Raw genomic sequence first — 57,671 nt, 5'->3', positions numbered from 1 at the left:
CGCGCGGACGGTGTCGGCGAGATCGGCCATCTGCTGGCCCATCATTTTCGCGTCCTCGCGGACGTTGAGTTGCAGTTCCCACTTACCCGGTTCGTAGCTGTCGGCCACGTCGAAGACGCCGGGGTAGCTTCGCAAGCGTTCCTTCACCTTGTTGGCGGCGGCGTCGAGACGATCGAGGTCCTCGCCGACCAGTTTGAACTCAATCGGTTGGCCACCAGGGCCGATCCGTGGTCCCCCAAAGGTCACCTTCTCGGCGCCCGCGACCTCGCCGAGGGCTTCGCGCCACTTGCGGATGATTTCGGTGCTCTTCACTTGGCGTTCGTCGGACGGAATCATGTCCATCGTCACTTGGCCGACGTGCCCCCCGCTGCGGTCCTCCCAGTTGCCGTCTTGGCCACGGACGTCGCCGACCGAGCGGAAGATCGTGTTGAGGATCGGCGTGCCGGCCGCTTCGTAGTCCGCGACGACGTGCCGAGCCGCCTCCTCCATGCGCTGCGTCGCTCGGTCGAGAACCTCCTTGGGCGTGCCGTTGGGGTAGACGATCTTCCCGACGATCGTGTCCATGTCGAGGGTCGGGAAGACCGACCAGGGCGTGAACCCGCCGACAACCAGTCCGAAGGAGAGAACGAGCATCGATAGGGCCGAGCTGATCGCCAGCGCGGGCCGGTTTAGGCCCCACTGGAGGGACGGCAAGTAATAGTGCTCCACGAACCACTCGAGACCGCGCGAGACATAGCCACGGGCTCGGTTGAACGCGAACAGGAAGGCTTCAACCAGGAGACGAAGCGGGTTGCGCGACCCAAGCCAACGCCGATACCAGCTCGTCTCCGGCGACGAGGAGTGCCGCAAGTGGCAGGGAAGCACGAACAGGCTCTCGAGAATCGAGATCGCCAGCATCGAGATCACCGCCATCGGCATCACCGCGATGAACTTGCCCATCACGCCCGAAACACACAGGAGCGGAACAAAGGCGATGATCGTCGTCGTCACCGACGCAATAACCGAGGGGCCGACTTCCACCGTGCCGTCGATGGCCGCTTTCATCGCCGGTTTGCCCATCTGGCGATGCTTGTAGACGTTCTCGCCCACGACGATCGCGTCGTCGACCACGATCCCCAGCGCCAGCACGAAGGCGAACATCGAGATCATGTTGAGCGTGGCGCCCGAGAAATACATCACGGCGCAGGTGCCGAAGACCGCGATCGGAATCCCGAGCGCGACCCAGAACGCCAAGCGAATTTCGAGAAAGAGCGCCAGGACGATGAAGACGAGGATCAGGCCCGAGATGCCGCTGCGCGTAAGGAGGTCGAGGCGGTCGCGGACCATGCGCCACTCGCTGCCCCAAACCCGCAACTCGTAGCCGGGAGGCATCACCTTGGTCGCGGCATAGTCGTTGACCGCTTGGACAATCTCCAGCAGGTCTTCTTTGTCGGTCTTGTTGACGACCATCACCATGCCCGGTTGGCCATCGACCTCGCTGATGATCGGCTGGTCCTCGAACCCGTCGCGGACGGTGCCCAGATCGCCGACGCGCAGCACCGCGCCATTGGGTTGGGTCAGGATGGGGATTTCCGCGATCTTTTTGCCGGTAAGGTACTTGTTCTTGCCCCGGACCAGGTAGGTGGTCGAGCGGGTCTGGATGTTGCCGGCGGGGACTTCGAGGTTCTCCTTGCGAATGATCTCGGCGACCTGCTGGAGGGTCAACTCGTGGGCGCGGAGTGTCTCCTCGGAGATCTCGACGTCGATCTGGTAGGGCCGGACCGCCTGGAGATCGACGTTGGTGATCGTCGGGATTTGCAGCAGTTCGTTGCGAACATCTTCGGTGATCTGGCGGAGCTTCCACTCCATCTCGGGATCGTCGCGATCGCCGCCGATGACCGAGAGACGGATCGCGGGAGATCGCAGGGTGACCTGTTTGATCTCGGGATCCTCGGCCGTTTCCGGAAAACTCGGGATCCGGTCGACTTCCGAGCGGATGTCATTGACGACCGTTTGGACGTCGCGAGCGTTGGGGTCGATCTCGGCGATGCCGAAACCCGAGCCCTCCCGTGAGACGGTCTCGAGTTTCTTGATTCCCTCGATGCCGCGGATCGCCTCCTCGATCTTGAGGCAGATCCCCTCCTCGACTTCCGCCGGGCTCGCTCCCGGGTAGACGACCGTGATTAGGACGTAGTCGAGTTCGAACTGGGGAAACGACTCACGCCGAAGCGTAAAGGCGCACAATGCCCCCACACCCAGCACCGCCACCATCAACGTGTTCATGGCGGGGCTGTTGTTGACTGCCCACGTGACTATCTTTTTCATCGTCGGTGCTGTTCCCGGACCTTGATGCCATCACTGGCCACGGCCAAAGGCGACACGACGACGCGATCTCCCACTTGGAGCCCGTCATCGGACGCTCGAACAAAGACGTGATCCTCGAATATGCGTGCGACCGAGGCTTGCACCACCCGCAACGCACCGTCGTCGACAAGCCACACGACATTGCCTGGCTTGAGGGCGACGTAGGGGATGCGAACCAAGGGTGTTGAGGGAATGACGTGTAGCTCGACCGAGACGAACATTCCCGGAATGAGCATGGGAGGTCCCCCCGCCGACGTTTCCGAACGGGGTTGGGCGACTTCCACCAAACAGGGAATGGTTCGCGTCTTCTGGTCGAAGCCCGCGCCGAGGAACTTGCCGAGTTCGCCGTTCCACGTGTAGGTCCGACTGCCGACCCGATAGCTGACGGTCGCCGAAATCGGCGGGGCCTCGTGAAGCTGATCGACCTCGATCTGCCCGTCGGGACCGGGGTCTACCGACCCCCAAATCCACGTCAGGTCCTCGGGACGGAGTTGGCACTCGATCTCCACCGCCGACGTGTCGCGAATCATCGCGAGTTTCGTCCCCGGCTGGACGAAGCCGTTCTCCTCGACCGACTCCTCCGTGATAACCCCATCGATGGGGGCGTGGATGGTAGTGTGTTCGAGGTCGATTCGGGCCAGCTCGAGCCGCGCTTCGATCAGTTCGATTTGGGCGTCGAGGCCTTCGCGGCGCGCGTCGACGAGACGCAACTCGTTGGTTAGCGACTGGACCGAGTTGCGTGCCTTGAAGAACGAACTGACCGACTGATCGCGCTCGGACTCCGAGGCCGCCTTGCGTTTGAAGAGAAGTTCGAGCCGTTCGCGCTCCCGGGCCGCGATCTCCCGATCGCCTTCGGAGATTTCGAGCATCGCTTTGGCGTTGGCTTCTTCGACGTCGAGTCTCGTCCGATTGACTCTCGCTTGGGAGAGTTCGGCCCGGAGTCGTCGAATCTCGAGTTCGTAGGGTCGGGGATCGATCTTGAGGAGCAGCGTGCCCTTGGTGATGAAGTTGCCGACGTCGCATTCGTCGGACTTGTGAATCACGCGCCCGGGGACTTCCGCGCCGAGGGTCACGATCCGTTTGGGAACGACGTTCCCGTGGAGTTTGATCGCGAAACTGCTGGGGGCGGCTTCGACCTCGAGTGTTTCGACCAGGGGATCGGCGACGACCGATTCCTCGCGAGCGGGTGCCGCCTTGAGGGACGCGAGGGTCCAGAAGCCCGCGACCCCCGCAAGGAGCACCACCGCGGGGAGCGCGGCGCCGAGGAGAGTCGATAGCCAACCGGTGGGCTTTCGTTCTGACATGGAATTGGTGTCCTCGCCTGAGGAATCGAGAGTTGTGTTGCCCTAACGATGGAACGTCGGTTTGGCGCCCCAATCGACAGCTTCTGTCAACGGTTCGCGCGGGACGGCGCCGAAACGGCGAAGTATCCTTGGATCGCGAACGGAGAGAGGACCGGTTCCTGGGCCCTCGTCATTCGGTGACGCACTTGGTTCGATCGCGCGTCCGCCCGCCTGGGACGCAGCCGTCGAACTATAGGGTTGATACTGAAATCGAAGAACGCCGTTTGCTCAAATGTTGGGGGAATTCGGTCCCGGGAACGCACTAATTCATACGTCTGTATGAATTCGACCATAGCTCGCTTTTCCTGTCAAGCGGCAATCTCCCTTCATGGGAACCAATCGGTCCCCAAGGTGCCCGCCCCGGCACGGACCGCCCGCCACGTCTTCTACCCCTCGGAGAGCCGTCGCGTTTCCCAAACGTTCGCGCATCCTCGTCACTCTCTTGCTCGCGGCGCCGGCAACGGGGACAGGAACATCGCCACTTCCGCCGAATCGTTTCTCTCGTTCGCCCGGTTTGGCCGAATATTGGGACGCCACGTGATGACTTTCGGGGCACTTTGGCGCCGAATTGGTCGAAAATGGCGCCGTTGCGTCTCCGTTGACCCGCGAATCGGGGCTGATCGGCCCGATTCTGGCTCGGTTGCGAACCTTTTTCTAAAATGCCGAGTCATGGGGAGCGTGAACGAAGCGACTCGCCAGCCTCTCGCGAGAGAGGGAGTCTCAATCGAAGGGAACTGAATCGTGGGTATTAGTCTCGGCATCATGGGGGCAACCGGCGCGGTGGGCGAAGTCATGCGCCAGATCGTTGATGAACGGAATCTTCCGTACGACACGATCACGTTTCTCGCCTCGGAGCGTAGCGCCGGCACGACCCTGAAGTTCCGAAACGAGAACCACGTCGTCAAAGCGATCGGCCCCGACGCCTTCAAGGGACTCGATATTATCCTCTCGAGCACCCCCTCCTCGATCAGCCGGGAATTTAGCCCCATCGCCGCCAAGGCGGGAGCCGTCGTCGTCGACAACTCCAGCGCCTTTCGCATGGATCCCGAGGTCCCGCTCGTCGTTCCCGAGGTCAACCCCGAAGCGATCGCCAAGCACAAGGGGATCATCGCCAATCCCAACTGCTCGACGATTCAGATGGTCGTCGCGCTCAAGCCGCTCCACGATCTCGGCGGGCTCAAGCGAGTCGTCGTTAGCACTTACCAGGCCTCCAGCGGCAAAGGGGGCAAGGGGCTCGAGGACTTCGAACGCCAACTCGCCCACGCATGTCATCCCGATGGCGTGCCCGAACCGACCGCTCATAAGCACCAACTCTTGGACAATTGCTTGCCCGACGATTGGACCATCGGCGACGAGGGCTATTCCGAGGAAGAGTGGAAGATGGTCAACGAGACGCGCAAGATCCTCGGGGAGGAGTCGCTCGGCGTCACCGTGACTTGCGTCCGCGTTCCCGTCCGCTGCGGCCACAGCGAGTCGATCAACCTCGAGTTCGAGAGGCCGGTCTCTCCCGAGGCGGCCCGTGAAGCGCTCGCCGCGGCTCCCGGGGTCATCGTCCTCGACGATCCCGTCGCGGGCAACGTCCCCCTGGCCAAGGCCTCGGTCGGGCGTGACGAGGTCTTCGTCGGCCGCATCCGTCGCGACCCGACGGTCCCCTATGGGCTGAACCTTTGGGTCGTCGCCGACAATCTTCGCAAGGGAGCCGCCACCAACGCCGTCCAGATCGCCGAGCACCTGCTCAAGCTCTCGCCGGCCAGCGCGTAAGGCTACCGTTTGCCCAGACGACTTGGGCGCCACTGGCCACTGATCAGCCGGAGCCGGGATCTCGCCGACTTTCGGCTGACAGACTCTTGTCACACGTGGTCCTCGCGTAGGGTGGGTCTCGACCCACCATTTCCGGATTGAAGTGGCTACGAATTCGCTGGCTGTCGACCGATCCGGTGGGCCGCGGGCCCGCCCTACAAAAGGAAGAGGTGGGTCAAGACCCACCCCGCGGATGGCCGGCGAGTGCCGTGGATGCGAGCGCCGCTTGCCCCAGGCTGATGCCACCATCGTTGACGGGGACGGCCTCATTCGTGAGGACGTGAAACCCTTCCCGTTGGAGCGACGCCTCCAACGAATCGACAAGCAAGCGGTTCTGAAAGACACCCCCCGACAACGCGACCACGGCGATTGACTCCTCCCGGCCGACTCGAGCGGCGGCGATTGACAGGACCCGCGCCAGGCTCGCATGGAAGGCTCCCGCGATCTCGCCGATCGGGCGCCCCACGATCCGATCGGCGATGATGTGCTCCAAGAGTGGGCCGCTCGCCAGTTCCTCCACCGGATAGGCATCCATGCCGGACGCCTGCTCGGCCTGATGTTCGAGCCACATCGCCGGCTGCCCTTCGAACGAGGCCTCGCGCGTGAACCCAAGCAGCGCCGCGACGGCGTCGAACATCCTCCCCGCCGAGGAGGAGGGAAAGCAGCGCACGCCGCGCTCGACCAGGCTCATTGCTCGATCGAAGCGCTCGGGAAAGTGAATGGGCGCCGCCCGGAGATCGGGTAGCTTGCTCAGCCCCGCGAGAAAGCCCGCCGCCGCCTGCACGGGATAGCGGGCCGCCGCATCGCCCCCCGGAAGCGGCACCGGCGGTAGATGCCCACGACGCTGGAAGCCCTCCTCGAGCGAGCCGACCAGAATCTCGCATCCCCAGATCGTTCCATCGCACCCATAGCCGGTCCCATCGAGGGCGAGTCCGACCACGCGTTGATCCCTCAGCGAGTGCTCCGCGAGCACCGACGCGAGGTGAGCGTGGTGGTGCTGGACCGCCAGGCATTGCTCGGGGAAACGTTCGCGGGCCCACCCGGTGGAGACGTACTCCGGGTGAAGATCGTGAACGACCACGAGCTCTGATCGCGGGACATCGTACATTTCCAAGAGATCGTCAATGGTCTGCTCGAAGGCCTGGCGCGTTCGGTAGTCGGCCAGATCGCCGAGATGCTGACTGACGACGACATCGCCTTCAACGACTAGGGCGATCGCGTTCTTCAGATCGGCCCCGACCGCGAGGATGGGGCGACCGGGAGGCAACGCCGCGACGACGCCGGGCGAGTAGCCGCGCGACCGGCGGAGCATCATCGGCCGCTCGCCCTGAACGGTCACCACCGAGTCATCGACGCGCCGGGCGATCGGCCGTTCCCCGACGAGGAAGGCGTCCGCGATCCCCTCGAGCTGAGTCCGCGCTTCGTCGTCGGTGAAGGCGATCGGTTCGCTCGAACGATTCCCACTGGTCATCACCAACGCGGCGGGCGCCCCCGCGTCGAAAAGAAGATGATGCAGCGGCGCATAGGGAAGCATCACCCCGAGTCGCGACTGATCCGGGGCGACCAGTGGTAGCACCATCTTCGCCGGCGCGAGCACGATCGGCCGCGCGGTCCCGACGAGGAACTTGCGGCTGGTAGCGTTTAGGTCGACGATCGCCTCCGCCTCGTCCAGATCGCGCGCCATGATCGCGAACGGTTTCTCCTTGCGGTACTTTCGCTCGCGCAGGGCCGCCACCGCCGCCACGTTCCGAGCATCGCTGACCAAGTGGTAGCCGCCAACTCCTTTCACGGCCACGATTCGACCTTCCCGCAACATCGCGGCCGCCACCTTGATCGCTTCGGGGCCCTCCGCCTGAACGTCATCGTCGACGAGGAGCCGATAGGTCGGTCCGCACGTGGGACAGGCGACCGGCTGCGCGTGGAAGCGGCGATCGAGCGGGTCGCCGTACTCCGCGGCGCAGGCGGAACAGAGGGGCCAGGCGGCCATCGTCGTCTTGGGTCGATCGTAGGGCAACGCCGTGATCAGCGAGTAGCGAGGACCGCAGTTCGTGCAGTTGATGTACGCGTAGCCATGACGACGATCGGAGGGATCGCGCATCTCCGCGAGGCACTCCTCGCACACCGCCAGGTCGGGAGAGATGCGAACCGTCGGGGCCGCCGACCGCGTACTGGCCCTCAGTTCGAACGACACCAGTCCGCTCACGTCGGTATCGCAAACGTCGAGCTTGATGATCGTCGACGCTGGGGGAGCTTGTTGGGGGAGCGCGTCGAGAAAGGCGCCGACTCGCGACGAGGGGCCTTCGAGGAGGAGCCGAACGCCCCGTTCGTCGTTGCATACCCAACCCGCCAGGTGGTGTTCGTGGGCGAGGCGATAGACGTAGGGCCGGAAGCCAACCCCCTGAACCACGCCGCGGATCGTCACCTCGCGGGCGATCACCTCATCGGTCTCGGCGGAGGGACGTCGCGCCATCGGGCTCTCTTGTTAACAGATTCGCGGCAGGGGATCACCGATCAGCATGTCGATGACGCGTGTGCCGCCAAAGGGTGTCTTGCCGAGAACGAGCCGCCGTGACGCGTCGCTCACTTCACCGATCAGGGCCGCTTCGTCGCCCCCCTCGATCGCCCGGAGTTGTTCGAGGGCTTCCTCGGCCACGGCTGCGCTGACGACCGCGAGATACTGCCCCTCGTTGGCGACATGGTAGGGCTCCAGGCCAAGCAACTCGCACGCTCCGCGCACCGCGTCGTGGATCGGAACCGCTTCCTCGGTCAGCACGACGCCGACATCGGCATCGTGGGCGAGTTCGTTGAGGACCGTGGCGATGCCTCCCCGAGTCGCGTCCCGCATCCACTTGATCTCCGCTCCCCAAGCGTCGAGCAGCGCCGTCGTCAACGGCAAGACCGAACGCGTGTCGCTGCGGACATCGGACTCCATCGCGAGTTCGTCGCGTGCGAGCATGATCGCGACCCCATGATCGGCGATCGCTCCCGACAACAGAATCTTGTCTCCCGGTGTCACCCGGTCGGCACCAAGCGAGGCGTTGGGATGGAGACGGCCGAGACCCGTTGTGTTGATGTAGAGACCATCCGCCTTGCCGTGCTCGACGACCTTGGTGTCGCCGGTGGCGATCGGGCATCCGGCGCGGTTGGCCGCCTCGGCCATCGCCCGGACTTCGCGTTCGAGAATCTCGCGTTCGAGGCCCGCTTCCAGGATCAAGCTCGCCGTCAGCGCGATCGGCGTCGCTCCGGAGACGGCCAGGTCGTTGATCGTCCCGTGGACCGCCAGCTCGCCGATCGACCCGCCGGGGAAGGCGAGCGGATGGACGACGAAGCTGTCGGTGGTCAGCGCCAGCCCGCCGGGCAAGAGGGCGGCGTCGGCGAGGGGATCGAGCAGGTCGTTGCCGAACGCCGGGCGGAGCAGCCCCTCGATCAACCGCCGGCTCGCTTGGCCTCCGGCGCCGTGGGCCATCTGGATGGTGGGGTCGCGAAACGCTGAGGTCATGGTGATGGGCCATCGGTGATCGGGAACAGGGCAACAAGCATCGGTATTCGACTGACGGAGAGATGGCACCGAGGTGCATCGCGCGTCGGGGGCCACTGGCTGCTGGTCAGCCGGTGCGGGCAATGCCTCGCCCAACATCGCCGCCAAGGCTTGGTGGGCAGCACAAGCCCAGCCTACGAGTGACCAAAATGGTGGGTCAAGACCCACCCTACGGGTTCCTCACTCAACCTCTCCTTGGGGAGAGGTCGGCGAACGTCGTGAGCCGGGTGAGGGAGATTCCGACTCGGTATGACGCCCGTGGTTCGCGAAGACAAGCGCCTTCGCTTCTACGGGTTCCTCCTTCAACCTCTCCTTGGGGAGAGGTCGGCGAATGTCGTGAGCCGGGTGAGGGAGATTCCGACTCGGTATGACGCCCGTGGTTCGCGAAGACAAGCGCCTTCGCTTCTACGGGTTCCTCCTTCAACCTCTCCTTGGGGAGAGGTCGGCGAATGTCGTGAGCCGGGTGAGGGAGATTCCGACTCGGTATGACGGCCTTGGTTCGCGAAGACAAGCGCCCTCACTTCTACGGGTTCCTCATTCAACCTCTCCTTGGGGAGAGGTCGGCGAACGTCGTGAGCCGGGTGAGGGAGATTCCGGCTCGGTATGACGCCCGTGGTTCGCGAAGACAAGCGCCCTCACTTCTACGAGCCCCCTCTCTCCCAGTGGGAGAGGGGAACTCGGAAGCCTGTCGCGTGGAACCCTAAGTGAGAGCGTTGGGACGTCGGCCGTAGCGGTACTGGGCGGCACAGGCTCCTTCGGACGACACCATCAATGCCCCGACCGGCGTCTCGGGGGTGCAGTCGTGACCAAAGAGGCGACACTCGTGAGGCTTGGTGCGCCCCGTGAGCACTTCCCCACATTGGGCTCCCTCGGGATCGAGCACCCGGAGGCCCTTGATCCCGACACGCGCCTCGGCATCCCACGGCGCGTAGGCTTCCCGCAGCTTCATCGCGGACTTGGGGATCAACCCGAGCCCACGCCATTCGAATGTGTCACGCACCTCGAAGACCTCCTCCATCACCGCGAGCGCCGCTCGATTGCCCTCTTGCGGCACTGAACGGCGGTATTGATTTTCGATGCTCGGCTCCTCGGCGTTGAGTTGCCGAAGGATCATGACGATCGATTGCAGCAGGTCGCTCGGTTCGAACCCGGAGATGACGACCGGCCGGCGGTAGTCGCGGGCGATAAACTCGTAGGGCCGACAGCCGATCACCGTCGAGACGTGCCCCGGACCGATGAAGGCGTCGAGACGCATCGCGGGATCGTCGAGCAGGGCTCGCAGAGCCGGCATCACCAGCACGTGGTTGCAGTAGACCGCGAAGTTCGAGATGCCTTGGGCCCGTGCCTGGCGAAGGGTCAACGCCGTCGACGGCGCGGTTGTTTCAAAGCCGATCGCGAAGAAGATCACCTCGCGTTCGGGATTTTCCTTGGCGATCTTGAGAGCGTCGAGCGGTGAGTAGACCATGCGAACGCTGACGCCGCGGGCTTTGCTTTCGAGGGGGCTGCCCTTGGAGCCGGGAACGCGCATCATGTCGCCGAAAGTCGTCAGGATGACGTTGGGATCTTCGGCCATCTCGAGCCCCTCGTCCATCCGCCCCTTCGGCAGGACACAGACGGGACAGCCGGGGCCGTGAATCAGTTCGACGTTCTCCGGGAGCAGGTCGGCGAGGCCAAAACGGAAGATCGAGTGCGTATGGCCGCCGCAGATTTCCATGATGCGGTAGGTTCGGTCCTTGGTCGCGAGCTTGTGGATCTCGCGCGCGGCCCGGCGAATCAGGTCGGCGTCGCGGAACTCGTCGACGAATTTCATGGGGTGGGCTCCCCTCTTGAGTCGGTCGCGTCGTCCGGCTCGGCTTGAGGATCCTGGGCACTGCTGGAGACCTCGTCTCGGGACTCGGCCGCTTCGCCCAGCATCCGCAGCAACTCGATCTGCTCCTGGGCGTCTTTCTCGCTGATCTTGCTCATCGCGAAGCCGACGTGAACGAGGACCCAGTCGCCCTTAACGGGGGGATCGTCGAGCAGCAGATCGGTCCCGATCTGGCGCCGCACGCCGAGCACATCGACGACCGCGAGATTCTCCGCGGCGAGCACTTCGTGAATCTGTCCCGGGATCGCCAGGCACATGGTCCATCCTCGTGAGCACTTCGTGGACTTGTTGAGATTATATTCCGCCGAGGCCGCGTGTCGTCCGGGAAGTCGGATGCAAACGCGATTGTTCCGGGAAGTCGATTCCTGCGGCGGGGGAACTCGCTAGAACAAAGGGGGAGGCCCAAGTGCCTTGAGAGGTCCGTTGGCCCGTGCCGGGGAGAGACGGCGATGCACGAACTCTCGATCGCCACCAGCTTGATCGACGTGGCGTGCGACGCGGCGGGCGACGAAGGGGCCGAACGCGTGCTGTCGCTTCGGGTTCGCTTGGGGCCGCTCGCGGGAGTCGATCACGAGGCGCTCTTGTTCGCGTTCGGCTTCGCCGCCGAGGGGACGATGTGCGAGGGGGCCCGGTTGCTGATCGAGGAGGTGCCGGTGACGGTCTACTGTCCCGACTGCGATGCGGTGAAGCGACTTCCCGAGATCTATCAATTCACGTGTCCCGACTGTGGCACGCCGACGCCGGAGATGAGAACGGGGCGGGAGATGGAGTTGGCATCCTTGGAGATCGACTCGCATGAAGCCGCGCATTCTTGAAGTCCGCACGAAGATTCTCAAGCACAACGACGAGATCGCCCGCGAGATGCGCTCGGACTTCGCGCGTCGCGGACTCTTCGTGGTCAACCTGGTCTCGAGCCCCGGAGCGGGGAAGACCGAACTGCTGACGCACACGCTCTCGCGGTTGGGACGGGACTACCGGATCGCGGCGGTGGTGGGGGATCTCGCGACCGAGAACGACGCCCGCCGGATCGCGACCAGTGGGGCGCCGACCAAGCAGATCGAGACCGGCAACATCTGTCACCTCGAAGCCGACATGGTCTCCGGAGCGATCGCTGACTGGAACCTCGACGAGTTCGACTTCCTCTTCATCGAGAATGTCGGCAATCTCGTCTGCCCGACGAGCTTCGACCTTGGCGAGCACCTGCGCGTCTTACTTCTCTCGGTGACCGAGGGGGAAGACAAGCCGCTCAAGTACCCGACGCTGATCAATACCGCCGACGTGACGCTGATCACGAAGATCGATATCGCCGAGGCAGTCGGATTCGACGCGGACCAGATGAAGGCGAACATCCAGTCCGCCCGCCCAGGGATCACCATGCTCGACGTCGCCTCGAAGCGAGGCGACGGGATGGAAGCGTGGATCGACTTCCTGGTCGAACGCCGCGCCGCCTTCCTGACGGATGACAACGCTGTGTCCTCCGCGCGTTCGTGAGCCCAAGCGGATCGGAACGAGTTGCTCTTCGGTCGCCACCGCCTTGGGGGCCATGTCCACGCTGGCGTGGGCATGCGCGTGTGCGTTGTCCTTCGGGGCACCAATGGTCGCCGGGTGCCACTGGCCGCTCGTGGGGCAGTGACCACGATCGAGTCTCCGTTCACCTCCGAAGGACTCGATGGCGAAGCCCGAACCTATCTCTCCGCGTCGATGGTGAAACGTAGCTCGGCGTCGGGATCCAACGGGAACCCGCGAGCCTTGAGGAAACGCAGCTCGGGGTGGAGGTCCATCCGAACGAGCAAACGATGCACGCCCTTGGAGAGCTCGACGTTGTACGTCGACTCCTTCCCATCACTTTGCGAGGCCGCGATTGGCTTGCCGTCGAGCCAGACCGTCGCGGGGCCGGCGATCGGTTCGAGGGCGAGGGCGAACTTGCCCGGTTTGGTCACGTCGACGTCGACGCTGCCGTAGAGGACGGGGCGATCGGGGTTGAGGGCGAAGTTGCGGATCGAGACCCAGCCCGCGTTGGTCACCGACGTCGGCCGCCACGCGCGAGGTGGCGGCGGGGTGGCCCCCGCGATCAGCCCCGATTGCAGTTCGTCGCCGACCTGCTTGGTGAAGGGGCCGAGCAGTCGCCAGGTTCGGGCGGTGAGCTGCTCGGTCGGTCCGAAGGGGCCGGGCTTGCCGAGTTCGCCAAGATAGCGGACAAGATCGAGGAACTCTTGGGGCTGGAGCGAGTCGGTCAGGCCGACCGGCATCAGCGAGCCGCCAAGCTTCGATTCGTCGATGTCGGCGGTGGCGATGGTGATGAGCTTGTCCTCGCCGTTACGAAGCACGACTTGGTCGTTGGTCTTGCGGACGGGGATGCCGGTGACGATATCGCCGTCGGCAGTGACGATCGTCATCGAGTGGTAGTTTTCCTTGACCTTCGCGCCCGGCAGGAGCAGCGATTCGATCAAGTAGTCCAGAGGAGCGCTCGCGCCGATGGTGGTCAGGTCGGGGCCGACCTTGCCGCCGGTGCCTCGGATCGCGTGGCATTTGACGCAGTTGAGCTTCTCCCGCTGGTAGATCTTCTGGCCGCGATGGGGGTTGCCCTGGCGTCGGGCTTGAGCGACGAGCTTGGCGAGCTGCTCCTTGCTGAGCGTTCGCGCGGTGTCGGGAAGCGAGCCGGCCTTGGTAAGGGCCCCGACCAGTCCGGGGGCGACTTGCCCGGAGACGCTGACCAGATTGATCCCCTCCCGGGCGACTTCCTCTCCGAGAATGTTTCCGCCCAATCCCTCCGCGAGCGCCGCCGGACCACGCCGGTGAGAGAGAAACGCCTCGAAGACCGGCTTGGCCTCCGCCGCGTTGGTCGCCTTGGTCAGCAACGGGACCGCGAGTCTGGCGGCATTCTTCGGGGCGAGGGGCACGAGAGCCCTCAGGGCGGCGAGCCGATCTTGTGGCTTGGTGGAGGTGGCGACGATCTTTTCGAGTTCGCCGGCACTTCGCTTGCCCCCATAGACGCCGAGCGCCTCGATCGCCGCCGCGGTCACGGCCGGCTTGGCGTCACTGCTGGCGGCCAAGTCCCGGACGCGAGGCCAGAGAGCCTCGACGTTCCACAACGCGGCCAACAGGCACGCTTGCTTCCGCAAGTTCGCTTCCGGCGAGCCGAGCAACCCGGTCAGGGCCTTCGAGAGGTCGCCGTCCGGTTTGACGCGTCGGAGCTTCGAGGCGCTGGCGAGCGTCGCGAGCAACTGCGCCCGCTGGGCATCGGTGGTCACCGACTCGCTCTCGGAGGAGACGATTTCGTCGAGAATCGCGCGCAAATGGCTCGGTCCGCCATGCTTCGACAAGCTCGAGAGGACGTTGGGGAGGTCCTCGGGGGGGATGAGCCCTTTTCGCCAAAGCTGCAAGAGGGGACCGGCGGCGGAGGGGTGATCGAGGGCCAACAGGGCGAAGGTCCAGTGGCGCGCCGACTCGGGCGAGAGACCCGCGATCGTGCTCGGATCCTGAAGAGTCGGAAGCCAGTGTGGAGCGGTCTCCCGGCTGGTCAGCTTCAGCGCGTAGTCGAGGAAGCGGTCGGTCGGCTGATCGAGTGCCGTGAGGGCGAGCTTCGTCGCCTCGCGGCGCTGAAGTTTGGCCAAGGCCCGTACCGCTTCCATACGGACTCGCGGATGGTCGTCGCCGACACGTTTCGTCAGCAGCTTCAATGTTTCGGGAACGCGATCGTGCCAATCGGAGAGGACACGGACCGCCGCCGCACGGACCTCGGGATTCTTCGAATCGAGGAGTGACTCCAGGAGCGGGAGCTCGACTTCCTCGAGCGTTTGATAGGTCCACAAGCCGCGAAGCTTGAGTAGGTCGTCCGACTGCTTGGCGACCCAGGCGCCGAGATCCTTGCGAACATCCTCGCGGGGATGGTCGAGAAGTGCCCGGCGTGCCTCGAGCCGACTCCACTTCTCCGGTGACGTTTGCAGCGTGAGGAGTTCGTCGATGGAGGCGTTGGCGAAATCGGGCTTGGGAGCGAGCTCGCGGTCCTTGCGCACGACTCGCCAGATGCGCCCGTGGGTCTTGTCGCGCCGGGGGTCGCGGAAGTCGACTTCGCCGTGATTGATGATGGGGTTGTACCAGTCACAGACGTAGAGGGCCCCATCGGGGCCGAGTTTGACATCGATCGGTCGGAAGGTGATGTCCTCGGACGAGAGAAGGGGTTCGAGCTCCTTCGCGGCGAAACCGGCTCCGTCCTCGGTGAGCTTGTAGCGACAGACGCGATGGGCGCGGAAATCGCACGTGATCAAGTCGCCTTGCCAGTCGTCGGGGAAGTGGCGGCTGGCGATGATCTCCGCGCCGCAATACTTCGGCTTGTCGCTGACGAGGCCCTGGAGGATGAGCTTTTCGCCCGGGGTGAACCGAAGTCGGGCTCCCGGGAGAAAGTATTTCACCGAATCGTGGTCGTTGTCGACGCCAAAGGCTTGGCCCGCGTTGTCAAAGGCGATGCCCCAGGAGTTGACCATGCCACGGACCAAGACGTCGAGCCGGTGGGAGCCGGGACGATACATCCAGAAGCCACCGCCGTTGAGGCGATGGACGCCCCAAGGGGTCTCGACGTGGCTGTGGATGTAAATCGACTGGGCGAAGTGCAGGGCGCCGCCCGGTCCCCAGCGGAAGGTGTGGACGAGGTGATGGGTATCCTCGGTCCCGAAGCCGGAGAGAACGACGCGGGTGCGATCGGCCTTGCCGTCGCCGTCGGTGTCGGAGAGATGGAGTACTTCGGTGCTATGCCCGACATAGACGCCGCCGTCGCCAACCGCGATGCCGGTGGGCATGAGCAAGCCGTCGGCGAAGACGGTCGACTTGTCGGCCTTGCCGTCGCCATCGGTGTCTTCGAGGACATAGATCTGGTCGTTCGGTTCGGCACCCGGCTCGAGTTGGGGGTAGCTGCGCGAGGTCGCGACCCAGAGTCGGCCCTGGTCGTCGAAGGTCATCTGGATCGGTTTGGCGATGTTGGGATCGGCGGCGAAGAGCTCGACCTCGAAACCCTCGGCCGCTTCGATCTCGTGCGATGGCGCGTCGGCGTCGGCCGTCGCCGAGAGGCTCGCGAGCAGGATCGAGACGATCGGGAGGGCGATCATTCCCGTCATGAGGACTCCTTCTGGATCACGACTTGATGGTTGGTCGGTTGGCGTAGTGTGTTGATCGTCTTTTCGGTCTCGGCGACATGCTCGCGGAGCTCGTCGATTTCCTTGGCGTTGTGTCCTTGCTCGTGCTTGCGAAAGCCGAGCAGGTAGGTGATGTTTTGCGGTCGATAGGAATGGAAAAAGAGTCGGTTTTTCCGGCACACCTGGCCGCGGAGTTCCTCGGCCTGCTGGTGGCCGGGCGTCTTCTCCAGGACGATGCCTTGGGCGAGTTCCCGAGCCGAGGCGGTCGCGACCCGAGTGCCGTCGATGGCGATGGAATAGTTTCCCTCCGGCAAGTCCCGAACCCGCAGTCGGCTCTCGACGACCCAGGGATGCGCCCCGTCCTTCGGCGCGTGGGCGGGTAGGGGTGGCGTCGGCAGACGGCGATCGAGCTGGTTGAAGGAGAGCCCGCCGGAGGGCGTTTTGATGTCCGTGATGATCGTCTTCTGGGCCTCGTGGACGTTTCCCTTGGCGTCGAGGTCGACGAGGATCACTTGCTTGTCGAGCCCGAGCAGTCGTTCGAACTCGGGGGCGAGCCACCAGTAGCCCCAGGGCGAGGGATGGACGCCGTTGTCGGTGAGCGGGGCGGCCCGTGATTCGTCGGAGGCCGCGAGGTCGATGGTTCGGGCTCCCGTCGACTCCGCCAGTTCCCTGACGGCTTTCGCGTAAGCGGCGAGGGTTTCGTTCCGTTGCGAGAGGTCGTCCGGTGACGTCGAATTCGCTTCTTGGGGCAGCGGCGTGATCAAGTGGAGACGGGTCTCCTTGCCGGCGGCGTCGGCGAGCAACTGGCGATAGTCCTTGGCGAAGGTTTCGACCTGATCGGGCCCCGCGGCGGCGTCGGCCCGACCGTAGCCGAGGATGAGGACCGACGGATCGGCCGTCTTGAGTTGCTCGACGAGCCGTTCGCGTCCCTTCGCGGGGGCATCGAAGTAGGCACGCGAGACGCCGTTGACGGTGTCGGCGCTCCACGCCAGGTTGCGGAAGGTGACGTCGGCGTCGGGGAAGCGGGAGAGCAGGGCGGTCTCGAAATAGCCTTGCCGCTGCGCCCGTTCGAGCAACGTGTCGCCAACGAGGACGACACGATCGCCGTCCCGAAGGAGAAACGGTTCGTTCGCGGCGATCGGGCCGGCGATGGCGCCGACCACGAGCAGGGTGATCGTCGCTTTCAGGGATCTCGTCATGGCTGTCTCTCTACCCTTGGTGGCCTTCATCCGATCTCGATGAGTCGGTGGACTTGGTCGCAGAGTTCGTTGGCGCGGCTCCGGTCGCGAGCCTCGGCGAAGACGCGAACGATCGGTTCGGTGTTGCTGGCGCGGATCTGAACCCAGGAATCCTTCCAGGTGACGCGAATGCCGTCGGCGGTGTCGAGGTCGCCGTCGGCGAAGTGGATCTTGATGCGGTCGAAGAGGGCCGCGAGGTCGAGGCCGCTGATGGAGAACTTGCGTTTCTCGATCTCGAAGCGGGGCAACTCGTCGACGATCTCCGCCAAGGGCTGCTCGCGGGTCGTAAGGAGTTCGAGCAGGAGGGCCATCGCGATGCTGCTATCGCGACCCATGCCGACGCGCGGGTCGATCACGCCCCCGTTTCCCTCGCCGCCGATCACCGCTCCCTCGGCCAGCATGCGCTCGGCGACATGAACCTCGCCGACCTTGGTGCGAAAGACGGGGCAGTCGTAGCGACGGGCCGCCTCCTCCGAGACTCGGCTGGTCGAACCGTTGAGGACGACCGGGCCGGTCTTTTGAGCGAGTCGGTGCAGGATCGACAGCGCGAGGGTGTACTCTTCCCCGATGTAGCGTCCGGTGCCGTCGACGACCGCGAGCCGATCGCCGTCGGGATCGACCGCGAACCCGATATCGGCACGGGCCTCGCGCACCGCTTTGGCCAGGCCGCCGAGGTTTTCTTCGATCGGTTCGGGCATGTGCTCGAAGCGGCCGTTGGGCTCCGCGCCGAGGATCTCGAGCTGGCAATCGAGCATCTCGAGCAGGCGCGGCGCGAAGACGGCTCCCGAGGCATGATTCGCGTCGAGCACCACGCGGAAGTGTCGGCGTCGAATCGCGTCGGCGTCGACGAGCGAAAGGACGCGATGCAGATGGGGGAGGTACGCGTCGACGTTGCCGTGCACGTTGCCGATCGACTCCCATTCGGCGTAGCGCCGGTTGTCGGCGTGGTAGTCCTCGGCGACGCGTTGGCCTTCGTCGGGGCTGAGGACGAAGCCTTCGGGGCGAAAGAGCTTGAGCCCGTTCCACTGCGGCGGGTTGTGGCTGGCGGTGACCTGGAGGCCTCCCGCAGCGCCGTGTTCTTTCACCATGAAACCGCAAGTCGGCGTCGAAGCGATCCCGAGATCGAGCACGTCACAGCCGACCGCCAACAGACCGGCGGTGGCGGCGCGGACGAGCATCTCGCCACTGGACCTACCGTCGCGGGAGACGACGATCGTCTTTCCCGACCGAGGGGTGCCGAAACAGGCGGCGAACTTGGTCACGACATCGGGCGTCAGGCTGTGCCCGACGATTCCTCGAATTCCGGAGACTCCGACAATGAGCGGGTAGTCGGCAGATGGCTGCGGCATCGATCATCCAGCTTTGGGCGGCAACAAACAGGCGACGAGGGGACGACTCGTCCTCACGATCATGACGAAGGTATCTTCACGCCCCCGAGTCGACAAGACCGGCATGCGAATCGGCCTCGAGTCCACGCCACGGCGCGGAAGCGACCGCTCGCGGGTGCGGTTGGAAGGTGTCCGATCTCGTCATTTTCGTTAGGTTGCCCATTCTAGCCTAAAGTCGACCGCGCAAAAGAGACGATTTGGTCAGACAGGGAAATGACGCGAAGGCAGTGCCGTTCAGGGATGGCGCTTGGCATCGAGTCTCCAGGAGCATCCGGTTACCACGATGCCGACCCCGTTGATGATTCGACAGGTCGTTCTTGCCGCACTCACGCTGGCAAACGCTGGATGCGCCAGTCGTGGCGTGCTCGAATCGTCCCACCTGCGCTCCCTCACCTCCACGAAGAACCTCCGACAAGATCCCAACTACCGCGTCGCCACGGGCGATACGCTTCGCATCACGCCGTCCGACGGCGGACCCTGCGAAGAGGTTCGTGTGCGCCCCGATGGCTGCATCGAACTGCCCGAGGGCAAGGAGCTTCGCGTCGACAACATGACGACCGCGGAGATCTGCCAGCGCCTTTGCAAGGAGGGCTGCCCCTGTTGGGGTGAGGGCCGTGTCGAGGTGGGGGCCTTCAACGGCCAGTTCGTCTACGTCTACGGGGATCGCGACTTCGACGAGCCGGTGCCCGTCGCCTACCACGGTCGCGAGTCGCTCGTCGACTTCCTCAGGCGGGTCGGCTGTCGTTCGCGCAAGGGCTATCGCGTTCGCGTCGTTCGGCCGCGACGCTCGATTGGTGAGGTTCCCTACATCGCGACCGTGAAGCTCGATAGCCATCTTCGTCCCCTCTCGACCGAGCGGATCCACGTCGAACCGGGCGACTACGTCTATATCGAACCCGACCGCCCCGAAACCGCCTCGCGTTCGCGCGGCGCCACCTTCGGATCCCTCGCCCGACTTCGCAAACGCCACTCGGAATCCTACGTCGAGCGGTAGCGCGGTCTCCCGCATTCCCATTCTGGGAGCGCGAAGCGCGAACCCTGGGCTACCTCCCTAAGAGAACACCGTTGCCGTTTGTGCAAGGAATCGTGTGTGATTGCGGCGTGGAAATCGTTGCCGTTCATGTAGGGAATGTCACGCGGTCGGGAGAGGTGCGGGGGCCACGATCTCTCGTTTTTTAGTGTCGAAGTGCCGGTGTTTTTTGACTTTATGCCGAAGGCATTGTCTAGCGAATCGTGTGTGATTGCGGCGTGGAAATCGTTGCCGTTCATGTAGGGAATGTCACGCGGTCGGGAGAGGTGCGGGGGCCACGATCTCTCGTTTTTTAGTGTCGAAGTGCCGGTGTTTTTGACTTTATGCCGAAGGCATTGCCTAGCGAATCGTGTGTGATTGCGGCGTGGAAATCGTTGCCGTTCATGTAGGGAATGTCACGCGGTCGGGAGAGGTGCGGGGGCCACGATCTCTCGTTTTTTAGTGTCGAATTGCCGGTGTTTTTGACTTTATGCCGAAGGCATTGTCTAGCGAAGCCCAGGGTCGCGCTTCGCGCACCCTGGGTGGCGATGATCAACGGTCCGGAAACCCTGAAAGGGTTTTCTAGACTACGCTGCCGAGTCTGGCCAAGAGGGCCGTTCATCGCCACTAGACAACCCCTTGCGGGGTTGGTTTTTTGATGGTTCGGTACCCAGGGTGCGCGAAGCGCGACCCTGGGCTTCAATAGACAACGGCGTTGCCGTTGACGACCAGATGAAGGTGTTGCCGTTGACGACTAGACAACCCCTTGCGGGGTTGGTTTTTTGATGGTTCGGTACCCAGGGTGCGCGAAGCGCGACCCTAGGGCTACCTCCCTAAGAGAACACCGTTGCCGTTTGTGCAAGGAATCGTGTTTGATTGCGGCGTGGAAATCGTTGCCGTTCATGTAGGGAATGTCACGCGGTCGGGAGAGGTGCGGGGGCCACGAACTCTCGTTTTTTAGTGTCGAAGTGCCGGTGTTTTTGACTTTATGCCGAAGGCATTGTCTAGCGAAGCCCAGGGTCGCGCTTCGCGCACCCTGGGTGGCGATGATCAACGGTCCGGAAACCCTGAAAGGGTTTTCTAGACTACGCTGCCGAGTCTGGCCAAGAGGGCCGTTCATCGCCACTAGACAACCCCTTGCGGGGTTGGTTTTTTGATGGTTCGGTACCCAGGGTGCGCGAAGCGCGACCCTGGGCTTCAATAGACAACGGCGTTGCCGTTGACGACCAGACGACGGCGTTGCCATTGACGACCAGACAACGGCGTTGCCGTTGACGACCAGATGAAGGTGTTGCCGTTGACGACCAGACGACGACGTTGCCGTTGACGACCAGATGACGGCGTTGCCGTTGACGATGATCGACAGTCGTTCGCTGCCATCGCTTCACGTCATGGCCTCATGCGACGAGGTGCGTTCGGTTCCCTTCCTTGATCCTACCCGATCGTCATGCCTCGTGCTCGCTGGGGCGACAGCCTTTCCTGATGGGCCAAGGCCCACCCTACAACTGCGTGCTGGCCAGGGGCGAGTGCCCTTCCCTGGTGGGCGATGGTCCTTCCTCCTGTTTCCCTCGCTCGGGAATTCTCGTTGGCACTGGTCCTTCGGGCCGAGTATGGTTGCTGCTGGGCAATTTCCCTTCTTCTCGAATTCACGAGGCCGCGTATGTTCGCACGTTGGTCAACGCTCTTGATGCTTCCTCTCGTCTTGGGTCTGGTGGCCGGATGCGGCGGAACGACGTCGACCCAGGCCAAGGCCAAGCCAAAAAACGCCGACGACTCGGCATCGACCCCGGCGGATCCGGAGACCAAGACCGACGACGAGATGTCGACCCCCGAACTCCCCGAGGACAAGCTCATCTCTCCCTTCGAGTCCGGCCCCCGCGCCAAGGCGACGAAGAACTCGCTTGGGATGAAGATGATGGTCATTCCGGCCGGCGAGTTCACCATGGGGGGGTACTTTCACGAACGCGATGCCAAACGCCGCGAGGACGAGTTCCCCGAACACACCGTCAAGATCACCAAACCCTTCGCGATCTCCGCGACCGAGGTGACCGTCGCCCAGTTCGCGCAGTTCTGCGACGAGGCGAAGTACAAGACCCTCGCGGAGACCAACGGCAGCGGTGGCGAGATCCAAGTGGGCGGCAACGAGCCCGCGTCCCAGCAACGCTCGGTGAGCTGGCGCTCGCCCGGCTTCGAGCAGACTAAATACAACCCCGCGGTACTCGTCTCCTACTCCGACGCCCTCGCCTTTTGCGATTGGCTGGGCAAAAAGGAAGGGGCGACCTACCGGCTGCCGACCGAGGCGGAGTGGGAGTACGCCTGCCGTGCGGTCGACCCGATCTGGAAGCAGCAGACGCTATGGTCCTTCGGCGACGAGTATCCCATCGTCGATGACTACGCGTGGGTCAACTCCAGCGGCGGGAAGGGAACGCATCCGGTGGGGAAGAAGAAGCCGAACGACTTCGGCCTCTACGACATGCATGGCAACGCGGGTGAGTGGGTCTCGGATTGGTATGACGCGACCTACTACGCCAATTCCCCCGAAGCCGACCCGAGCGGTCCGAAGACGGGCGACTTTCGCATCATTCGTGGTGGGGACTGGACGAGCCATCATTGGGACACGATGTCGGGCAGGCGTCGTCCCGTGCGGCCCGACTACCGTTCGAACGTTGTCGGGTTTCGCGTGGTTCGCGACGAGGGGGGCAAGGCTTCCTCGACCGCTTCTCAATAGCGGCCCGGTCCGCGTTCCGACGTGATGTCGAAGGTCGGCGTCGCGGGCATCTTGCGCGGCCGGTAGCTGGCCGAACCCTCCAGACGAAGCATGTATACCGTCCCATCGCCATTGGCGGTGACGAGATGGCGTCCCTCGGGGCTGTAGATCACGCTGTTGACCCGACCGTTTCTGGGGCCGATCTGGAAGGTCGCTTCCGGCTGGCGCGACTCGGTCTGCCACAACCGGACGGTCCCGTCCTCCGAGCCGGAGGCGAACTGCTTCCCATCGGGCCGGAAGCAGAGCGTGGTGATCGCTCCCTCATGGCCACGATAGTCCTCGATCGACTCACCCGACTCGGTGTCCCAGAGCGAAATCGCCCCATCCTCGGCACCGGTCGCGACGAAATGCCCGTCGGGACTGAAGGCGACGGCGGTCGGGGTGGAGCGACTCTCGCGAATCGTCATCCATTCGACTCCTTGGGTGACGTCCCAGATCTTGATCTCGGCCGGTTCGCCGGTGTCGTTTTGGCAGACCGATGCCAGCAGGCTTCCCTGCGGGCTGTACGCGATGGCACGCACCGTCTGACGGCTGCCCTGCAAGGTGAGCCGCACTTGGCCGGTCGAGGCATCGAGAATCGCGACCGATTCCGGCTTGGGGAACCCGCTCACCGCGAGATGGCTACCACCGGGGCAGAAGCTGACGTCGCTGAGGTCGTGCTCGCTCTCCTGCGACCAGAGGATCTCGCCGGTCGTCAAGTCGCGGACGCGGACGGTTCGCTGATTCTCGAGCGTTGCCACGCGTTGGGTCGCCTCGTCGACGTCGAGCCTTCCCGAGAAGGCCGGCACCGCCAAGTCGCGGGTCTCTTGGTTCTCGCGAAGATGAAGGACGGAGAGTCCTTTCTTCGGGGTCGGAACGATGAGCAGTTCGCCGTCGCGGGAGAGCTTCGCCTCGTGACGGTAAGTCCATTCGGTCGACCCCGCTTGAGCCCACACCGCGACGATCGGAAGATCATCCACGAGCGGCGGGCCGAAGCCGGAGTCGGAAACGAAGCTCCGCCCGTCGTGCGGGCTCGGCAATCGCGACAACAGCGTGGCCGCCCGCAGACTCTCCTTGGTCTGTCGCCAGCGGGCTTGGAAATCGAAGAGCGAACGGCGCAGTCGCGCGACGTCCGGATCATCCGCGTTGCGGGTGGCGATGTCGGCGACCGCTTCCTCGAGTTGGGTGATCTCCTGACGTCGCCGGGTCGCGGCGGTGGGGGCCCAGCGAGGATTGAGCACGCGTCGCTCGCCACGCGCCAAGTCGACGGTGAAGGTCAGCGGCAAGTAGCCGGGACGGGACATCGCCACTTGGCGCTCGCCCCACGAGCCCGGATAGACCAGACTGCCGACCGTCGGAAGCAGTCGCGTCTTTCCATCGACGATGATCGTGCCTCCGGTCCGCTGATCCTCGGGCCACTGGACGTCGATTTGGGTCTGGCCGGCCTTGTTCCAAAGGATCGAACCACCGACCAGCAGCAGGGTCGCGGCGATCACGGTCGACACGAGGTGACCCCAAGGCCGCGACCGCTCATCGATGGACGAGTCACCTCGACTCAAGGGGGCCGGGGACTTGGTCGGATCGTCGAGCGTCGCCAACCAGGTGGGGATGTCTTGTTCGGGAGAGTCGTTCCCCGAATCGCGCCTTGGCGCGACCTCGATCGTTTCCTCAAGTTTGGCGATCCCCGGATCGTCGATGACGGCCAAGTGGCGCGCCTCGGCCGGCGAGTTTAGCCACGCCTCGAGCGCTCGGATCACGTCCTCGAAACTCTGGTAGCGATCGGCGGGCTTCTTCGCCATCATGCGGCGCAAGATCGCGTCGAGCGTCGGATCGCCTCCCGGAACGCGGGGAATGGGATCCTTCGCGTGCCGAAAGAGGGCATCGATCGAGTTCTTCGCCGGGTAGGGCGGTCGACCGGTGAGGGCAAAGTAGAAGGTGCACCCCATCCCGTAGATGTCGCTGCGAACGTCGGCTTGGCGCGTGTCGCGCGCTTGTTCGGGAGCCATGTAGTCGACGGTGCCGACGAGGGAGCCGACTTTGGTCAACTGAGCGTACTCGCTCGGTCGCTCCTCGGGATCGACTTGCTGGGGAGCGGTCAGTCGCGCGAACCCGAGATCGAGCACTTTGAGGCGATCGTCGGGAGTAATCATGATGTTGCCGGGCTTGACGTCCCGGTGGGTGACGCCGCGGGCATGGGCGAAGGCCATCGCCTCGGCCGAACGCAGCATGTAGTCGGCCGCGACAGGGGCCGAGAGCGGGCCGTTCTTGCCGACGAGCCGGCGCAGGTCGAGTCCCTCGACCCATTCGAAGACGATAAAGTGGATGGGACCATCGGAGCCGACATCAAGGGCGCGCACGATCCCCGGATGCTCGAGCCGGCCGTGAGCGAGCGCTTCGCGGCGGAAACGCTTCAGGGTCGAGGGGTTCTCAAGCCGATCGGTCCGCGGGATCTTGAGGGCGACGCGGCGGTCGAGCTGGATATCGAGCGCGCGAAAGACCGCGCCCATGCCCCCTTCGCCGAGCTTGCTCTTGAGCCGATAGCGTCCCTCAAGCAACAGAAAGCGTCCGCGCTTGGCGGCGATTTGGCGAGCTTCCCAAATGGTGAGGAACTTCCGCTTGATCAGCGCATCAGCCAGTCCCTGCATCGTGCGCTGTTCCCGATTGAGTCGATCGCGCACGGCAGTGACCGCGGCCCGCGTCATCAGACCGCTGGCGACGACCTCGTCGATAAATCGATCCAGCGTCATGATCCCCTCAGGGGCTTTCTTGACTCGATCACTCATAAGAGAGAGGTCACCCAAAGTGGTGAAGTTCGGCGATTTGGGCCGAACCAGTTCAGGAACAACTCGCGAGCGCCTCGGCGGCCGCGCGTTCCTCTCACGTCGAGGATGCTCATCGTGTTGCATACTCCGCCGGTTAAGGCGTTGGTGTGTGTTTCCGGTCCCACAGCAGTCGTTCGGTTCGCTTCATGGCGTCTTCTCGTCTACTTCCCTGATGCGCGAGAGGCGTTGGCGACAGTGACTACCCTTTTGGACACATGAACGTGGCCGGCATCGTGGCGGCCGAGGGGCCTCCTCGGACGAGGCCATTTGGCACTTTCGAGAGGCCTCCACTCAAGGCCGGGGCCCGCGAGGCACGTCGAAAGAGGGGGTCGCAGGGGGAATGATCTCCTTCGCCGGACGGACGTACGCTCAGGAAACGCTTGCGATGACGTCTTGTCTTGTTGATCGGCTTTCCTCCAAGGGCCCCAGCAACGCAATTGCCCCCAAAGCTGCCATCCAACCCAAGCTTCCCACGTATTGCCCTTCCGAGAGGAACATTGCTCATCTCCGGCAAACAACGACTGATACCATCAGGTCGACCCAGCGGTTGCGGTCGTCGAAGCCGGAGAGTGCGGATACTGGATCGCGTACCCGTCTTCAAGCCGGGAATCATCATGCCCGGTGCCTTTCTCATCCTTGAACGCCCCGGAGCGGTCTTGTGACAACGCGTTACGATCAATCGCGAATATTGGTCACCAGAGCCGCCTCGGGGACATATGCAAACGCCGCGCCGTGGACCTCTTGGTCGAGGAACGGGATTGTTTGCGACGTATCCTCAATTGCGGTAGGTGTTTGAGGTGTTTTGTCGCCAGGTCGCATCCGTTCGATATTGGCGTTAACGTCCGATAAAGAGCCACCGAGCGAAGCACGAAATCTCGCTCGACGGGCAGCGGGTCCCTCCGGGGACGTCAACGGGTTGTTCTCCGCCGGCTACGGTAGGTCAAAGAAGGTAGGGATCAATAGCGGGGCAATCAAGATTTGATGAAGCAATGGTGAACGTCTGAACCGCGTCACCAGATTCCTTGTGCGAGTCCCACCAGAAGACTGGTTCCCGTCCGCGGACAGGAGGCAAAAGCTGCTCGAAAACGACGCCCTTTGGTGCGTTTTGGAGGGAATCTAGCGCCGTGGCGATTGTATTTGGTCGAAAAAGAAGTTAAAAATAACCGAATTCCGCGTACGGCGCGCGAACCGCAAGATAGGGTCGCGTGTCAACCATTGCGACGGTCCTGTTTGGCAGGACAGCGCAGGAATCGATTCCGAGGCCGCGACAGGTGTGGCTCGGGGTCACTGATCGGTCTAGTGACCGACCCGCCTGGGGGAGAGTCCCCAGGTCTACCAATGATTGCTCCCTCTAGTTTGCGGAGGTGCCGAAGATGTTCGATCGCATCATCGAGACCATTAATGCGGCTCAGGCTATTGCCATTAAGGCCGGCGTTGATGTTCGCGTGAGCGTTATCTCGGTCGTCACCTCCGTGGTCATGTCCCCATGTTCATGGGCTTTCCATCGAGGGTCGACGCCCTGGTCGTATTTGTGGCGACTCCTGTTCCAAGGAGTTGGCCTAACGACGACCAAACCGCGCCCGTTCGCCATGAAACGCGAACGAATGCGGTTACCGATGCGTGGCGTCACGGCGTTCTGTTGCGCTAGCTGACCCGAACGGGATTATTCCTTCTCGGAAATTCGTTCCACGCATCGGCTCGCTCCTTCGGACCGCGAGTGGTTGTTGACGTTGCGCTCTGTTCGCGCGTTGCCAACCTCTTCTCGCTCCTCGGAGTCGAACGTCGCGCGACTTCCCATTGATTTCTCCCCATAGATGAGCCGAGGACGCTCCCCCCGCGTCGCTCGGGAAAGGACATGACACAGATGGATACCCAAACCTCAACAAGGACTGACGACGAGGAGCGGGCGCTCGCCCGCTTGGTCAACCGGGCTCAAGCGGGTGATCGGGATGCTTTTGGCGAACTGACCAACCGGTACCAGGGACTCGTCTGGGCCACCGCCCGGCGTTGGCAGTCAGACCACCACGAAGCGGCGGAACTGGTTCAGGAGGTCTTCCTCCACGCGCTTCGGAAGATCCCGCAACTGCGGGAGCCGGCTTGCATCGGTGCGTGGCTCCAGCGAATCACGGTTCGCTTGGCCCTCAACCGCAAGACCCGACGGCCGCCCCTGGCGACGGTCGGTCCCGAGCAGATGGAGCAGCGACGCGACTCGGGCGACGGCCCGCTCGATAGCGTGCTCGATCGGGAGCGGCGCGACTTGGTTCGCGAAGCGGTCGCGAGCCTGCGTCCCATGGACCGGGACGTGCTCGTCGCCTTCTACCTGAACGGTCGCTCCTTGGCGTGGATCGCCGAGGAGTTCGAGGTTCCCCTCGGCACCGTGAAGCGGCGTCTGCACGTGGCCCGGGGTCGACTCGAGTCGGTGCTCCGCACCACCTCAACGCTCGCGGATCATGCCGCCGATGACCAAGAGGTCGACGATGACGCGCCCGAGCGTTTGGAGCCACGGCTCCCGCGCGACGGCACTCGTCGACGTGACGAGGTCGGCGCCCCGGTCGCGGTGGCCGTCGCCTCATGACTAACCCTCAGCAGTGAAAGCCCTCCGAAGTTCGGAGGGCTTTTGCTTTTTCTTGACATCGTCGGGTGAATGGTTGCGCAACACGTGCAGTGGTTCTTAACCCACCATCTCCGAGAGATGTGGTGAATGATCTCCCCGTAGGGCAGGCCATTTGCCTGCCATCTTCCAAGAGTCGCAGTCGCGCCGGCAGATGGCGTGAACCACGGCGCACTTACTCCTCGATCTCGCCCGAAACCCTTTGTTTTACCCCCGATCCGAACGTTTCGGCGGCACCCCTGGCGCAGGCCATTGAAGACGGATTGTCGTTTTCCGACAACGACCAGTGACGTTGTCTGGGCCGAGAAAAGTCATGGGGCATGGGCGATCCTTGGCAACGCCGACTCGGTTGCCTTGCCCTGGTTGCTCGTTCGCGAAAGGCGCCACGCATGTCGACTTGGTACCAGGAGAGTGTGTCCGGGGTCACCAGCCAGCTCGATTCCCCCATCGAACGTGGCTTGGCGGAAGATGAAGCCAAGCGACGGTTCGCTCAACACGGCCCCAACGAACTTGTGGAAACCGGCGGCCGTGGGCCGGCAAAGATCCTCTTGGAACAACTCAGCGGAGCGATGGTCGTCCTGCTGATGGTCGCGGCGGGCGTTTCCGCTCTCCTAGGCGAGTTCACCGATTCGGTGGTGATTCTCGTCATCGTCGTGCTCAATGCGGCGCTCGGGTTTGTCCAAGATTATCGAGCGGAGAAGGCCCTGGCGGCGTTGAAGAAGCTGGCCGTCCCGATCGTCCGAGTCCGGCGTGGGGGGAGCGTGCGCGAGGTCTCCGCTCGCGAATTGGTTCCCGGTGACATGGTCCTCTTGGAGGCCGGCAACTACGTGCCGGCCGATTGTCGCTTGTGGGAATCGGTCAATCTCAAGGTTCAAGAGTCAGCCCTGACGGGGGAGTCGGAGCCTGTCGAGAAGCAGGTCGAAGCCTTGGCGGGGGACGACATGCCGCTGGGCGACCGAACCAACATGGCCTACATGGGCACCGTGGTGACCTACGGCCACGGACAGGCGGTGGTCACCGAAACCGGCATGGAGACCGAACTGGGACAGATCGCTCGGTCGCTCCAGACGGTCGAGGCCGAGCCGACGCCGCTACAAAAGCGACTCGCCCAGCTTGGTCGCGCGTTGGCGATGATCGCGATCGCGATTGTGGCCTTGGTCTTTGCGATGGGAGTGCTGCGGGGAGAGAACTTCCAGTTGATGTTGATGACAGCGATGAGCCTCGCCGTCGCGATCGTGCCGGAGGGCTTGCCGGCGGTCGCCACGGTGACGCTCGCGATCGGCGCGCGTCGCATGTTCCACCGGCGGGCGTTGATTCGCAAGCTCCCCGCGGTCGAAACGCTCGGTTCGGTCACGGTGATTTGCTCCGACAAGACCGGAACGCTGACCGAGAACCGGATGACCGTTTCCGTCCTCGACGTGGCCGGTCATCGGCTCGAACTCTCAAAGGATTCGCGGACTAGTTCGCCGTCGACCGATTCCGAAGACTCCGACCAAGCTTCCACGATGGGGAGAAGCTCGGGGCAGAACGCTTCGCTGGCGCTCCTGCTCACGGGGGCGAGCCTGTGCAATGACGCGGAACTCGACATCGACGAGAAGGACCAGGAATTGCGAGCCATCGGTGATCCGACCGAAGGGGCTCTGGCGGTGGCGGCCGCCCGCTTTGGACTTCACAAGGACGAGCTATCGGAGCGAATGCCGCGCGTGGCCGAGGTGCCGTTCGATTCGGACCGCAAACGGATGACGACGGTGCATCGGATCGAGTCCTCGTCGCTCGAACAAGACGACGGTCCCGTCCCCTCGGCGATGCGATCGATCGTTCGCATGACTTCCGACCACATCGCGTTCACCAAGGGGGCGGTCGATGCGATCGTGGACGCGTGCCAGCAGGTCTGGGACGGTGACGAGCTGACGTCGATGACTGACGACTGGCGCCGTCGCATTTCGAGGGCCAATGAAGAGCTGGCCGCCAGTGGCATGCGCGTGTTAGGAGTCGCGATGCGACCGTTCGACACGGCGATTGAACAGGAATCGGGCGGCTCGCCCACAAGTCCCACGGAAGATGACGAACAGAATCTGATCTTCATTGGGATGCTCGGGATCATCGACCCGCCGCGAGCCGAGGCCGCCGAGTCGGTCGCCCGCTGCCGTTTAGCCGGTATTCGGCCCGTGATGATCACGGGCGACCATCCCCTGACCGCCACGCATATCGCCCGTCAACTGAGCATCGCCGAGGATGGCCAGGTGAGGACGGGACAGGAGTTGGAAGGGACCAGCGGTGACGAGCTGCGGCGCACGGTCGAAACGACCTCGGTTTACGCGCGGGTCGCTCCCAAGCACAAACTGCAACTCGTCCAGGCGCTTCAAGACAACGGCCATGTGGTCGCGATGACGGGCGATGGCGTGAACGACGCGCCGGCCCTCAAGCAAGCGCACATCGGGGTGGCGATGGGGATCACCGGCACCGACGTTTCCAAGGAAGCGTCGCAGATGGTCCTTCTCGACGACAACTTTTCCACCATCGTCAACGCGGTGGAAGAGGGCCGCATCGTCTACGACAACATTCGCAAGTTCGTCAAGTACACGATGACCAGCAACGCGGGCGAGGTCTGGGTGATGGTGCTTGGTCCCTTGATGGGCATGCCGCTCCCCTTGCTGCCGCTGCAAATCCTGTGGGTCAACTTGGTCACCGACGGGTTGCCTGGACTGGCGCTAGCCCTGGAACAGGCCGAGCGGAACACGATGAAACGTCCTCCCTATCCTCCGAAAGAGCATATCCTCGGACGCGGCATGGGCTGGGATATCGCCTGGATCGGGCTGCTGATGGGAGTCGTCTCGTTGGCGATGGGCTACTGGTGGTGGGCCTCTGGCGCGGCGGGCGAAGCCCGTTGGCGTACGATCGTCTTCACCGTCTTGACGCTCGCCCAGATGGGCAACGCCATGGCGCTGCGTTCCGACCGCGATTCGTTGTTTCGAATCGGCATCTTTTCCAATCGGGCGCTGATCGGTGCCGTGGCCCTGACGTTCGGCTTGCAACTCGGCGTAATCTACTGGGCGCCGCTGCAAGGCATTTTCAAGACGACCGGGTTGACCTTGTTGGAGCTCATCTCTTGCATCGCGTTGAGCACCATCGTGTTCTGGGCCGTCGAGGGGCAGAAATTGCTGTTTCGTTCGCGAGACAAAGCGGCTGGCGAGAGTGGGGCGTGATCGAGCATCGGGAGAATTCCGGGAGGCGTCGTCAGTCCGGTAGTCCCGTAGGGCAGGCAATTTGCCTGCCATCTTCGAAGAGTCGCGACGGCATGGCGCCGCCTGGTGGCGTGAGCCCCAGGAAATAGAGGACCAATAGGTTCGTCGTCCTGAAGGGACGGCATCGGCGGGATGCGGAAGGTATCGTTTCTTCAGAGTTCGGGGATTGGTGGCTGATGGTTTACCCCGGACTCACATCCGCGGCTACGCGATGGCGCTGCTTCGCGGCTCGGGGAAGGCCGGAAGCGAACGAATGTCAGGCAATGGCCTGACCTACGGGAAGAGATGGCAATCAACGACCGGGACTCAAACGAAAGAGCCCTCCGGCGTGCGGAGGGCTTGAGGTTTCGATGATGTCGCGGCGACTGCTAGGGCTCGCTGAAGATCAAAAGCGGGCCGCTGTTGGTATCTTCCTTCGTCTCCTCGGTCGGCACCGATTGCAACTCGTCGGCGGAGGGAATCAGGAGCGGCAGACCGAGCGTCTCGACATCCGACGGGGCGATCTCGACCGATTCCATCGCCGACTCGGGCACGAAACGCGACTCCTCGATTTCTTCGACCGCTTCCACCTCGGCCATGATCTCCGGCTCGGTCGATGTTGTCATTGAGGCGGGAGCCCGAAGCTTGCCCACGATCCGGTGACGCGGCTGGTCATCCTCGCGGTTGTCGGTTGCCACCGGGGCGATCGCGAGCTCTTGCGACGCGCGGTACTCCGGCGCGACGATGAGCCGCCGTTCGACCAATCGTTGATCCTTCGGATCGAGCCGGAACCAGCTCTCGCGGTCACGCATCGTGCGGGGCCAATTGCGCTGCGCCGAGACCGGCTGCCACGTCTTGGTGCTGCCGGGCCAGATCCGTCGTCCCATGCGGCGGAAGACCCCCGCGAGCGGTTCGCCCGAAACGATGCCGAGTCGCCAGTTGCCGTCGCCGACCTTTCCGACGCTCGATTCGCGTTGGCCGTGATCGACGGTCATGACGGCGTGGCCCTTCTCCTTGTCGAGCAGGACGAGTTTGCCATCTTGCCGCTCCATGTGGGTTTCGTCGCTGCCCGCGAGAAGATCGACGATGGGCAACTCGAGGCGATGGCTGGAGGTGTTGACGATCCGCGTCGAGGCGACGACCCCTTCGGCGTCGGTGGAGACGGTGTAGCTCAGTTCGCCCTGATAGGGTTGCGCCGGATCGAAACGAACGCCGACGGTGTTGCCGTGGCGGAGGGGCCTGGCTCCCTTCCAGCCGATCGAGGGACCAGCCGCGTAGAGGACTGGGTCCTTGCCCGCGACGAGGATCATGCAGCCGCCGGCGCGCTCCTGACCTTTGGGGCCTTGGGCGGTCAGGACGATGGCGCGGGCCGAGTCCGACTCGAGGAGGAAGTCGCCGGGGAGGACGCCCAACTCATACCAGTTGGGGACCTCGGACGCGATCGTCGAGGAGTGCAGGGGGACGACCCGAGGCGATGCGACGAGGTTGGCCGGGAGAAGAAGCGACAGCAGTCCGATCGCTGTCAGCATTCGCGCATGGTTCATGGGTCACGCTCCTTCACTGAGGTCGATTCGTGGCGGGGCGGGCGCGCGGCGTCAGGTGCCGACGGAGAGCGCTCGCCCCGAAGTTGCTGTATCGGTCATCGACGTTTGTCGGCGGAGGGCTTGATGGGAAGCGCGAGGCTCCCGCGCGCGGTCGATGGAGGGGCTTCGGGGTGAATCGATCGTGAGGGTCGTCGCGAGTGTCGCGGCAAGGGGCGTTGATGTTGGCTTGGGGAGGAGAGGAAGAGACCCCCTCCTTCTCCCCCTTGGACAAGGGGGAGCAATAAGAGTGGCCCTTGGACAAGGGGGAGCGGTAAGAACGCCCCAAGAAGGTGGGAGTGGTAAGAGACACTCCCCACGTTGTTCATGGTCGTTGTTCGTGAGAAAGTTGTCTCTCAGAAGTCGTCGAAGAGGCTGCGACGCTTGGGCTCTTCTTTCTTCATCTCTTTCTTTTCTTCGGGCTCGTCGAACATGCTGCCGCCGGAAGACTTGGGCTCGGCCGGCTCGGGGGTGTCGTCGTTGCCGAAGAAGGAGGAAGCCTTCTTGCGCCGCTGCTCCTGCTGGATGGCCTGTTCGCCCGCGGAGGGGCCATCGCCCGCCATCGCTTCGGGCACCAGGTCGATCTTGTCCGCCGCGTGAAGATGGGGCTCGGGTCGGGCGCTCTCTCGCAAGCAAATGACCACCCCATCCGGCGTCGCCATGTAGAGACGATCGTTGTGCTGGTTGTCGACCGGGACCGTGAAGTCGGCGAGGGGAAGCGTGCCGATCGTGCGACCATCCTCGCGCGAGAGAATGGCGAGGTCGCCGGCGCGATCGTAGGCGAAAACGCGATCGGGACTGGCGCCCAGGACGCGGGTCATCTCCGGATTGACCCAGCGAGCTTCTCCGGTTTGGGCGTCGACGCAGTGCAGGCCGGAACTGACCGGCACGATGAACACGTCCTTTTCGAGGGCGAGGACTTTCTGCTCGACGGGATAACTTGCCCGATAGCGCCAGACCGTTTCGCCCTGCTTGGCGAGATCCAACGCGTAGACCGAGGTGTTGTCCGATCCGAAGTAGGCCATGTCCTTGAACGAGGCGAGCGGCGACCGGGTGGGGGAACCCGTGACATAGCGATAGAGGAGCCGGCGTTGACCGCCGGCGAAGGCGTAGAGAGTCCCTTCCCCGGTCAACAGCGCGACGACGTTCTGGCGAACGACGGGGGCGCAGAAGAGGTCGCTCTTCGCTTGGAAGAACCACAGCCGTGGCCAACGAGTGAACTTATACGTTTCGGTGGGCTTGAGGTTGAAGGCGCTCATCCGGTGGTCGGCGGTCTCGCAGAAGAGGACGTTGCCGGCCAGCGCGGGGCCCGCGGTGGTGAACGATTGCAGCGGCTTGCGGTGCAGGACACGGCCGGTGGAGCGATCGAGTTCCAGCAACTCGACGCCGCTGGCGACGAAGATGCGATCCTCGGCGACCGTGGGGCGATTGACCGGGTAACCCGACCGGGAGACTTTTGTGGTCCAAAGGTGTTGGCCGGTGTTGGCGTCGACGCAGTGGAGCCCGCCCTCGGTGGTGGAGAGGAAGACCATTCCCTCGTCGACATAGAGTGCGTTGATCTGCTCGAGGCCGCGCCGGCCGCCGAGGCGAGCGGTCCACTCCTCGGTCATCTCCAGGCGAGCGAGCTTGCGGGCGCTTGGCAGACGGGGACCGTTGACGTTGGGTTGGGCTTGGCCGACGCTTGCCGTCGACAGGCACAGAATCCAAAGTCCGACTACCGTCCCTGCTCGTCTCATCGCCATCTCCTCCCGGATTGGATGCGCGTGCGGATCCACGTGTCTACTAGCATACCACCTACATCATCGAGGCGCCGCCTGGTTGCCCGGTTGCGACGGCGTCTGAGACCAGCCCATTGGGCGCGTTGATCGAGTTGTGACGATCCTTCGGGTCGCGAGGGGCGTTTTCTCGCGTCGGCCGCGTTAGCGCTAGAGAAAAGGATCGAAAACGCCGGTCCCGTTCGCGTCGGGGTCGATCGGTTCGGGGCCGGTTGGGCCGCCCTTCGCCTGAATCGCGATTTCGGCACTCATCTTGATCGTCGGAAACGCTTCGCGCAGGGGAGTCATCGCCTCGCGGTCTCCCAATTCATCGATCGCTCGCTGGAGCGCCGGCAAGACTTGAACAGCTCGCCCAGCGCGCAGTTCACGTTCGAGATGGCCGGCGCACCACGTCGAGACCTCGCGATCGAGCTTCTCGCGATCGGCTGCGGAGAGCTTCCTGGCGAGGAACGTGCGAGCCTCGAGCACTTCGTCGATCTCGCCAAGTTCCTCGGCCGATTCGAGCCGTTCGCGCAGTTCTTCCGAAGAGAGATGCTCCAAATTCACGGGTGTTGACCGTGAGGGCCGCTCCGCATGCGCCAAGTCGACGATCGCTTCGCGAAGCTGCTCCAGTTCGGAGATCAGGTCGAGCTGGAACGGCGTCGGCGACTGGTCCGGTTGCCGCTCGAGGGAGCGAGTCCAGCACGCCAGAGCGCGCTCCAGCGCGTTCATGACGACGTACGCAATCCCGCCCAGGGCTGACCAGGTCAACAGCTCCGTGGCTCCGCTCGCCCATTCGCCCGACTGGGCCCTGGCGGCAAAGGTGACGGCACCCGCGAGAACCAGGATGCCCGCGATTCCCGTGGCGAACCAGTTTCCCCCGGCGGATGTCCTCCTGGGAGCTGGCTCGCTGGATGCGGTCTCCTTGGGATCCAACTTGTGGAGTTCCGGTGCCGACACGAACGTACCCACCCTTGTCGGTCCTCGGCTCTCGGGGAGCCACGTTCGACGGATGCCGAACGTCTGGGGTGTCGCGAGTCCGGCGGCGGAGCCGACCAACGACGCGAGTTCGCAACACCCTAAGTGGACCTGGCTTACGAAATGACGCCGGGGCTTGATCCTCGCGAATTGCTTCCCGAGGATCAACGTTGTTTCAGGGTGTATGATAACGCCTGGGGAGCGGGGATCGCAAACTCTTCGCCGAAGAGTCTTGGTGATCGAGGCCCGCTCGCGATAAGAAAAGCAGCATCGGCGCGAAGCCGACGTGGTGGATGCTGCTTCGATAGAGGAGATTCGTGACCCGTGACGATCGATGTCGCCATTCTCGGTGCTTCCGGCTACACGGCGCTGGAACTAGCTAAAATCCTTCTCCGGCATCCGAATGCTCGGGTGGTCGCCGTGACCTCGCGCGACGAGGAGCAACCGGCGATGGCGGATGTGCATCCGTCGCTGACCGGCCGTCTCGATCTTCGCTGCGAGCCCTTCGATCCCGACACGATCGCGGCGAAGGCCCAGTGCGTCTTCTGCGCGCTGCCCCACGGAGCGAGCATGGCGGCGGTGCGAGACCTGTTGGCTCGCGGCGTTCGCGTGATTGACTTGAGCGCGGACTACCGGCTTCGCGACCCGAACGTCTACGCCGAGTGGTATGGCGCCAGCCATGCCGACACCGAGAACCTCGAACACGCGGTCTACGGCCTGCCCGAACTATGGGCCGACGAGATCTCCAAGGCTCGCCTGATCGCCAATCCGGGCTGCTACCCGACGTCGGCGATTCTGGGGCTTGCTCCGCTGTTGGCGGCGGGGGATTTGATCGACCCGAAGGGCATCATTGTCGACAGCAAGAGTGGGGTGACCGGGGCCGGACGCACACCGAAGCTGATGACGCACTTCCCCGAATGCAACGAGAACGTTGAAGCCTACAACGTCGGCTGGCACCGGCATACGCCCGAGATCGAGCAGATCCTCTCGGATGTCAGCGGCACCGGGGTCGAAGTGATCTTCACGCCCCACTTGATCCCCATGGATCGCGGGATCTTCACGACCTCCTACGCCCCGCTGCAACGGACGGTCGACGAGAAGCAACTGCTGGAGATCTTTCGGGATTTCTATCGCGGCAAGCCCTTCGTGCGGGTCATCGAGCACCTGCCCGCGACGAAGGACACCGTCGGCAGCAACTTCCTCGATGTGACGGTCCGGGTCGTTCGCCAGCGCGCCGTCGTGATGTCCTGCGAGGACAACCTCCTCAAGGGGGCCTCGGGCGCGGCGGTGCAGAACTTCAACCTGATGTTCGGCTTCCCCGAGACCACCGCGCTGCTGTGAGCGTGAGCTCTTGTCCCCATCTCCCCTTCGGAAAAGGCCTCTTGTCCCCATCTCCCGGTGGGCTGAGTGGTGAGGGGATTTGTCTTCGAAAGTCACCCTTGTCTTTCCGGACGGGAATCTCCCTCACCCGGCTCACTGCGTTCGCCGACCTCTCCCCAAGGAGAGGTGAGAAGAACCTGACGCGAGTCTGGCCCTGTAGGTCAGGCTATTGCCGAGGTTTCCCATCTCCCGGTGGGAAAAGGCCTCTTGTCCTCCTCTCCCGGTCGGGAGAGGGGTTAGGGGTGAGGGGATTTGTCTTCGAAAGTCACCCTTGTCTTTCCGGACGGGAATCTCCCTCACCCGGCTCACTGCGTTCGCCGACCTCTCCCCAAGGAGAGGTGAGAAGAACCTGACACGAGATTGGCCCTGTAGGTCAGGCTATTGCCTGACGCGAGTCACGGGCGGCGATCACGTCAGGGTGGAGATGGTGGCGAAGTCGCCTTTGAGCGAGCGGTAGAGGTTCCCGAACTCGGGATAGCATTTCTCGTACATCGCCGCGGCCTTCTTCTTGGGGCTCGACTTGCGGACGGTCCGGATGACCCGATCGCAGATCTCCGGCACGCTCTTAAAGTGCCCGGTGCCGACGGCGGCAAGTAGCGCGACCCCGTAGGCGGGGCCCTCCTCGGCGTTGATCGTCCGGACCGGCTGACCGTAGATGTCGGCTTGAAGCTGTCGCCAGAAGGGGCTGCGGGCGCCGCCGCCGGAGACCCGGATCTCTTCGACGGGAATTCCGAGTCCTTTGATCAACTCGAGCGAATCCTTCATCGCGTAGGTCGCCCCTTCCATGAGCGAACGAACCATATGGGCCCGGCCGTGGCGCGGGGTCAGTCCGATCCAGGCGCCGCGGGCATGCGGATCGGCGTGCGGCGTCCGTTCGCCGGTCAGGTAGGGGAGGAAGAAGAGACCTTCCGAGCCGGGAGGGGCTTCGGCCGCTTCGGCGGTGAGGATCTGGTAGGGATCGACCTTCTTGCGTTTGGCTCGCGAGACGCTGTAGTCCCCGAGTTCGTTGCGATACCACTGCAAGCTGCCGCCCGCCGAGAGAATGACTCCCATGACGTGCCACTTGCCGCGAACTGCGTGGCAGAAGGTGTGCAGCCGGCCTTCCGGGTCGGTCTCGACAGTGTCGCTATGGGCGAAGACGACGCCGCTGGTGCCCATGGTCGCGGAGATGACGCCTCGGCTGACGATGCCGTTGCCGACGGCTCCCGCGGCTTGGTCGCCGCCGCCGCCCACGACGGGAGTCCCTGGGGCGAGCCCGACTTCCTTGGCGACTTGAACGGTCAGGGATCCGCTGATCTCCTCGGACTCGTAGCACGTGGGCAATAGATCGGGATCGAGTTCGAGCTTCTCCAGCAGGGGACGCGACCATTGACGGCCGGCGACATCCAGGAGTAGCGTGCCCGACGCGTCGCTGACCTCGGTCGCGTACTCGCCGGTGAGTCGAAAGCGGACGTAGTCCTTGGGAAGGAGCACCTTGCGGACTTTATCGAAGACCTTCGGTTCGTGGTTTCGAAGCCAAAGGATCTTCGGGGCGGTGAAGCCGGTCAGGGCGGGATTGGCGACGAGCCGGAGCAACTCGGCGCGGCCGCCGGCGCGGCTTTCGATCTCGGCGCATTCCTCGCCGGTGCGTTGATCGTTCCAGAGCAGGGCGGGGCGAAGGACCATGTCCTTGCGGTCGAGGAAGACGGAGCCGTGCATCTGGCCCGAGAGGCCAATCCCCTTGACGTCGGCCGCCTTGAGCTTGGCTTTCTTGACGAGCTGGCGGATGGTCGCCTTGGAGGCCTGCCACCAATCCTCGGGCTCCTGCTCCGACCAGCCGGGTTTGGGGTAGCTGATCGGATAGGTCGCGGTGGCGCTGGCGAGGATCTTCCCTTTGGCGTCGATCGCGAGCGATTTCGTGCCACTAGTTCCCACGTCGATGCCAAGAAACACGTTCGCCACGTCGGTACCCTCTCCCGGAATGATCCTGCAATTTGCGGCTGGCGGGAGGCTATGCTAATGGGGTCGGGCGGCGGTTGCAAGAACTCGGTTCCTGGCCTCGACGGCCCATGGCGAAGGACATTCGTCCCTCGTTCGCGGAATGCCTCCGCCACGAACCTTTCCCGAGGTTGAACCAATTCGGCTTGCAGTGGGACGACGATCGCGCCACACTAAGTGCCGGAAGATGTCCGCGCCGAGCGCGGATCACGACCGCGAAGGATCGATGGAGTGGGGACGTGGCCACGCGGCACGGCGTCCCATCTCGCTATGGATGGCCCATGAATTCTCGCGTGAAGCTTGCCCGGCGCAAGTTGGACACCCTTTCTAGGCTTGCGCGCCTCGTCGCCGCTCGGCGGGTTCTCCAATCCCTGAAGAGACGCCGCGACGATCGTCCGGCCCCCGGTCCGCTTTGGTCCCTGGCCCTGACGCTGTTCCTCTTCAAACGTCTCTTCCACCACGAGTCGCGGATTCCCCTGACCAGTGGACGACGGGCGTGGAACGCGTGGCGGCGGGAGTGGACCACCTACTTCCTCATGCGTCTGCACGCCTTCGAAACCTGGGGGCACACGCTTCGCAGCGATCCCTATCGACGACACATCGAAAACAACCGCCCCCGGCCCGAAGAGGTCGAGCGGATGAGGAACCTGGCTCGCGGTTTCTCTTACCGTCCACTGATCAGCGTCGTCGTCCCGGTCTACAACACGCCCCGCGAGTGGCTGTTGCGGATGGTGACCTCCATCGTCAAACAAGCCTACGATCGCTGGGAACTCATCCTCGTCGACGATGGCTCGACGTCGGAGGAGACGAAGAGCACCCTGCGTGAGATCGCCGATCTCGACGAGCGGATCGGGGTCGAGTGGGCACCACGCAACGGTGGGGTTTCCCGCGCCACCAACCGTGGTGTCGATGTCAGTCACGGGGAGTACATCGCGTTCGTCGACCACGATGACGAATTGCTCGACGACTCGCTGTGGCATGTCGCCGATCGCCTGCAGCGCGAGCCGGAACTCGACTTGCTCTACAGCGACGAGGAGTACGTCCCGACCTGGGACGTGGCTCCCTATCCCTACTTCAAGCCCGACTTCTCGCCCGAGCAACTCATCGCCCAGAACTACTGCTGCCATCTGGTGGTCGTGCGCAAATCCGCGTTCGAGCAGATCGGCGGTCTCCGACCCGACACCGACGGCGCCCAGGATCACGACATGATCCTGCGGATGGTCGAGCGGGGCTGTCACGTCGGACACATTCCCCGCATCCTCTACCGTTGGTTCCAAGTTCCCTCGCTCAGCCGGCAGCGCGACGACGGCGAGAAGCGGCTGGTCGTTTCCGAGAAAATCATCGAGACCGCCAAGGGGGTGGTCGACGGTCATCTCGAACGTCGCGGGGTCGAGGCTCGCTGCGAACGGGTCGAGAACTGGGTTCGCCCGGAATTCGCGCCCGCTGATCGAGGCAAAGTCAGCATCATCATCCCGACTCGCGACAACCCCGACTTCCTCCGCAAGGCCGTCGGCTCGATCGAGAAGTTGACTGACTATCCGAACTACGAGATCGTCATCATCGACAACGAAAGTCGCACGTTGCGAGCTCGGCGACTCCTGGCTCGGCTCGGAAGGCGCCACCGGGTGATTCAGCTTCCCAGCGGCCCCGAAGGTTTCAATTTCTCCCAGCTCAATAACAAGGCGGTTGAGCGTCTCGACAGCGACTACCTCGTCTTCTTCAACGACGATGTCGAAGTCCTCTCGCGCGGATGGCTCTCGGGCATGATCGGGACGTTGCAGGTTCCCGGGGTCGGCATCGCGGGCGCCCGGCTGCTCTTTCCCAATCGCACCGTGCAGCACGTCGGGGTGATCCTCGGCGCGATGGGCTACGGAGCGTGGCACGCTTTTCTCGGCTTGCCGGCGGCGTTGGAGGTGGGCAATGGCTACACCTATCTGCCTCGCAACGCGATGGCGGTGACGGGAGCTTGTCTTTGCACCCGCCGAGAACTCTTCGACCAACTGGGCGGCTTCGACGAGGAGAAGTTCGCGGTCTCGTTCAACGATGTCGACTTCTGCCTGCGGGCGGGCGAGGCCGGATGGCGAACCGCCTTCGTGCCGCAAGCGGAACTGCTCCACGACGAAGGGAGCTCGCGCGGGTCGAAGGTCAATCCGTACGAACTGGCCGCCCTTCGGGAACGCTATCCCCGCATCGTCGATCCCTACTGGAACCCCAACTTCAGCCGGACGAGCCCTTACTTCGAGCTGAACTCGCGGCGGCAGGCTCGTCGGCTCTGGGAGTCCCTCAAACCACGTGTCCTGGTGGTCTCCTCGCCGAGCCGGGTCGCGGAAGCGTGGCCCAACGTCGCGGACCTCTTCGGGGAGCTGCGGCGGCGCGGGCAGATCGAACTGATCGACCATCGCGTCGAGCGGGACGATCCGGCCAGCTTGAACGCGGGGCGAACGGCACTGCGCGACGGAGACTTCGATGTCGTCGTCGCTCAAGGGACGACTCTCCTGCCCATCATTCGCGATGCGAAGAACGTCGGCGTCCCGTCACTTTGGCATCTGCCCGAGCACCTGATCGTCGAGGATCATCGCGATCCGGAGCGACTCGCCGGTTTTCTCGAGCTGCGCGAAGCGATGCAGTGGGCCTATCAAGTCGTCTTCAACAACATCTACTCCTATCGCTGGGCCTCCGGCGGCGTTCCGCCCGAGAACTTCTCGCTGATCGATGGCGTGCTCACCGATGAGGGCGACTCGCCCGTCATCGACGAGACCCGGCAGCGCATCGCCCGCGCCCAATGGGGGTTGGAGAAGGATTGCGTCGTCTTCCTCGCGGTGGTCAACGATTCGAGTGACGCCGGATTGGATACCGTCCTCGAGGCGTACCGGAAACTCGGCACCACCCGTTCGCCCAGTTTCCTCTTCGTCCTGCGGCAAGGGCCGGTGACCAGTCGCGAGGAGATGCGGCTGTTGCGGTTCGCGCGGCGCCTCGATCGGGTGGCGATCCTGACCGAGCCCGTGGGATGGGAGATTCCGCTCGCCGCGGCGGACGTTGTGATCGCGGAAGGGTTCAACGACGTTCGCCCCTATCTCGTCATGCGTGCCAAGGCGATGGGGCTGCCGGTGATTGGAACGGTTCACTTGGAGCGTGCCGAGGCACTCTATGGGGATGTCACGGGGCTGATCCACGAACGCTTCGACGCGAAGAGTCTTTGCCGGGCGATGCGAACTCTCGTGGACGATCCCAAGCGGCGCAAGACGTTCGGCGATCAGGGTCGGGCATGGTTGTCGAGCCGGGCGGAGCCTTCGGCGGTGCTCGAGTGGTGGCATCAGATCCTCGTCGAGGCGTCAGAACTGCGGGGACGCGTCCCCGCGGCGCCCTGCGAAACGGCGTCGGCGTCACCCGTGATCGAACAGGAGAAGACACTAGCCCTGAAAACCGGCTGAAACGGAAAAGAGGGGCTAAGCGCCCGATCAGGTTCGTTCCCCGGTCCGGAGATCGAAAAAGAGAGGGCGTCGAATCCGAATGGGCCGTGACGATGCGCCATAATGAAGAGGCGATCGACACCTGTCTGTTTGGCGAGCCGCCGAGTGAGTCTTCCCGAGGTGAATGCTGGGGAAGGCCGAGTGCTCGAAAGCGTCGCCGGACAGCTCCCGTCCATTCGACAGGGTGACGATTGCCGTCGCCTCGCGGTGATCCCTTGAAAAGGACGCTTTACTAAAGCGACCGTTTAGGGAAAATGTACAAAGCGTGTGTCGGGATTCCGGCCACGAACGGGAGCGATCAGCAGGGCTGGGTACGGAAAACGACGCCAATTCTGCTGTTTTGCCCCATTCGTGTCGACAAGCGACGGCTTCGGCACGCCGCTTGCGAAACTGCGAGGGTGTCCATTCGGAGTACAATGAAACCGGGTGAGCGGCACGAGGAGGTTCCTCCTCGCCACTGCTTGCCGATCTCAGGGTTCCTACCCTCAAGGAAAGGTGTTCATGGCCAGCAAGCGTGGTGCGATCGGCACGAGCGGCCGCGACGCTCGTAAAAATGCGTTCTGTTCTTTCTGCCGTAAGAGCTACCGCGACGTCGGACCGCTCGTCGAGGGTCCGGGTGACGTCTACATCTGCGGCGAGTGCATCGAGCTTTGCCAGTCGATCCTTGAACAGGAACGTCGGCGTCGTCGTGGCGGAGCCCGCCCCCTCTTTTCAAAGATTCCTTCCCCGCGAGAGATCACCAACAGCCTCGATGAGTACGTCATCGGGCAAGAGCGTGCCAAGAAGGTGCTCTCGGTCGCGGTCAACAACCACTACAAGCGCCTTCAGTACAACGAGGAAGGCAGCGACGACGTCGAACTCGAGAAGAGCAACATCCTGCTGGTCGGACCGACCGGTTGCGGGAAGACGCTCATGGCTCGCACGCTCGCCCGGATCGCCAACGTTCCCTTCGCGATCGGCGACGCGACCACGCTCACCGAAGCGGGCTACGTCGGCGAGGACGTCGAGAACCTGTTGCTCAAGCTTCTTCACGCCGCCGACTTCGACCTCGAAGCCGCCCAGCGGGGCATTATTTACATCGACGAAGTCGACAAGATCAACAAGACGAGCCAGAACGTCAGCATCACCCGCGACGTTTCCGGCGAGGGCGTCCAGCAGGCCCTGCTCAAGATGATCGAGGGAACCGTCAGCAACGTGCCGCCGCAGGGGGGACGCAAGCACCCCGAGCAGCAGTACATTCAGATCGACACCTCGAACATCCTCTTCATCTGTGGAGGGACCTTCGCGGGGCTCGAGAATGTTATCGCCCGCCGCGTCGGTCGCAAGACGATCGGCTTCGGTAGCGACAACCAGTGGGATCGCGAAGACGATCTCGGCTACTTGCTCTCGCAGGTCACCAGCGACGACCTAATCGAGTACGGCATGATCCCCGAGTTCGTCGGTCGGCTTCCGGTCATCGCGCCGCTGGAGCCGCTTGGCGAGAGTGCCTTGGTTCGGATCTTGACCGAGCCGAAGAACGCCCTCGTTCGCCAGTACCAGAAGTTCTTCGAGATGGAAGGGGCCGAGCTCGAGTTCGCTCCCGAGGCGCTCAAGGCAGTCGCCGAGATGGCCCAAGAGCGCGATACGGGTGCCCGTGGTCTTCGCAGCATGATCGAAGACATGATGCTCGAGTTGCTTTACGCTCTACCGGAGCAGGATCGCGGTCAGAAGTTCCGAGTCGATGAGGACGTGATTCGCGGCTTCAAGTCGCTGACATCCGATCCGCCGCAGCGCGAAAGCGCCTGATCCTCTCCGAATGGATCCTTCGCGACACGCCGGCCCGGTCATCGACTGGGCCGGTTCGCGTTTTTGACGATGGCTACGGCGCAGGTGCCGGAGCCTGGTCCACTTTCGCGAGCATCTCCCCGGCGATCTTCTTCACCTGGGCAACGCCATTGGCTTTGTTGAGCTTCTCGTAGAGCGGCGCGAGTTCCTCGTACAGGGCGGGATCGCTCTCTTTGAGTTCCTCGAGCGGAGCCCTGATCTCCTCCAAGCCGCTTCCCCCTTCCCCCGTCTCGGCGTGCAACTTCAGGTGTTGCTTGAGCGACGCCAACGAGGTCGACTCGCTACTTTCGGGGCCCGCCGAGGAACCGCATCCCACCAAGCCCATCATGACGACGGGAACGAAGAACCAAGAGAGTACGCGCATCGTGGTTTCACACCTTCCATAAGCTCGGCTGTCGAGACACTCGGCCATGACGATGTCCGACATCATCCCAGGTGGGAGCATTCTTACGACGTTTGATGAATGACGGGAGCTTGGCGAAACTAGGGCGCTTCCCGCATGCCCACGGCGAGCGTGAGTCTTTTGAACATGCCCACGGCGAGCGTGAGCATCCGGCACCCAAGCTGGCGAACATTCAATGACACGCTTGTGACACTTGGGGTAGGCTGGCCGCTGGTGCTCTGGTCCATCTGAGTGTTCGGCAGCCAATGCCACCCCGACTTTGGGGCTAACAGAGAACTAGGCTTCGTCTCAAAAGTTGATCGTCGGCCCGAGACACAGCGAGTTGGTGGGGGACGAGGAGGTCGAAACAGGCGAATCCGTTGGATTCGTCGATGCAGACCGACAAAGTCCCGCGGCAACTTAGCCAGCCGAAGCCAGAGCCGACTTTTGAGACGGAGCCTAGTTGGTCTGGACGATGTTGCCGTCGTTGGTCGCGCCGAGCAACTGCCAGGTGCTGTTGTCAATACTGTCGGAGATGAACGTGACGTTGCCGTCGCCGAGCAGGACGGTCACGCCGCCAGGGTGCCGGCTGGTTGCCGTGACCATGCCCCAGTTGTCCGAGGCGCCGCAGCCGGAGCAGGAGAGACAGCTCGGGTAGGGGCTGTTGGGGTTGGTCAGGGTGTTGAAGACGGTCTGGTTCAAGTCGCCACGAATCCAGTTGGCCCCGGAGTCGCCGCGCGAGTTGGACGCCGCGCCCGCCGAGCAGCTATCGCCCCAGGCTTCGACCTGGGCGGTCGTCGGGAACGAGTTCGGGAAGCCACCTGGCCTGCCGACGCCACGGACGGTATCGCCGAGCGAGTAGGTGCCGTTCTCGCCGTCGCCGTGCATGATTTCGGAAGCGGCGATCGTCTTGGAGAGCCCGTCGGTGACATCGTTGAACCGGACCGTGACACGGTAGTTGAACATGCCGACCTGGTGGTTCGTTTGGACGACGGGGTTGGTCGCGCTCGCTCCGGCGTTTCCCCCGAGGTAGAACATCGACGGCCCGGACGAGACGACGTAGCTATTGCCAGGGGCGTTCGAGAAACGCGGTGAATCGGAGGGACAGAGGAATCCGGCGATCTTGTTGCGGCCGAGGGCGGCGTTCACGGCGTTGTACGCGTTGTTGTCGAAGTTCAGTTGGTCGTAGATCCCCACCTGATCGAGGAACGGCAACAGCATGGTTTGAGCCGAGAAGCCTTGCCAGGAGCGGTAGGAGAAGCCGTTGCCGGTTCCGTCGGTCTCGAAATTGCCCCGCGGCAGGGCCGAGTGGGCATCGTGGTAGCTGTGCAACGCGATCCCGAGTTGCTTCATGTTGTTGGAGCACTGCGCTCGACGGGCGGCTTCCCGGGCGGACTGGACGGCTGGCAACAACAATCCGACCAAAACGCCGATGATCGCGATGACCACGAGCAATTCGACGAGCGTGAACGCGACACGGCGCGCGCGGATACGAGACATGCTTGAACTCCTCAACGTTGAAAGATGATGTGGTGGTTCGCGGAGTCTGTGCTGGCGGAATCGTACTCGCACGAACATGGTCCCCCATTAAGAGTTTAGAGTAGATCCACGCTTGCCACATCGGGCACTTGGCCCATCAATACCATCATCGAGCAAGCCGGTCCCCGAGAGGGTGCTTGACGTGCTCGACCACGCCCTTAGGCTAGACGCAAAGGGCCAACACCAACCATGCCAAGGAGTGATGACCATGCGCCGTCTCTGTGCCGGTGGTCTTGTTCTGCTGCTTGCTTCGTCCGGATTCAGTCAGAACGCTAATGACCCGTACCAAGAAGGTCTCGGTCATCTCAACCGTGGAGATTTGAGAACGGCGCTGGCGAACTTCCAGCAAGCCTCTCAGTCCAATCCCGACGCCAACACCCTCTTCGCGAAGGGCTACGTCCTCTCAAAGCTCGGCCAACACGAGCAAGCCCTCGACTCCTACAACCAGGCGGCGGCCGCGGCGCCAACCAACGCCAACGTCTACATCAACCGCGGCAATACCCAGGCGCGACTTGGAAACTACGACGCGGCGATCGCCGACCAGACGCGGGCGGCTCAGCTACAGCCGAATAATCATCTACCCTACTTCAACCGAGGATTCGCTCGTGCGAAGACGCAAGACCATCAAGGGGCGGTCGCCGACTTCAACCGCTCGCTCGAGCTCAATCCCTCGCACGCCGGCTCCTACCACTATCGGGGGCAGTCGCACGCGGCGCTAGGCGACGACGCGCGGGCTCAGGCGGACGGATCCCGTGCCCGCGCGATGGGCTATCAGCCTCGCAACGATTCGAGCAACCTCCGGCTGAATCGAGCCCCGTCGACGAAACAGGGCGCGCCGCGGGCCGGTGAACGTCGCGAGGAATCGCCAGCGTTTCCGAAGGGAAATGAGCCCGATCGCAAGATGGCACCCACGGCGCCGAAAGCCCAAGGGGAGGCGCCGAAGAGCTCGCCCAAGGCTTCCGGAAAGAGTGGCGGCCTCTTCGACTTCGGATTTGGCGGCGGGGACAACAAGTCCGCCGAGCCCAAAGCTCGGGGAGGCGCGGAGCCCAAGGGCAAGTCCGGCGGGCGTCGCGAAGAGTCGAAAGGTGCGGAGAAGTCGAAGGGGGCTCCGAAGAAATCCTCCGGCGGGCTTTTCGACTAACACTGTGTCGCGAAAGCGACTGATGGCCATCGCCTTGGGTCACCCGACGTTCGGTTGGGTGGCCCGATCCGTCCCTTTCATCAGATCTACATCCTTCCTCTAGCCCTTGCCGGGCGCGTCATTTGAGCCATTTCGAAGAGGTTCTCGGTCGGTTTTCGTGCTGATGGGAGCCGATTTGGTCGACTTTAGGGAAAAAACATCGATCCATGTCCGGTTTGCTCCCGGATTGCTCCTACCCAGGCGAGCAGAGACAACTTGGAATCGACGAGGCGACGACACCTCGCTTTGGCAATCAGTGGCCAGCTAGATTCCGTGGACCATTGTCTCGCAACCAGACGACGCCGGTTTATGCCGGCGCCCGCCATGTACCGAGGAGCCCACGCCATGGCCAACGTCCTTGTGATCGACGACAACTGGAGCGTTTGTGAGATGATCGAGGCAATGCTCGATCCTGATCACGAGGTGACCACCTGTTTCGATGGTACTCGCGGCCTCCGACTCTACGAAGAGGGCGATTACGATCTGGTGATTACCGACTTGATGATGCCCGGACTGACTGGATTGGAAGTGATGCGGTCGATCCGCGAGCGTGAGCCGGGTGCCAAGGTGCTCACGATCTCCGGCGGGAAGGATCTTCCGATCGGGACGGCGCTGCTCAAGTGTGCCGAACTTCACGGCGCCGACGCGACGCTCGAAAAACCCTTCCGAAGAAACGATCTAGTCCACCGCGTCGATCAGGTGCTCGCGTCGACCTTCGGGCAAATCAGCTCGGCCCATCCTGCCGATGACGGCGCCTCGTCTGGTTGCGTTGATTCCCACCCCGATACCGCCGTCTAGCCGCCCCGACGCCGCCGTCTATCTACTACCGCAATCCATTTGAGCGAACGATTCGGTTTCGGCTGGCCAATAGCTCGGGACGGGTGCCGTCGCCGAGACCGGCTCGTAGCGAACCGGATGAAGGAACGTTAATCGACGTCCGTGAAGGGCGATCGGGCCATCCCGATTGTCCCTCAGGTCCGCGCTCTCCCATGGGATTCCCACCCCAAACGGGATCTCCGAACCGTAGTCGCCGTCTCCAATGATTGGCCAGCCGCGCAGCGAGAGCTGGATGCGGATCTGGTGATAGCGTCCCGTTCGCGGCCGCAATTCCAACAGCCAGCCCGACGAAACGCGACCGAGCAAGCGATAGTCGAGAATCGCTTCCTTCGCCCCCTTGGCTCCCGCTTCGGCGGCCCTGGCCATGGCGCGATCGGGTACCTTCTCGATGACGTGGACCAAGCGACCTTCGGGGGGATCGGGCTCCTCGGGGATGATCGCCCAGTAGACCTTCTCGACTTGTCGGTGCTCGAACTGTTGGGCTAGCCGCGTCGCCCCCTTGGAGTTGCGCGAGAAGAGGAGCACGCCACTGACCGCTCGATCGAGTCGATGGGGAACCCCGAGATAGACATTCCCGGTTTTTTGGTACTTTTCGCGCAGGTAGGCCTTGACCCGGAGGACCATGGTGTCGGAGATGCCGGGATGGCCCTGGATCAAGAGCCGTGAGGGCTTGTTGACGACCAGGCAGGGAGCATCGTCGAGAAGAATCTCCAGGGGCGTTGGTCGATGAAGCGGGTGAGAGGGTTCACCCGCCGTCGGGTCGGTTTCGATCACGCCGAGGTGTCCGGAAGAGATTCGACGAACGAGCGAACCTCCGTCTCCCCCTTGCGACGACAGAAGTCGCCAAAACCCTCGCCCTCCTCGCGAGCCTGCTTGTAGAAGAGGAGCGGTCCGCGAACGACCTTGGGAAGATCGTTGGTGGGGACGAGATCTTGGTATTGAAAGCTCAGGGCCGTCCCCTCGACATTGCCTCCGAGGAAGACCGTGTACTTGTTCGGCTGGCGTCCGACGATGCCGATGTCCGAGCTGTAGGGCCGCACGCAGCCGTTGGGGCAGCCGGTCATGTGCAGGGCGATGTCCTCTTCCTGGAGTCCCAGCGCCGCGATCTCCGCGTGGAGCATCGACAGGACGTGCCCGAGGGCCCGTTCGCTGTCGGAGAGCGCCAGGCCGCACGTCGGAATGGCCGGACACGCGAGCGAGTAACGTTCGATCTTCGTCAGGTCGTCGTAGGAGACGATGCCGTGATCGAGCAGGATCTGGTTGATGTCGACCGTGGCGGCGGGATCGACATCGCAGAGAAGGATGTTCGCTTGCGCCGTGAACCGGACGTTGGCGCGATGCTTCGCGACGACCTCGCGCAGTCCCGAGCGGAAGCGGTGGTCGGCATGATCGGCGATCCGCCCCGACTTGACATGGACGCCGACCCAGCGCTTGCCGTCGCCCTGATCGTGCCAGCCAAGATGGTCGTCCATGCCGGTGACGCGATCGCCGGTGTATTCGGCGAGCGGCTTGCCGTAGTACTCCTGGACGGTGTCGTGGAACTTCTTCTCGCCCCAGGAGTCGATCAAGTACTTCATGCGGGCTTGCTTGCGATCCTCCCGGTTGCCGTGATCGCGTTGCACTTTCACGACGGCGGTCATGACATCGATCACCTCGTTGGGCGTCGCGAAGCAGAGTGGGGTGGCGAGTCGCGGATAGGTCTTGGCCATGCCGTGGGTCATGCCCATGCCGCCGCCGACGAAGAGGTTGTACCCCTCGATCTTGCCGTCGGAGTGCTTGACGAGAATCCCGAGATCGTCGGAAAGGACGTCGACGCAATTGTCCTCGGGCAGGGCGATCGCGATCTTGAACTTGCGCGGAAGGTAGTGCTTGCCGTAGATCGGCTCGACCACCTCGCCCTTGGGGCTGGCGGCTTGCTTCTCGCCGTTGAGCCAAATGTCGTGATACGCGGTCGTCTTCGGGCAAAGGTGCTCGGCGATGCGATCGGCCAGCGCCTGCATCTCATCGCGGACCGAATCGTTGCGAATCGGAGCGGGGCAGCACATGACGTTGCGATTGACGTCGCCGCAAGCGGCCAGCGTGCTGACCAGCGCGTCGTTCATGGCGCGAATCTGGTTCTTGAGGTTCGGCTTGAAGACGCCGTGGAACTGAATTCCCTGGCGACTGGTGATCCGCATCGTTCCGTTCGCGTAGCGTTCGCAGAGGTCGTCGAAGACGAGGTATTGGTCCGCGGTCAGTTTGCCGCCGGGGAGCTTGGCGCGGACCATGAAGAAGTAGAGGGGGCCTAGCTTCTGCTTCTTGCGTTCCTTGCGGATGTCGCGATCGTCCTGCTGGTACGATCCATGGAATTTGATGAGCTGCTTTCCCGCTTCATCGAGATGGTCGAGTTCCTCGTTCGCGATATCCTCGGCCAGCGTGCCGCGCAGGTAATCGCTTTCTTCCTTGATCTCTTCGACCGACTGCTTGGCCATGAGGGATGTCCCTTCCGCACTCTGTTCGTGTCTTGGGCCGCTTGACACGTTTGTTTTGACGACCTATGCGACAGGCGTCTTACCTGGTGTCGCGTTTTCTGACAAGGAACCATCAGCGTCCTGGAAGACGATCTCTCTGATTCCCCATTCCGCGGGGTCTTCTCGGAGGGTGGAGCGGGGAATGGAATCGCGGTGATGGTACCATCGGATGATTCTAAAAAATAGTCTAGATAAACCGTCGATCCTCTCCAAGAGGCCTCTCTTGCCCATGACCCTCGGCCGGGCATGGATGGAGCTGGGGCTCCTTGTCGGAATGCTCGAGCTTTACTTCTGGACGAACAACAAGCGAATCCTGCCCAAGCCGGTCCGCCTCGCCGAGGGCGTGGTGGTGATTCTGCTGATCGTGTGGCTGCTCTATCGGCAATGGCCCAGTCGGCGCACGTGTGGTCTTGCGCCCCGTTCGTGGTTCAGTGGATGGTGGTCGCTCTCCTTGGCGACGATCTCGGGGGCCGCGTTGGTCTTCGGCATTGGACAGTTGGCGGGGCTTGTCGGGATCACCACCGACATTGGAGGATGGATCGCCGGGAACTGGCCGATCGACATCGCCCAGCAAGTGCTCCTACAGGTGATCTTGGTCACGCGTCTGCGCGTGATCATGCGGCGCGAGGATCTGGCGGTCTCGCTGATGGCGGCGGGTATTTTTGCGCTGCTGCACGCTCCCAATCCTCCGCTGATGGCGTTGACCGCGGTCGCGGGCATCTACTGGTGTGAATGGTTCCGGCGCCATGAGAACCTGCTGGCCGTGTCCCTTTCCCACATGGTCCTCGCGGCCACCGCGATCTACTCGCTCGGCCCCGCCCTGCATTCGCTGCGCATCGGCTTTTCCTATTTTACCTATGTCGCCCCGTAGCGGGCATCCCTGATTCAACTTTGAGTCGGAGCCTCGTAGAATCGCCAGCTGGCGTTCGCGCTGGGTGCGTGCGCGATCACGTCGAGACGCCGCCGGACGCTAACGACAGACATGGGGAGAGGTCGGTGAAACACGTTGTGGGATTCTTGGGGGCGGGGCAGATGGCCCAAGCCCTGGCTCGTGGTTTTCTCGCCAAGGATCTGGTGGGCGTCGATCAACTTCTCGCCGGCGATCCATCCCCGGCGTCGCGCTCCGCGTTCACCGACGCGACGGGGGCCCGGGCGATCGACGACAACCTCGAGGTCGTGCGCGAGGCCGAGATCCTTGTGCTCGCGGTCAAGCCGCAGTACCTGGCCTCCGCGGTCGAGTCGGTGCGATCCGTGATCACGGAGAACCATCTCGTTCTTTCGATCGCGGCCGGCGTTCCGCTGGCGCGGCTCGAAGAGCTCCTTGGCAACGATCGCCGCATCGTCCGCATCATGCCCAACACCGCGTGTCTGGTGGGGGCTTCAGCGAGCGGCTACTGCCTGAACGCCACGGCCTCCGACGAGGACGCGGCCACAGTGGGCCAGTTGCTCGAATCAGTCGGGGTTGCGTTTCGCCTTCCCGAGTCGTTGCTCGACGCGGTCACCGGGCTCAGCGGCAGCGGTCCCGCGTACGTCTACCTCTTGATCGAGGCGCTTGCCGACGGGGGCGTGCGGATGGGGCTTCCACGTGACGTCGCCCTCTCCTTGGCGGCCCAGACGGTTCGGGGAGCGGCCACGATGGTGCAGGAGACCGGGACGCATCCCGGACAGCTCAAGGACGCGGTCGCCAGTCCCGGCGGGACAACGATCGAGGGACTCGCGACGCTCGAGGCTCATGGATTTCGCAGCGCCCTGATCGAGGCGGTGACGGCCGCGACCGAGCGATCGCGCGAGCTTGCAAACCGGTAGGATAGACAACCCCCGCGGGGTTGGTTTTTCTCTTCGGTCGGTACCCAGGGTGCGCGAAGCGCGACCCTGGGCTTCACTAGAGAACGGCGTTGCCGTTCGGTCATCGGATAACGGCGTTGCCGTTCGGTCATCGGATAACGGCGTTGCCGTTCGGTCATCGGATAACGGCGTTGCCGTTCGGTCATCGGATAACGGCGTTGCCGTTCGGTCATCGGAGAACGGCGTTGCCGTTCGGTCATCGGAGAGCGGCGTTGCCGTTCGGTCATCGGAGAGCGGCGTTGCCGTTCGGTCATCGGAGAGCGGCGTTGCCGTTCGGTCATCGGATAACGGCGTTGCCGTTCGGTCATCGGATAACGGCGTTGCCGTTCGGTCATCGGATAACGGCGTTGCCGTTCGGTCATCGGTCATCGGATAACGGCGTTGCCGTTCGGTCATCGGAGACGGCGTTGCCGTTCGGTCATCGGATAACGGCGTTGCCGTTCGGTCATCGGATAACGGCGTTGCCGTTCGGTCATCGGAGAACGGCGTTGCCGTTCGGTCATCGGAGAACGGGGTTGCCGTTCGGTCATCGGATAACGGCGTTGCCGTTCGGTCATCGGATAACGGCGTTGCCGTTCGGTCATCGGATAACGGCGTTGCCGTTCGGTCATGCGTTGATTTGCTCGTCGCACCACCACTCAAGCGTCAAGAAACACTGAAAGCCCGGCGAGCGCGGGCTTGGTCAAGAACGACACAAAGCCCGGAAAATTCCGGGCTTTGTGCGAGGTTGGCAAGGCAACGCTGACTTCGTCTCTTAGAACTGGAGGATGAAGTCCGTGCCGAAGGTGAACAGGCTGTCAGCCATGTTCGAGAAGGCGGCGGTGCCGTTGTCGTTGCTGTTCCAGTCCCAGCGAAGCTCGGGACGAATGGTCATGCAATCGACCGGGCTGTAGTTGGCACCAACGGTGACTTCGTAGAAGTTCGCACCGTTGTTGACGCCACCGGGAACGACGATGCCGTTGGCGGCCGTCGGGGCGGCACCAGGAACCCGGGCTCCGCCCAAGTCACTGAACCACTCGCCGCGGACACCGAGCTTAAGAGCATCGTTGACGGTGTAGTAGGCGTACTGGTTGATGCCGTACCACTTGACCTCGGGCGTGTTGGTCGCGGCCGAGTCGATCCCGTAGTCGTGCTGGAAGACGTACTCGATCTTGTCGGTGACGTTGACGTCGATGACCAACGAGTACATGAACCGATTGACACGCGGGATGGGACCGCCACCGGGGGTGTTGGTCGGAAGACCGACGCCCATGTACCGCGGCTCGATTTGCTCTTCGCCGTTGGTGAAGGCCCACGCGATGTTGATCTTCTCGGTCGCTTGGTAGCTGATGAAGCCGAGAAGGCCGAGGTCGTTATTCTGGTCTTGCCAGTTGTCCCAACCACGGGTGATACCACCGCTGACCGACAGCTTGTCGGTGAGATCCGAGCTCGCCAAGACACCCGTGTGGGTGAACGGCTCGCCGTACTGCATGGTGTAAGCATGCGAGTAGAAGAAGTTGTCGGGGGCCGTCACGACTTCATAACCGATCAGGGTGTAGAAGTGACCGACCGTGAAGGTCACGCCCGGGCCGACGCCGAGATAAAGATCGGCGTACAACTGCGGAAGCGTGAACCCGTAGAGGCCCGAGAAGCTATCGCCGGGACGGATGTACTTGACCACGCCGAATTGGTCCGAACCGAGTCCGTAGTCGTTGAACGACACGTTATCGGCATCGGTACCGTACAGCAAGTCAATACGACCGCCGACGTCAAACAGCTTGTCGGTGTCGGGTGTCCGCTCGATGACACCATAGAGCTGATTGAGCATGAAGTCGGTCTTCACGTCGTTGAAACCGACCGGAAGGAGACTGGTTCCTTCCTGTCCCGAGAACGTCGACCCGCCCTCGAACCATCCGTAGATGGACAAGCCGGTCCGCTCGGAAAGGCACTCGCCGAGAAGGTTGCGATTCAGCCAATCGCAAGAGACTTCTTCTTCCTCACAACCATCTTCACAGATCGAACAAGCTTCACACTCAGTCGCTTCCTCGCAAGGGCAGGTGTCCCCGGCAAACGCCGGAGCTCCGAGCAGTAGAGCGGCTGCGAGTCCAATCGCAGGCTTCAGTTTCTCGATCATTCCGTTTGGCTCCTTCGATGATCGCCCCACGCTAGTTGGGTTTGGAAACACTCCATGTCCCAGGCTCGTCCTGACCTTGGGACGAGTCCGTTCGACCTTAACTTCGGCAAAATGTCAAAGCAGGCTAAAGCGGAAGGAGGGTGAATCGTAAAAAAGAAGCAGTTTGGGATGGCCTGCGAGAGGCCGCAGAATGGTGTATTCTGACAAGCGTGGTGCGGGTTTTCTCTCTTTGTTTCCGCGCCTCGATTCGAAAGATACATCAATTCGGTCACACTGACGGGAAAGGAATCCGATTGGACAAGGCCGAGCGTCGACGACTTACCGCGAATCTTCGAAAAGTCCGCAAGTTCTTCCCCCATGGGTATCTCGACGAGGAACAATTCGCCTTCGAGGCCTTCCTCGAGGAGCCGGAGGATTCGCGTCAGATTTTTTTTGCCCCCGCATGGCCCTGGGCTGATTCCCCCCCTGAATCCTCCATCGCTGAAGAAGTGACCGGCCACTCCGGCGAAGGGGACGGCGCCTCGCTCGTCGAACTCCTCCGCGTCGAAGCGAGTATCGCCGAGTGGGCCCGGGATGCGGAGAAGGCCTCCCTACCAAAGGGATGTGGTGATCGTCTCGGCGATTGGCTCAAGACGCACGTCGCGCCGGATGGGCTTTTCCGCGAAGATCCGTGGATCACCTTCGCGATCCTTCCGTCCCTTTGGCGGATTCGCGGCGTTCTCCAGGAGTTGGCGTGGAAGCCGAAGTGGGAGAAGGTCTTTCAAGCGATCGTGCCGGCGACGATCCGTTGCTGTGCCGGCCAGGGGTGGATTGGGCGGCCCGAGGCGCCCTGTTCCGAGGGGATGGCCCAACTCCTGGCGGATCTCGTCACCGAGAAGCCACTTCGGCCCTGGGCCCCGGCGGTCGCGAGTCTGACGGAAACGCGCACGCCGAAGCGAGGGGCTCCGCCATCCGGCCACGGCATGCAGTCCGACGAGGTCGACATCGCGGTGATGCGCAAGGATTGGTCGCCCGAGGAACTGGCGCTGGGGCTCGATTGGAACCAAGAGGACTGGGAGATCGACGGAAGGCTCTTCGGCTCGGCGTTTCTCAAGGGAGCTTGGGAGGTACGTGTCTCGGCGGGCGGGAAACCGCTGGAGCAGGAGACCGCCTGGAGCGCGACCTGTTGGTTCAGCGACGGCGAAGCCGAGTATCTCGAGGCTCACGTCAAGTTCGAGTCGGGGTTCGCGCTGGATCGCCAGCTCTTTCTCGCTCGGCCGACCGACGTCCTCTGGATCGCCGATACGCTCATCGCCCCCGAGGAGAGCGAACTGGAACTCGAGTGGACCCTGCCGATGCCGACGGCGACGGGGCTCGAGGGACGACTGCCAACCTGTGCCCAGCGGGTGCTGGGATTGCCGTTCGAGCTTTCGCTGACGCCGGCCGCCTTCCCCCCCAACCCGATGGTGTCGAGTCCAGGGAGTCTTTCCTACCGCGGGAAGTCGCTGGTGATGAAGCAGCGGGGGCGTGGAACCCGGTTGCACATGCCTCTCGTCTTCAACTGGCATCGCAAGAGGTTGCCCGCCGCGATCGAATGGCGGCAATTGAGCATGACCAATGACCGGCGCCCCGTCCCCGCCGACGAAGCGGTCGCGTTTCGCGTGACCCACGGTGACGACCATGTGGTCTTTTTCCGGGCGCTCACCGAGCAGAAACGCTACGCCTTTCTCGGACACCAGACGGTCAACGAGTGCCTGATCGGCGCGATGGATGAGACGGGGACGCTCGATGAGTGGCTGATCATCGAATGAAGCGAGTCATTGGTTGGCAGTCGGTTGATGTAAACGGGCCGGCAGCGAATAGATCGACGGGCTGTTGGGGCGGGCCTTGCCCCATCTTGCCGGGATTCGTGGGGGCGATCATGCCTTCGGATAGTGGCCGCACTGTTGGAACCACTTCCAAGCCGTTTCGACGATCGGCTTCAGCTCGGTGTATTTCGGTCGCCAGTTGAGCACGTCACGAGCCATGGTGGCGTCCGCCACGAGCACCGGGGCGTCGCCATCGCGCCGAGGCGACTCGACGACATGCACCGGCAAGCCGGTCACTTCCTCGGTGCAGCGAACGACTTCGCGGACCGAGTGTCCCGTTCCCGTTCCGATATTGATCGCGAGCGACTCCCCTTTGCCGGAGAGGTGATCGAGCGCCCGCACGTGGGCCTCGGCCAGGTCCTCGACGTGAATGAAGTCACGAATGCACGTTCCGTCGAAGGTGTCGTAGTCGGTGCCGAAGATGCTCAGGTTGTCCCGGACTCCCTTGGCGACGAGCAGACAAAGGGGGATCAGATGGGTCTCCGGAGTGTGGTCCTCGCCCAGGAGGCCGTCGGCGCTGGAGCCGGACGCGTTGAAGTAACGCAGCGCCGCGTACTTCATCCCGTAGGCGTGATCGTAGTCGACGAGCATTTGCTCGACCATCAGCTTGGTCCAGCCGTACGGATTGATCGGGCGTTGGGGATGGCTCTCGTTGAGCATGGGGGCGGTCGGAACGCCGTAGGTCGCGCACGTCGAGGAGAAGACGCAGAGCTTCACGGCGCACGAACGCATCGCTTCGAGAAGCTGGATCGTGCCGACGACGTTGTTTTGGTAGTACTTCGAGGGATTGCGGACCGATTCGCCGACGTAGCAGAACGCCGCGAAGTGCATCACCGCCTCGACGCGATGTTCGTTGAGGGCCCGGTAGATGTCGACCGGATGATTGAGATCCCCCTCGACGAATGGGACGCCAAGTCGTTGGACGGCGGCGGCATGACCGGTGACCAAGTTGTCGAAGATGATCGGGTCGTGGCCGACGTCGCGTAGCGCTCTGACCGTGTGTGATCCGATGTAGCCGGCCCCGCCGACAACCAGCACCTTCATGCTCAACGCTCCTGCGAACAATCCACCCGTTTGGCACGTTCGGACATCTGTCGAGTTGGGACGATCCACGGGCGCGGGATCGTCCTTCGGGTTCTCTATTGGATTGAAGGAGGCGAGAACACCGTGTTCAGTAGTCAATGATACCGGACCAGAGGAAGATTCGCTGGAGCCAAGAGCGCGACCAGGGCGAAGCGAGCGTATCCCCGACCGAAAAGATCGACACCGCGAGCGATGCCCACGCCAAGCGACAACCGATCTTGCTGTCGGCGATCCGGTCGATCGCGGTCGGCAAGGAGAGGAGCCAAAGCGGGGAGAGCCAAGCGAGCCACCGCAAGCCGTGACAGAAGCCGCCG

Annotated in this window: 38 protein-coding genes (2 of these 38 running past the window's edge); 15 read left to right on the top strand and 23 right to left on the bottom strand. The window is 63.2% G+C overall.

Features of this window, described 5'->3' with window-relative positions:
* Both Pan216_RS25415 and Pan216_RS25410 read right to left on the bottom strand, forming a co-directional pair.
* A protein-coding gene (locus tag Pan216_RS25415; RefSeq protein WP_145262629.1) for an efflux RND transporter permease subunit crosses the window boundary here: on the bottom strand, positions 1–2,304 show its 5' portion. Its footprint begins 918 nt before the window's first position; only the first 2,304 of its 3,222 coding nucleotides appear in the window; it begins with the start codon at positions 2,302–2,304; the stop codon falls past the left edge of the window.
* Positions 2,301–3,647, bottom strand: a complete 1,347-nt coding sequence (locus Pan216_RS25410) for an efflux RND transporter periplasmic adaptor subunit (protein WP_145262627.1) — start codon at positions 3,645–3,647, stop codon at positions 2,301–2,303. Before Pan216_RS25410 ends, Pan216_RS25415 begins: the two co-directional genes overlap by 4 nt.
* 777 nt (positions 3,648–4,424) lie before the next feature.
* Here Pan216_RS25410 and Pan216_RS25405 point away from each other — a divergent pair.
* Positions 4,425–5,447 (top strand): aspartate-semialdehyde dehydrogenase, encoded by a 1,023-nt coding sequence (locus Pan216_RS25405; protein WP_419193697.1) that lies wholly within the window; start codon positions 4,425–4,427, stop codon positions 5,445–5,447.
* A 214-nt stretch (positions 5,448–5,661) separates the two neighbouring features.
* Here the strand turns inward: Pan216_RS25405 and hypF are convergent, their stop codons facing one another.
* The 4 genes from hypF to Pan216_RS25385 form a co-directional block, all read right to left on the bottom strand.
* On the bottom strand, positions 5,662–7,956 hold the full coding sequence (gene hypF / locus Pan216_RS25400; protein ID WP_145262625.1) for a carbamoyltransferase HypF: 2,295 nt from the start codon (positions 7,954–7,956) through the stop codon (positions 5,662–5,664).
* Between the two features lie 12 nt (positions 7,957–7,968).
* The gene (gene hypE, locus Pan216_RS25395) at positions 7,969–8,985 is read right to left on the bottom strand and encodes a hydrogenase expression/formation protein HypE (protein WP_145262623.1); all 1,017 of its coding nucleotides are present in this window, start codon (positions 8,983–8,985) and stop codon (positions 7,969–7,971) included.
* Between the two features lie 739 nt (positions 8,986–9,724).
* The gene (hypD, locus tag Pan216_RS25390; RefSeq protein ID WP_145262621.1) at positions 9,725–10,834 is read right to left on the bottom strand and encodes a hydrogenase formation protein HypD; all 1,110 of its coding nucleotides are present in this window, start codon (positions 10,832–10,834) and stop codon (positions 9,725–9,727) included.
* Positions 10,831–11,148 carry a HypC/HybG/HupF family hydrogenase formation chaperone gene (locus tag Pan216_RS25385; protein WP_145262619.1) on the bottom strand — a complete coding sequence of 106 codons (318 nt, stop codon included), beginning with the start codon at positions 11,146–11,148 and terminating at the stop codon, positions 10,831–10,833. Before Pan216_RS25385 ends, hypD begins: the two co-directional genes overlap by 4 nt.
* Before the next feature lie 192 nt (positions 11,149–11,340).
* Between Pan216_RS25385 and hypA the strand changes: the two genes are divergently transcribed.
* Positions 11,341–11,706 (top strand): hydrogenase maturation nickel metallochaperone HypA, encoded by a 366-nt coding sequence (gene hypA / locus Pan216_RS25380; RefSeq protein WP_145262617.1) that lies wholly within the window; start codon positions 11,341–11,343, stop codon positions 11,704–11,706.
* Positions 11,687–12,382: a hydrogenase nickel incorporation protein HypB gene (gene hypB / locus Pan216_RS25375; RefSeq protein WP_145262615.1), complete on the top strand. Its 696-nt coding sequence runs from the start codon at positions 11,687–11,689 to the stop codon at positions 12,380–12,382. Before hypA ends, hypB begins: the two co-directional genes overlap by 20 nt.
* A 194-nt stretch (positions 12,383–12,576) precedes the next feature.
* Here hypB and Pan216_RS25370 read toward each other — a convergent pair whose 3' ends face one another.
* The 3 genes from Pan216_RS25370 to glmM are packed head-to-tail and all read right to left on the bottom strand — an operon-like array spanning position 12,577 to position 18,607.
* Entirely contained in the window at positions 12,577–16,002 is a 3,426-nt protein-coding gene (locus tag Pan216_RS25370) for a PVC-type heme-binding CxxCH protein (RefSeq protein WP_145262613.1), read from the bottom strand.
* Positions 15,999–17,219: an SGNH/GDSL hydrolase family protein gene (locus Pan216_RS25365; protein ID WP_419192987.1), complete on the bottom strand. Its 1,221-nt coding sequence runs from the start codon at positions 17,217–17,219 to the stop codon at positions 15,999–16,001. The genes Pan216_RS25370 and Pan216_RS25365 overlap by 4 nt, the downstream gene beginning before the upstream one ends.
* Before the next feature lie 26 nt (positions 17,220–17,245).
* Entirely contained in the window at positions 17,246–18,607 is a 1,362-nt protein-coding gene (gene glmM / locus Pan216_RS25360) for a phosphoglucosamine mutase (protein WP_145262609.1), read from the bottom strand.
* Between the two features lie 286 nt (positions 18,608–18,893).
* Between glmM and Pan216_RS25355 the strand changes: the two genes are divergently transcribed.
* Positions 18,894–19,640: a polysaccharide biosynthesis/export family protein gene (locus Pan216_RS25355; RefSeq protein ID WP_145262607.1), complete on the top strand. Its 747-nt coding sequence runs from the start codon at positions 18,894–18,896 to the stop codon at positions 19,638–19,640.
* Between the two features lie 1,675 nt (positions 19,641–21,315).
* Entirely contained in the window at positions 21,316–22,383 is a 1,068-nt protein-coding gene (locus Pan216_RS25350) for a formylglycine-generating enzyme family protein (protein ID WP_419192986.1), read from the top strand.
* Here the strand turns inward: Pan216_RS25350 and Pan216_RS25345 are convergent.
* The gene (locus Pan216_RS25345) at positions 22,377–25,148 is read right to left on the bottom strand and encodes a WD40 repeat domain-containing serine/threonine protein kinase (RefSeq protein ID WP_419192985.1); all 2,772 of its coding nucleotides are present in this window, start codon (positions 25,146–25,148) and stop codon (positions 22,377–22,379) included. The genes Pan216_RS25350 and Pan216_RS25345 overlap by 7 nt on opposite strands.
* A gap of 1,939 nt (positions 25,149–27,087) precedes the next feature.
* Here Pan216_RS25345 and Pan216_RS25340 point away from each other — a divergent pair.
* On the top strand, positions 27,088–27,798 hold the full coding sequence (locus tag Pan216_RS25340) for an RNA polymerase sigma factor (protein ID WP_419192984.1): 711 nt from the start codon (positions 27,088–27,090) through the stop codon (positions 27,796–27,798).
* A gap of 425 nt (positions 27,799–28,223) precedes the next feature.
* Positions 28,224–31,040 (top strand): cation-translocating P-type ATPase, encoded by a 2,817-nt coding sequence (locus tag Pan216_RS25335; RefSeq protein ID WP_145262599.1) that lies wholly within the window; start codon positions 28,224–28,226, stop codon positions 31,038–31,040.
* Between the two features lie 407 nt (positions 31,041–31,447).
* On the opposite strand, the gene Pan216_RS25330 is transcribed toward Pan216_RS25335, so the two are convergent.
* The 3 genes from Pan216_RS25330 to Pan216_RS25320 all read right to left on the bottom strand — a co-directional run bounded on the left by Pan216_RS25330 (position 31,448) and on the right by Pan216_RS25320 (position 35,364).
* Positions 31,448–32,602 (bottom strand): hypothetical protein, encoded by a 1,155-nt coding sequence (locus Pan216_RS25330; RefSeq protein ID WP_145262597.1) that lies wholly within the window; start codon positions 32,600–32,602, stop codon positions 31,448–31,450.
* Positions 32,603–32,994: 392 nt separating this feature from the next.
* Positions 32,995–34,374, bottom strand: coding sequence for an outer membrane protein assembly factor BamB family protein (locus Pan216_RS25325; RefSeq protein WP_419192983.1), 1,380 nt, complete (start codon positions 34,372–34,374; stop codon positions 32,995–32,997).
* A gap of 189 nt (positions 34,375–34,563) precedes the next feature.
* Positions 34,564–35,364, bottom strand: a complete 801-nt coding sequence (locus Pan216_RS25320; RefSeq protein WP_145262593.1) for a hypothetical protein — start codon at positions 35,362–35,364, stop codon at positions 34,564–34,566.
* 330 nt (positions 35,365–35,694) lie between these two features.
* Between Pan216_RS25320 and argC the strand changes: the two genes are divergently transcribed.
* Positions 35,695–36,711, top strand: a complete 1,017-nt coding sequence (argC, locus tag Pan216_RS25315) for an N-acetyl-gamma-glutamyl-phosphate reductase (RefSeq protein ID WP_145262591.1) — start codon at positions 35,695–35,697, stop codon at positions 36,709–36,711.
* A 447-nt stretch (positions 36,712–37,158) separates the two neighbouring features.
* Here the strand turns inward: argC and xylB are convergent, their stop codons facing one another.
* Positions 37,159–38,691 (bottom strand): xylulokinase, encoded by a 1,533-nt coding sequence (gene xylB, locus Pan216_RS25310; protein WP_145262589.1) that lies wholly within the window; start codon positions 38,689–38,691, stop codon positions 37,159–37,161.
* A 317-nt stretch (positions 38,692–39,008) separates the two neighbouring features.
* On the opposite strand from xylB, the gene Pan216_RS25305 reads away from it, so the two are divergent.
* Both Pan216_RS25305 and clpX read left to right on the top strand, forming a co-directional pair.
* Complete coding sequence (locus tag Pan216_RS25305; protein WP_419192982.1) at positions 39,009–42,158, top strand: glycosyltransferase; 3,150 nt, start codon at positions 39,009–39,011, stop codon at positions 42,156–42,158.
* Positions 42,159–42,698: 540 nt separating this feature from the next.
* Entirely contained in the window at positions 42,699–43,982 is a 1,284-nt protein-coding gene (gene clpX, locus Pan216_RS25300; protein ID WP_145262584.1) for an ATP-dependent Clp protease ATP-binding subunit ClpX, read from the top strand.
* Positions 43,983–44,055: 73 nt separating this feature from the next.
* Here the strand turns inward: clpX and Pan216_RS25295 are convergent, their stop codons facing one another.
* Entirely contained in the window at positions 44,056–44,385 is a 330-nt protein-coding gene (locus tag Pan216_RS25295; protein WP_145262582.1) for a hypothetical protein, read from the bottom strand.
* Positions 44,386–44,862: 477 nt separating this feature from the next.
* Positions 44,863–45,903, bottom strand: coding sequence for a DUF1559 domain-containing protein (locus tag Pan216_RS25290; protein WP_145262580.1), 1,041 nt, complete (start codon positions 45,901–45,903; stop codon positions 44,863–44,865).
* 247 nt (positions 45,904–46,150) lie between these two features.
* Here Pan216_RS25290 and Pan216_RS25285 point away from each other — a divergent pair, with 247 nt between their 5' ends.
* Both Pan216_RS25285 and Pan216_RS25280 read left to right on the top strand, forming a co-directional pair.
* Positions 46,151–47,083, top strand: a complete 933-nt coding sequence (locus Pan216_RS25285) for a tetratricopeptide repeat protein (protein ID WP_419192981.1) — start codon at positions 46,151–46,153, stop codon at positions 47,081–47,083.
* Between the two features lie 384 nt (positions 47,084–47,467).
* Complete coding sequence (locus Pan216_RS25280; protein ID WP_419192980.1) at positions 47,468–47,920, top strand: response regulator; 453 nt, start codon at positions 47,468–47,470, stop codon at positions 47,918–47,920.
* An 18-nt stretch (positions 47,921–47,938) separates the two neighbouring features.
* Here Pan216_RS25280 and Pan216_RS25275 read toward each other — a convergent pair whose 3' ends face one another.
* Positions 47,939–48,733, bottom strand: coding sequence for an RluA family pseudouridine synthase (locus tag Pan216_RS25275; RefSeq protein ID WP_419192979.1), 795 nt, complete (start codon positions 48,731–48,733; stop codon positions 47,939–47,941).
* Positions 48,730–50,430 (bottom strand): NADPH-dependent assimilatory sulfite reductase hemoprotein subunit, encoded by a 1,701-nt coding sequence (locus Pan216_RS25270; RefSeq protein ID WP_145262574.1) that lies wholly within the window; start codon positions 50,428–50,430, stop codon positions 48,730–48,732. The genes Pan216_RS25275 and Pan216_RS25270 overlap by 4 nt, the downstream gene beginning before the upstream one ends.
* Before the next feature lie 268 nt (positions 50,431–50,698).
* On the opposite strand from Pan216_RS25270, the gene Pan216_RS25265 reads away from it, so the two are divergent.
* Positions 50,699–51,340 (top strand): CPBP family glutamic-type intramembrane protease, encoded by a 642-nt coding sequence (locus tag Pan216_RS25265; RefSeq protein WP_419193696.1) that lies wholly within the window; start codon positions 50,699–50,701, stop codon positions 51,338–51,340.
* 125 nt (positions 51,341–51,465) lie between these two features.
* Positions 51,466–52,275 carry a pyrroline-5-carboxylate reductase gene (gene proC, locus Pan216_RS25260; RefSeq protein WP_419192978.1) on the top strand — a complete coding sequence of 270 codons (810 nt, stop codon included), beginning with the start codon at positions 51,466–51,468 and terminating at the stop codon, positions 52,273–52,275.
* Here proC and Pan216_RS25255 read toward each other — a convergent pair.
* From Pan216_RS25255 to Pan216_RS25245, 3 genes are all read right to left on the bottom strand, one after another.
* Positions 52,200–52,676, bottom strand: a complete 477-nt coding sequence (locus Pan216_RS25255) for a hypothetical protein (protein ID WP_145262570.1) — start codon at positions 52,674–52,676, stop codon at positions 52,200–52,202. The two genes, proC and Pan216_RS25255, sit on opposite strands and share 76 nt — an antisense overlap.
* A 30-nt stretch (positions 52,677–52,706) precedes the next feature.
* Complete coding sequence (locus Pan216_RS25250) at positions 52,707–52,925, bottom strand: hypothetical protein (protein ID WP_145262568.1); 219 nt, start codon at positions 52,923–52,925, stop codon at positions 52,707–52,709.
* Positions 52,926–53,068: 143 nt separating this feature from the next.
* Positions 53,069–54,427, bottom strand: coding sequence for a porin (locus Pan216_RS25245; RefSeq protein ID WP_145262566.1), 1,359 nt, complete (start codon positions 54,425–54,427; stop codon positions 53,069–53,071).
* Positions 54,428–54,720: 293 nt separating this feature from the next.
* On the opposite strand from Pan216_RS25245, the gene Pan216_RS25240 reads away from it, so the two are divergent.
* On the top strand, positions 54,721–56,217 hold the full coding sequence (locus tag Pan216_RS25240) for a hypothetical protein (protein WP_145262564.1): 1,497 nt from the start codon (positions 54,721–54,723) through the stop codon (positions 56,215–56,217).
* A gap of 108 nt (positions 56,218–56,325) precedes the next feature.
* Here Pan216_RS25240 and galE read toward each other — a convergent pair whose 3' ends face one another.
* Both galE and Pan216_RS25230 read right to left on the bottom strand, forming a co-directional pair.
* The gene (gene galE, locus Pan216_RS25235) at positions 56,326–57,318 is read right to left on the bottom strand and encodes a UDP-glucose 4-epimerase GalE (RefSeq protein WP_145262562.1); all 993 of its coding nucleotides are present in this window, start codon (positions 57,316–57,318) and stop codon (positions 56,326–56,328) included.
* A 127-nt stretch (positions 57,319–57,445) separates the two neighbouring features.
* Positions 57,446–57,671, bottom strand: the final stretch of a protein-coding gene (locus tag Pan216_RS25230) for a hypothetical protein (protein ID WP_145262560.1). The gene runs 1,154 nt beyond the window's last position; 226 of the gene's 1,380 nt are visible here — the last part of the coding sequence; the start codon falls outside the window, past its right edge — the gene reads right to left on this strand; it ends in the stop codon at positions 57,446–57,448.

The sequence above is a fragment of the Kolteria novifilia genome, from assembly GCA_007748055.1.
Taxonomy (GTDB): Bacteria; Planctomycetota; Planctomycetia; order Kolteriales; family Kolteriaceae; genus Kolteria; species Kolteria novifilia.
This window is presented reverse-complemented; position numbering and strand designations above follow the sequence as displayed.

Coding starts and splice junctions, on each gene's coding strand:
- Pan216_RS25410 (WP_145262627.1), bottom strand. CDS start 3,647: ATGTCAGAACGAAAGCCCACCGGTTGGCTATCGACTCTCCTCGGCGCC.
- hypF (WP_145262625.1), bottom strand. CDS start 7,956: ATGGCGCGACGTCCCTCCGCCGAGACCGATGAGGTGATCGCCCGCGAG.
- hypE (WP_145262623.1), bottom strand. CDS start 8,985: ATGACCTCAGCGTTTCGCGACCCCACCATCCAGATGGCCCACGGCGCC.
- hypD (WP_145262621.1), bottom strand. CDS start 10,834: ATGAAATTCGTCGACGAGTTCCGCGACGCCGACCTGATTCGCCGGGCC.
- Pan216_RS25385 (WP_145262619.1), bottom strand. CDS start 11,148: ATGTGCCTGGCGATCCCGGGACAGATTCACGAAGTGCTCGCCGCGGAG.
- hypA (WP_145262617.1), top strand. CDS start 11,341: ATGCACGAACTCTCGATCGCCACCAGCTTGATCGACGTGGCGTGCGAC.
- hypB (WP_145262615.1), top strand. CDS start 11,687: ATGAAGCCGCGCATTCTTGAAGTCCGCACGAAGATTCTCAAGCACAAC.
- Pan216_RS25370 (WP_145262613.1), bottom strand. CDS start 16,002: ATGACGGGAATGATCGCCCTCCCGATCGTCTCGATCCTGCTCGCGAGC.
- Pan216_RS25365 (WP_419192987.1), bottom strand. CDS start 17,219: ATGACGAGATCCCTGAAAGCGACGATCACCCTGCTCGTGGTCGGCGCC.
- glmM (WP_145262609.1), bottom strand. CDS start 18,607: ATGCCGCAGCCATCTGCCGACTACCCGCTCATTGTCGGAGTCTCCGGA.
- Pan216_RS25350 (WP_419192986.1), top strand. CDS start 21,316: ATGTTCGCACGTTGGTCAACGCTCTTGATGCTTCCTCTCGTCTTGGGT.
- Pan216_RS25345 (WP_419192985.1), bottom strand. CDS start 25,148: ATGACGCTGGATCGATTTATCGACGAGGTCGTCGCCAGCGGTCTGATG.
- Pan216_RS25340 (WP_419192984.1), top strand. CDS start 27,088: ATGGATACCCAAACCTCAACAAGGACTGACGACGAGGAGCGGGCGCTC.
- Pan216_RS25335 (WP_145262599.1), top strand. CDS start 28,224: ATGTCGACTTGGTACCAGGAGAGTGTGTCCGGGGTCACCAGCCAGCTC.
- Pan216_RS25330 (WP_145262597.1), bottom strand. CDS start 32,602: ATGAACCATGCGCGAATGCTGACAGCGATCGGACTGCTGTCGCTTCTT.
- Pan216_RS25325 (WP_419192983.1), bottom strand. CDS start 34,374: ATGAGACGAGCAGGGACGGTAGTCGGACTTTGGATTCTGTGCCTGTCG.
- Pan216_RS25305 (WP_419192982.1), top strand. CDS start 39,009: ATGAATTCTCGCGTGAAGCTTGCCCGGCGCAAGTTGGACACCCTTTCT.
- clpX (WP_145262584.1), top strand. CDS start 42,699: ATGGCCAGCAAGCGTGGTGCGATCGGCACGAGCGGCCGCGACGCTCGT.
- Pan216_RS25295 (WP_145262582.1), bottom strand. CDS start 44,385: ATGCGCGTACTCTCTTGGTTCTTCGTTCCCGTCGTCATGATGGGCTTG.
- Pan216_RS25290 (WP_145262580.1), bottom strand. CDS start 45,903: ATGTCTCGTATCCGCGCGCGCCGTGTCGCGTTCACGCTCGTCGAATTG.
- Pan216_RS25285 (WP_419192981.1), top strand. CDS start 46,151: ATGCGCCGTCTCTGTGCCGGTGGTCTTGTTCTGCTGCTTGCTTCGTCC.
- Pan216_RS25280 (WP_419192980.1), top strand. CDS start 47,468: ATGGCCAACGTCCTTGTGATCGACGACAACTGGAGCGTTTGTGAGATG.
- Pan216_RS25270 (WP_145262574.1), bottom strand. CDS start 50,430: ATGGCCAAGCAGTCGGTCGAAGAGATCAAGGAAGAAAGCGATTACCTG.
- Pan216_RS25265 (WP_419193696.1), top strand. CDS start 50,699: ATGACCCTCGGCCGGGCATGGATGGAGCTGGGGCTCCTTGTCGGAATG.
- Pan216_RS25255 (WP_145262570.1), bottom strand. CDS start 52,676: ATGACCGAACGGCAACGCCGTTATCCGATGACCGAACGGCAACGCCGT.
- Pan216_RS25250 (WP_145262568.1), bottom strand. CDS start 52,925: ATGACCGAACGGCAACGCCGTTATCCGATGACCGAACGGCAACGCCGT.
- Pan216_RS25245 (WP_145262566.1), bottom strand. CDS start 54,427: ATGATCGAGAAACTGAAGCCTGCGATTGGACTCGCAGCCGCTCTACTG.
- galE (WP_145262562.1), bottom strand. CDS start 57,318: ATGAAGGTGCTGGTTGTCGGCGGGGCCGGCTACATCGGATCACACACG.